Origin of the sequence: Leptolyngbya sp. FACHB-8, from assembly GCF_014695575.1 — a bacterium.
In the GTDB taxonomy this organism is placed as follows: domain Bacteria; phylum Cyanobacteriota; class Cyanobacteriia; order Elainellales; family Elainellaceae; genus Vacuolonema.
Genome location: NZ_JACJOO010000078.1, coordinates 1 through 57671, shown reverse-complemented (window position 1 = coordinate 57671; position 57671 = coordinate 1). Strand labels below are relative to the sequence as shown.

The following is a 57671-nucleotide window of genomic DNA, read 5'->3' as shown; positions in this document are numbered from 1 at the left end:
GAGGTTTGGTTTGGAGAAATCGTGCCCATCCCAGAATCGTTGCCAGGGGCGATTGCAGTTCATGGGTGACGGTCATGAGAAACTCATTCTTGAAACGGTTGGCGGCTAGCTCCTGGCGGAGCCGGGTCATTTGGAGTTGGGTTTCGACTCGTGCCATTAACTCACGGGCTGAGAAGGGTTTGATCAAGTAATCATCGGCTCCGGCTTCCAGTCCTTCGACGGTGGCTTCTTCCCCTGCTCGTGCTGACAGCAAAATAATTGGAATACTTTTTGTGATGGGGTCAGCCCGGAGTGCCTTCAGCAGTTGAAAACCATCGACCTCCGGCATCATTACATCCGTCAGTACCAGATCGGGGAGTTGTTGTTGGATTAGGTTGAGGGCGATCGCACCATTAGCAGCGGTTTCTACCTGCCAGCGTTGGCTGAGTAACCGTTTCACGTAGTCGCGCATATCCGCGTTGTCATCCATCAATAGAACTCGGTTCGATGGCGAGGAGGCCGTGTGAGAGTAGGAGGGAGAGAAACTCTGGCTCCGTTCTGCTGGGTCTGCGGAAGGTTTGATGATTTCATCCGTTTCGGGAAGCCACCACAATGCTTCCTCAACATAGGGAGAGGCTCCCATTGAGGTGACAGGCGCGCTAGGGCTTGCCCCAACCCGGTCAGGGGGAAGATGGGCGTATCTGGTGGGAATGGCAACCTTAAAGCAAGTGCCCTGCCCTTCTATACTGCTCACCTGAACCGTGCCACCCTGCAATTTGACCCATTCTTGCACCAGCGACAAGCCAATCCCTGATCCTTCAATCGTGCGACCTTGGGAACCTTTGACCTGGTAGAACCGCTCAAACAAACGCGGAATTTCGCTGGCTGGAATGCCAATGCCCGTGTCTTCTACGCTAAGTTCAACCTGCTCACCTGCGAGATGCAGCCGAACGGCAATCTCACCCGTGAACGTAAACTTAAACGCATTGGAGAGTAGGTTCAGCACAATCTTTTCCCACATCTCCCGATCGACGTAAACAGGCTCAGGCAGAGGAGGGCAATCCACCACCAGGCGCAAATTTGCCCGCTCGATCGCCGAGCGAAACACGCTAGCCAGTTCAGCCGTAAAAGTGGCTAAATCGGTTGGTTGATAACTGGAAGAGATGCGGTGCGAAGCAGTTCCCCCTTCGGGGTAAGCGCTCTCCATGCGCGAGAAGTCTAAAAGCATATTGACCAGCTTTAGCAGCCGTAACCCGTTCCGATGCACGACCTGGAGCGGTTCTTTCAGATCAGCCCGTTCGGCCAACGTCGCCAACGCATCTTCCAACGGTGCCAACATCAGCGTCAGCGGCGTCCGAAATCCGTGGGATACATTGCTGAAAAAAGTGGTTTTGGCGCGATCGAGTTCTGCCAAAGCCTCAGCCCGTTTATGATCCTCCTCATAGCTGCGAGCGATGGCGATCGCACTTTCCACCTGCTGAGCCACCAGCCCCAGAAATGCGCGATAGTCGGCATTGAATTCAAGCCGGGGGCTGATCCCTGCCACCAGCAAACCCTCCACCGCTTCTTTGTTGCTGGATAGAATCGGGAGAATGAAGGCAGAACGGGGGCTTTCTCCCCAGGGTTCGACGGGGAATGCTCCGAAGCGATCGACCACATCGGTTATCAGCAAGGATTCACGGCTCTGGAAAACCTCCATCAGCGACCAGGAATCCGATTGTTCAGTCAGATTAATTTCTTCTGGCGCAATGGCACTGTCTGCGCTCAACCCACTAAAAGCGACCCGTTCTGCCAGGTTGCCATTGACCTGATAGAACAGGGCAAAGGGAATATCGTAAGGATTGAGCGCAGCGGCAGCAGTGAGGTAGGCGGACGATCGCGTTTTTGCTCCACTGACCGCCACCGCTAGCTCTCGCAGCATGGTCAAGCGACGTTGACCAATCACTTGCTGAGTCGTCTCAGTCGAGGTACAAAGCATCCCACTCACCTGGCCCGTCTCATCCCGAACGGGGCTATAGCAGAGCGTGAAGTAGGTCTCTTCCAGGTAGCCAAAGCGCATGGGGTGAAAAAGCTGATCTACCGCAAAGAAGACTTCGCCCGTAGTCCTGACACTTTCAAACATCGGCTTAACCTGGTCATGCCAGATTTCTGCCCAGGTCTCTCTCGCGGGTTGCCCCAATGCCTTGGGGTGGTTTGCGCCATAGATGGGAATCACGGCATCGTTGTAAAGCTGGATGTAGTCTTCTCCCCAGAAAATGCTTTGGGCAAAGCGAGACGGAAGCATGGTGCTAACCAGGGTTCGCAGGCTTGGCGACCAGGTTTCGACAGCACCTAATGGGGTAGTTGACCAGTCGTAGGAGCGCATGAACGCTGCCATCTCGCTATCACCCCAAAAAGTTGTCTCCGAAGGATTTGGGGTTTCTGGGATCGTCATCCCTGGCTCTCCTCTTGCTATTTCTAAGGTTAGTCCAACGCGTCATGCCCCAGACTAGAAGCCTCTCTAGCCAATTGAGCCACTAGCTCGACCCACTCACTCGGTTGAGCCAGTTTGTGGAGATGAGCCTCAAAGCCAGCCTTAATCACCTTTTCCCGATCTTCTTCTAGATAGGCCGTCATCGCAGCCGCAGGAATGTGTCTTCCCATCTGTCCTTCTAACGCTCGGATCTGCCGAATTAGGCTGTAGCCATCCCTCTCGGGCATCCGAATGTCGCTCAGCAACACATCGGGGCGGAACTGCTCTAACGCCTCCAAGGCGGCAGCGACACTCGAAACCGTTTTCACCCCAATACCGTGTGCCTCAAAGACCGCGGTCACAAACTCACGGATATCTGCCTCATCTTCTACCACAAGTACCCGCAACCCATCAAGGGATTGAGGCAATGGCAGTGCAGGAGGTGAGGGTTGAGGCGTGAGGGTTGCAGGTTGCATCAACGCTCCAGGCTCTAATGGAGCATTCTCTGGCTGGGAGCGGCTCAAGTCGTACACCGCAATCCGGATCTCGATTTGTCTGTCAGAATGAGGCACATCCGGCTTTGTAGAGGCATCAAGGGTCGCAATATGCCATTCACTGGCGAAGGGTTGTCTCCCTCGCGGGCACACGGTCATGTGCCAAATTTGGCGATCGCTCTCATAAGGAAGCTGGCTTAAATGGTTGCGAAAGGCTGAACGATCGCCCTCTGCCACATACAGCATCAACGGTTTCCCGGCGAGATAGGGCTGGGGCACGTTTAAGAGGTGGGCGATCGCTCCATTCGCTTCTAAAATCACCCCTTTGGCATCGGAAACAAGGTAGGCGATCGGCGCAGACTGAAATAGATCGCGGTAATGGTTATACGCTGTGGCGATCCGCTGATTTTGTTGGGAGAGATCTTCCTGAGTAATTTCGGCTATTTCTAAGCAGGTTTGCATCTGCTCATAGCTCACTTGCAGATCTTCAAGGACGGCTTCGATTTCATCCCAACCTGCAATATTTTTCGGTTGCAGAGTCATCAGCCATTGACGAATCATCTGAAAATGCTGCTCAGTCTGGTCATTGCTCATCGAGCTTGCCTTTGATAGTGCCATCTGCTAGGGATCTATCCGACATTCTCGTTAAGAGTTTTGCCTCTGAGCGATCGTTAAATCTCAGCAAAAGGAGAGGTTTTTCTAAGTCTAACTAAAGCGGAACTAAAGGGATTAGGAACTTTGACTATTAAGTTTCCGCTTCTAACTGACTTTACTCTGTGATGTCTTCGATCGCCAGCAAAATCATCTGAGCATTGTTACTCATCGACATTTTGCGAGCCTTGAGTCGCATGACTTTATGCCCGATATGGTCAAACTGATGCTCAACCCGAAAATCTTGAAACGGGGTACTGCTGGTAATAATCTCTTCGAGTTGCGATCGCAGTTGGGGAATATTCCACTGTCCGTTACCCAGTTCAAAAATTGAATGCTCCTCGGTTTGCACCATTGAAACCTGAAATTTTTCATAGAACGAATGATTGGCGGTGATCACTTGCAAGTCGCCATTTAACACAATCAGCGGTTCCCAGACCGTTTCAACGATCGCATCCGCATAGTTTCTCGCTTCTATCAACTGAGCATTACTGCGTTTGAGGTCGTCAATGTCAATCAATACCAGCACTGCCCCATCAATTTTGTTGTCTACGGTGCGATAGGGGCGAATTCGCAGATGATACCAGCGTCCGTCTCGGTCCTGGATCTCCTGAGTTTTTAAGTTGAGCGTCCGAATCACCTCTAAAATTTGCTGCTCCAGGTTGGGCACGTTTAGCTTGTGAGTGATGTCGCTCAGGGGTCGCCCAATGTCGGTTGAGATCAGGTTAAAGATCCCTTCCATTGCGGGGGTAAATTGCCGAATTTGCAGATCCGACCCCAGCATCAAGATCGGAATATGAATGCTGTTGAGCAAATTCTGTAAATCATTGCTGATTTGAGTGGCTTCTTGCGTGCGGCGGCGCAGTTCATCATTGACGGTGTTCAGTTCTTCATTTGCCGCCTGGATTTCTTCTTTTGCCGTTTCCAGTTCCTCATTCGTGCTTTGCAATTCTTCATTGCTTGACAAAATTTCTTCATTGGCCGCCCGCAAATCTTGATTGGTGGCTTGCTGCTCCTCAATGATCGATTGCAGATGTTCGCGGGTCATCGTCAGTTCTTGCTTGAGCCGATCGATCTCCTGCACATCAGGGGTCTTGCGTTTAGTAGAGGGGCTGCCATCGCCGGGTGCAGCGGTTAACTCCAGCGTTGTAGCACTTTCAAACAGCACTAAAAAGCACGACTGGTTCTGCCCCACCTGAAGCGGTGTGACATTGATCGTAATCGATCGAATGCGATCGGATTCTCGCACCTGTAAGCCGTCTCGTTTAACGGGCAACTTCTGCTGTTTTGCCTGATACATCGCCGACTCTAACTCTCGCCGCAATTCTCCTTTGGTCATTCTCAGCAAATTTAAGCTGGCACGACCGGGAATCGGCTCCAGATAAGGGCTGGTCTTGCCGCGAAATTGCAGAATCTCCAGGTTGCTATCCACCACCACCCCAGCAGGAGCGTATTCATTCAACACAATGCGATCGGCTTCTCGTTGCAACTCCAGATCGTTAGGGAGATGCTCAGGTTCCAGCGTTTGAGGCTCCATGATGGTTGAAGGATACGAACTGGCAGTCAGATCCAGGTTGGGGCGAGCCGTTGTGAGTTTTTTGGCGTAAATTTTGTTCTTTTTGTCACACAACGCAAACAGGTCTGTAAAATCCCCCACCGTTTCTGAGGTGCCGACCATGAGAAAGCCTGTGGGCTTCAAGCCATAATGCAGAATGGGCAAGAGCTTTTTCTGCAAAGGATTGCCCAGATAAATCAACACATTGCGACAGCTAATTAAGTCCAGCCGCGAAAAGGGCGGATCACTGATCAGGTTTTGTCGGGCAAAGACACACACCTCGCGCACCGCCTTACTGACCTGGTAGCCCCCCTCCACCTGGGCAAAAAACCGATAGAGCCGTTGGGGGGAAACATTGGCAACCTGGCTAACGGTGTAGATGCCGCTACGGGCATGTTCGATCGCTGTCTCACTGATATCCGTGGCATAAATTTGGATCGGCACACGGGGCTGCTGATCCGCGAGAAACTCCAGCAGACAGATGGCGATCGAGTACGCTTCTTCCCCGGTGGAACAGCCCGCTACCCAGATCCGAATCGGATTACCGGGCGATCGCTCTTTCAAAATGGCAGGAAAAACCAGATTTTTTAAAGCATCAAAGCTTTCCGGGTCACGAAAGAAACTGGTGACATGAATCAAGCAATCTTGATAGAGCGCGATCACCTCTGGCGGGTTGCTCTGAAGATAACGAGCGTAATCCTCCAGACTCTCTAGCCTGTACAGCACCATCCGGCGCTGAATGCGGCGACCTAAGGTGGTTTGTTTGTAGTGGGTAAAGTCAACGCCCGTTGCCTTTCGCAGCAAACTAAAGATCACCGTGAGAGAATTCTCATTCTCGGCTGGGATGGCTTCTAATTCAAGAGGCGGGGGGGTTTGAGTGATGTAAGGGTGCAGACTGATTTCTGCCAGTTTCGCAGCAATTTGATCGGGCGGTAAAACGAAGTCTACCTGACCTGTGGCGATCGCCGTATTGGGCATACTACCGACCTGTGCCGTATTCTCACATTGAGCAAAGGTGACACCCCCAGCCCCTTTGATGGCTTGAATGCCCCGAGTCCCATCCGAATCGCCCCCCGATAGAATAACGCCGATCGCCTTGTTGCCCCGCTCCTCTGCCAGGGAGAGCAAAAACATATCGACCGACATAAATACGCCATTTGCCTTTGAACGAGGCTCTAGTCTTAAGACCCCTTGCGCGATCGTCATCGAAAAATTGGGCGGAATCACATACACCTGATTGGGAGCTACCACCATGCCGTCCTGCACTTCCTGCACGGGCATTTGGGTCGCTCTCGCCAGAATCGCACTCAACGCGCTTTCAGGATGGGCAGGCATATGTTGAATCAGGACAAAGGCCATGCCCGTATCGGTTGACAAATGATTCAGCAATTGGGTGAACGCTTCCAAACCTCCAGCCGAAGCTCCAATTCCCACCACCGGAAATAACTTAGAAGGGTTGTCTGTTGGATTGCCACTGCTCTGCGGTGGCTGAGGGGGTTGATCGAAAGCATTGGATGAAGGCTTTTTGGAACCGCGTCTGGGTGGCATGTGTCGTCACTACTATCTTGCAAACGTAAGGGCGATCGCTTACTTATATTGTGACGGAACTGCGGTGACAGAACGAATCTGCTGAGGTGCTGAGAAGATGCCGTCAACCTGGACTTTGCTACCGCATACATTACCTCTAACTTATAGCAATGTGTAAGTGCGCTAGGTACAGAAGGTGGTGTGGGGCGCGACGCGCCACACACCACCTTCTGTACTGAATAAACCTGAATCCCGCTATATAGCAATGTGTAAGTGCGTTAAGTACAGCAACGGTGGTGTGGGGCACGAAGTGTCCCACACCACCGTACTTAATCAACCCGCACAGCGCGATAAACTAACCCTGAGGAAGTATTATCTGCTGAAAGAGTATGTTAGCTTCTGAGTCTAGGCGTTGCCCGAAACTCACGATGAGCAGGAGCGTTGCGTGCCAAAGCCAGACATTATCGTCATCGGTGCATCAGCTGGAGGACTCAGAGCCTTTGAAACGCTGATTTCTCAACTGCTCTCTAACTTTCCTGCGGCAATCTTCATCGTTTGGCATATCTCTCCAGACAACCCAAGCCTGTTACCCCAAATTTTGGCGCGGCTCACCCCCCTCTCCGTGACGCAAGCCGTTGACCAGGAACCCATTCGCTCGGGTCATATTTATGTCGCTCCCCCCGATCATCATTTGTTGGTGGAGCCAGGGACAGTTCGGCTCTCGCGGGGCCCCAAAGAAAACCGCTTTCGTCCGGCTGTGGATGTTTTGTTTCGCTCGGCTGCCTGGTCGTATGGCACACGAGTCATTGGCATTGTGTTAACGGGCAGTCTGGATGATGGTGCGGCTGGGCTATATGCCATCAAAGAGCGTGGCGGCATTGCAATTGTTCAAGACCCAATCGAAGCCCTGTACCCCTCCATGCCCAGGGCGGCACTGCAAGCAGTAGAAGTCGATTATTGTGTACCGATCAGCCAAATAGGAGCGTTGTTAGGGGATTTAGTAAACAAAGAGATTCCTGAGCAGGAGGAAAGTCCGGTGTCTGAAAAGATGGGTGTTGAAGTGGGTGTGGCGCGAGAAGACAATGGGCTGGAGATGGGCATCATGAGGCTAGGCGATCTGTCTCCCTTTACCTGTCCTGAATGTCACGGCGTACTGTTGCAGTTAAAAGAAGGAAACCTGCTGCGCTTTCGCTGCCATACCGGGCACGCCTATTCGCTCAATTCCCTTTTAGCGGAAGTAACCCAATCCATCGAAGAAACCCTTTGGGATGGCATCCGCACGATCGAAGCTAGTGAGATGTTAATGAAGCATACCGCCAGTCATCTACGTGAGATGAATGAGCCGGAAGCGGCAGACCTGCTATTGAAAAAAGCTGAGGACGCTCAACAACGAGCGAAATTAGTTCGGCAAGCCGTGATGGGCAACGAAGTATTAAGCCAAGACAATTTGGCTGAAAAATTAAAGCTTACAGAAGAAATTTAGGATTCGTAGGGGGCGATCGCCTCGCCTGTGCCAAGCAAAGTATGCTTCACGCCTACTAAGGATCGCGTATTTATTCACCTGTAATTCTTGTTGTGAGAGGGGCGGCAAAGCTGCCCCTCTCACAACAAGAATTACAGGTTATTTTGTTCGTGATCCTAAGCGCGGGGATGCCCTTTTCTCAGGTCAGTATTCCTTGCCCCTAACTGTTTGCAAAGCGCAACTGACTGGCGCAGTGAAGCTCTCAATGCCTGACTACTCGCAAGCACTTCTTTAACAAGGCACTCCTGCTCGGCCAGATCAGCGAATTTTACTAGAGGCTGTTCTACCGATTCTTTTGGCGATCGCTGAGAACTACCTACCAGCATGGGCACCGGGAGGGACGTTTCCTGTGGGGTTGATCGGGAGAGAATTGAAACGTCTCCTGAGACATCTGCTGTAGAAGCCTGTTGACTGAGCTGTTGTTGAAGTTTCTTAATCTGCCGATCGACCTGCGTGATCTGCCGACCTCGGGCGATCGCCGCCTTATAATCCTCCACCTCCTCAGCTCTGAGGTGCTTCAGGGTCTTGCCATTAAACAGCGGTTGACGGCTCCTCACCTGCCAATACTTAGAGTCGGTGTGGGCAGTGCCTCCGGGCTTGACCTGCACTAACCAGCAATGTTGCAAAAACCAGCCTTCCCCGATGATCTTTGCTCGTTGGGTATTGAGGGCATTCAGGGTAGCTTGAAGTTTTTCGGACGAAGACATACTTAATTCGTACGCAAATGACGATCTCAGTCTAAAGATAATATAGATTCGTATCTATTCGCTCTATTCTAGGTTTTACTCACGAATCATAGGCTGATAGCGGCTGACAACGTGACAGAAAAAATTCTCCCCGTGCTGAATGGAGGTATGACATGGAATGTGAAGCCATAGTTTAGCATTCCATGTCATACCTCCATTCAGCACCACAAAGATTCTTAGGAGATTTCTGAGAAACAATATCCCCATTATTTGGGAAAAAGGCGCGGCTTCGCCGCGCCTTTTTCCCAAATAATGGGGAAGTTCTTATCTGGAAATCTCCTTAGAGTTGGATTACTAAAAAAAGGTTAATTTTTTTAACGTAACCCTTTCCAATTCGTACGCAAGCGGTAACCTCAGTCTAAGGCTATATGTGATTCGTACTCAAAGCCTGCGCGAGGAGTGCCATATGTTTGTTCCAAATCACTCCGAGAATAGCTACTTGTACGATACAGAGCCTTCAGGGGGGAAGCGGTTTCAAAACCCCGATGAAGCCAGTCTAGAATTTGAAACCCTGTTGGACTACCTCAAGAACAGCCGAGCGTGCGACTTAACGCACTATAAACGCTCGACGTTGATGCGCCGATTTCGGCATCGAATGCACCGAATTTACATTGATACCTATGAAAACTACCTACAGTGTTTGCAAAGTCATCCAGAAGAACACCTGGCTCTGCTAAATGATGTTCTAATCAACTTTACGGCTTTTTTCCGCGATCGCAATGCCTGGATTTATCTAGCCACCGAAATTATTCCTAAAATTATTGACTGTAAGCCATCCGATGAACCGATTCGCATCTGGAGCGCAGGGTGTGCCACCGGAGCAGAAATTTATAGCCTTTTAATCTTATTGGCAGAAAATTTAGGGGTTGAATTTTGTCAGCAGCGAATTCAGTGTTATGCCACGGATGCCGATCCAGATGCGCTCCAGCAAGCACAGAGCGGTATTTACAATAGTTTAGATACGATTGGGCTTCCTCCCAATCTGTTAGAGAAATACTTCAAGCCAACCGGACAAGATTCAGTTTTCTCCCCAGAGCTTCGTTTCTCTCCCGATCTTGCCCGCCTCGTCACATTTGAGCGGCATGACCTGATGAGGGATAATCCCCTGCCTGCCATTGATTTACTCATCTGCCGTAATGTGTTGATGTATTTTACGCCGGAGGCTCAAAATTTCATCCTCACTCGCTTTCATTCTGTCCTTAATCCCACTGGCTTTCTCTTTTTAGGTCAGACAGAGATGGTACTCCATCAGCGACAGCTTTTCAGATCGGTCAGTTTGAAGCAAAAAATTTATGCGAGAGGGTTAGAGCCAGACTTAGAGAGGTGAAGCTGAAAGCCTGCCTCTAATAACTGTTTGCGGTCTTTTTCTGTAGAGTATGCGGTAGGGGCGATCGCCGGAACCATACCGACTCGATCAGACTCATTCCGCACCTGACGAAGCAACGCATAGCTATGCTGCCCTGGCATCCCCACATTGCTAATCAACACATCAGGCTGCGACTGTTGCATCCCCTGCAAAGCTTCATTGACCAAAGCGGTGGATCAAACCGTGGCTCCAGCCTGCTCTAGCACAACGGTCAACAGGTCGCGATTATCGGCTTCATCATCCCCAGCACATACACATTGCTCAGGCTGTGAGGCTATCTCCTGACACTAAACTCGCAGATTCATTGCCTCTTGAGATATTCGCAGTTCTTCTAGAGAATTACTCAGCTCTGGCAGATCTTGGGGCAACAGTGCTGGAGTGGGAACGAGTCATCATAAGCGTCATCATGCAGGGGGGCACGCACTCGCTCACTTAACGCATTCATTTGCTGACTCAACCACTCAGAGCTCACATTACGCTTTATCCAATCACGCTACTTTTACATTAATTACGAGCCTGTTTGCTGGCGTCTCTCACGGGCTTGATTTTAGCAGGAGATCACAAGAACCAATTTGGTAGAGAACCATTAAGGGAATTACCTCTACGGTTGAATTGTCTCGGTCGAGACGATTGGCAACGTGATGATAAAGCTTGTCCCCTTATCCTCTGAACTTTCAACCTCAATAATTCCTTGATGGGCTTCAATCAAGCTCTTCGACACAAATAAGCCCAAGCCCCATCCTTTTTGCTCTCCAGCAGTCTTGGTACGGCGAAATTGCTGAAAGAGAATGGACTGTGCTTCTGGAGGAATAGGCTGACCTTCGTTATGAATCGTGATGCGGACTGTCGTTGCCGTGTATTGCAGTGTGAGAGTGATTGGCCTATCAGGCGCACCATATTTCACTGCATTCGTGGCGATATTTTCAATTACCCGTTGTAGCTCCTTACGACTACAACGGGTTTCAACTGCGCCATCTGAAAACAGCACAAAGCGTTTTTCATACGCGAAGTTTAAGTCTTCTACAATGTCGCGAATGAGTTGCTCTAAATCGCAATTCTCCAATGACAGACTCAATCCCTGTCCTGCCCGTAACCGACTCGCATCCAGCAAATTTTGAATCATCGTGTCGAGTCGATCGATCGCACCGAGCATTCTAGCGGTGACATCAAAGTACGTATCCCCTGGCTCAAAGCGGCGTAGAACCAGTTGTGTACCCATTTTCATCACATTCAGAGGGTTTTTCAGATCATGGGTCAGTGTCACCATAAACAACTCTTGAATCTCGCTCAACGTTTCTGAGAACTGCGTTGCCGCATCATTGACGGCTTGCTCAATAGACGTGATGATAATGTCTCGTTCCCGTGAGGTTAGGGGTGTTTCTTCTTCTAGCACCTGAAAGATGACCTGGCGGAGAATGTGATACTCCAAGATTAATTGAGTGATTGAGTAATCCGCATATCCTGCTCGTTCGCGTCCATGTTTTCTGCCAATGCGATCGCTTTCCACTTTATCGGCGTTAATTCGAGTCGGTGTGCGTTCAATGGTGGTTGACAGTTCAGTAACGAGGAAGTCCAAGTACTGGGGTAGTGAATTTTGCAAGATCAGCGAGTTGTGATGCAGAGAGGCACTGATTTCATTCCGTGCCCGCTCCTCCCACAAGTGCATGATTCGATCTGCATTTTGCTGAAGCCGCTCAGACGCTGGATGAACCATCAGATCTCCTTTTTAACCCTTACCTCAGTGAAAGTATAGGCAAATTTCATGTTGAGTGTGGTTAGGTTCACCTCAATAAGGGATCATGAGTGTGACTGCGATGAGAGGCAATTAGCCTGAAACCCTTACAGGGAGAAGAATCTTGAGCAGTTATGCAGTGTGAGGGGTGTGGACAAGGACTGCATGATGTTGCGGTCGATTGGGTCTTACGTCAGGTGCATGATTTACCTCCGTTGCGCTTGTGGGTAAGCGAACACCAAGTCGAGGAGAAACGGTGCCCTTGTTGTGGAGTCCTCAATCAAGCCACATTTCCCAGCGAAGTGAACAGCGTGGTGCAGTATGGCAGCGGGATCACAGGGTTGATGGTGTACCTGATGGTAGGACAACTGCTACCTTCGATGCGGGTCTGCGACCTATTGCGGGACGTGGTTGGGTGTGAGCTTTCGGAGGAAACACTGTACAACGCATACCCATTGTGATGAGCAATTGGAATTGGTTGAGCAAGGGCTGAAGGTCGTCATCCAACAAGCTGAGGTGGGGCATTCTGATGAGACAGGTCTGCGGGTGGCAAACTGATGTGAGAAAGCAAGGCATTGATGTGCTAAAGACTCTCCAACACGTCTTTGCTGGAAACCCTGTCCTCCCTGCTCTTTAACCTGAGTAGTTACAAAATAGTTAGTATTACTCCTGCCCAAAACGCCCATATCCAAGAATCTGGGTCGGCTGACTGCTTCTCTAAAGTAGTTTCCTCTTTCTTGCCAGGAGACATAAGTTGACCAAACTAGCTATTTCTTGATCGTAACTTCCCATTTTTCTTTGAATTCCAGAACTTATGACTTTACGAGAAATGAGGTCTAACGTTGCCCATCAACCGCCGCAGGTATCCTCTGCCATAACCGATCAACTTTCGGCGGTCGGTGTGCATGGGCGTTGTTATGCGGTGCGCTCCTCCAACATCTCAAGTCTATGGTTGGCGGCGCTAAGAAATCAACAATTCTGCTAGGGTAATGATGGCGATGCTAATCCTTGAAGTAACCGCGCATAGTGTTCGAGATAAAATTCCTGAGACTTGGCGATCGCCAGAAGTAAAAGCGATGATTCGTGCTAACTTTTTACCAACCAGATTTAATTCGGTTGGTAAAAGAGTCCAATTTTCGCTCAGTTTTTCTTTATCCCAATTTGCTTTGACCATTCACCAAGATTGGTTATCTGTTTCTGTCTTAGTCTATTGGATGGGTTTTGGGTGCGATCTGAGCTTGGGTAGAGCGATCGCTCAATTCCCCCAGTACTCTCCAGGAAGATCCTTTCTTTTAACCGTAACCCTGCCAACTTTCTTACCTGACATTCTCAATAATTCATCACCTGAAAATTCAAAACCAAGCTTTAGTGCTATTTGTGCAACTTCATCTGCTGTTGATGAAGCAAGCACCTCATTTTTAAGTGCAGGTTCAGACTGCATTTTCTTTAAAAATGCCTCGAGTTGATCTAAAGCCATATTTGAAACTCCTATTCTCGCTCTTTGGTGTTGCGAACTTGTGATCAGACTTATATAGCAGTTCTAAATCATTTGTAAAAAATCTAACGACCGAAACCGTTGACCGATAAGCATTTCAGGATTGAAATGGGATCCCAAAATTCATGAACCATTTAGGATTGCTATAATTTATCATCTTAAATGCTCTACGTTAAATATTCATGACCGCAAAATCTTAACCTCCACACTCCCTACTGCATACTGCCCCTTCAAAAGGGCGATCGCAACCAGACAATCTCAACGGACTCAATCGGCGTATCGGTTACGTATAACTACTTATTCAATGGAATCTTTCCGTATAATACTCCAAGAAAATGACTGGAAGCCTTACTCTTTCGTATTTCTTGAGACAAAAAGCCGAAACTTTCGGCTTTTTGTCCTTGATTGTCTCTAGAAGCCTTGATATGGGATAGGGCAGGGATAGATATACAGAAAAATTCCATTGTTCTTCCGTATATGGAAAATCAATGGAATCTTTCCGTATATTGATCTTAAAAACGGCTGAAATACTTGCGTGTACACCCTGGCTATCAGAAAAAGTTCAACTAGCTATAGGTTCCGAACTCGTGAAAGCATAAAAGAGATGACATTGCGATCGCCTTCTCCAATACGTGCTGGAAACAATTCAGAATGCTCAGCGATTTGTCGCTCCAGATAGTCGCTAAATCCAGTGGTATCGGTGACCAACTGCTGGTAGTCAATCCCTTCAGCAGTGGGTAGTTTTATTCCCTTGAGCCATAATGATAACTGTTTTTCCAGAATGTGGGAGTTATTAAACCTGGGTTGATGTGAGGGGCAAATCTCCGGGCATACCCAGAATTTCGTCACCAATTTCGAAAGAAATACGATCGAACAGCCCCATATCCGATGGCTCGTTTTCGTTCTGTGTCCCTGCTGCTTCAATCAGCCGAGCAAAAGCACTGGGTGCAGCAACAATCAACCCACGAGCGGGCTGATCGCCGAGTGCTGCAACAACATGAGGTGTACCAATTGGAATCAGGAAGCTTTCACCCGCCTTTAGCACCATCTTGTTCTCCCCTGCCCAGACGGTGAATTCTCCTTCCAGCACGTAGAGCTGTTCGGAATAGCGAGTGTGGAGATGGGGAGGAGTTTGTGAGCCAGGTGGGAAATAGCCTTCAATCAGGTCATATTTACCTCCAGTTGTGGTGTGATCAGCAACAATAGTGAGGTGAGAACCAAAAAACCAGAATGATTGCGTCATGAAATTACTCCTATTAATAGATAGCTGCCTGAATGCTCACACTTCTGACTTAAACAAAGAAGGCGTTCATGCCATCAACATCCGAGAGAAATGTTTCGATCGCAGCGATTTTGCCCTTCTTGAGCTGACAGACTGTAGCGAGATGCTCGTCGAGTATGCGCTCATCTTGTTGTGCCGTGTTGTGTAGAGACAGCGCTACATTGTTTCGGCTCACCAGAATATGCAGTAGCTCAAACTTCAGCCCATAGTCTGCAATTTTGCGGGCACGATCGACTACTGCGTCGGATCCGTTAGCGGTACCTGAGATCGTGTTGTTTCCCGGTAGTGTCCACTGAGCATCGTCTGTTAGGAGAGCATGGATTGCACTCCAGTCACGAGTAACAAGTGCTGCGTGGAAACGACGAGCGATGTCAAGCTGCGCATTGTGACCAGTTACTTGTGAAATCGTCATAATTTTGTTCCTATTCAAAAATTTCTGGCACTTCTTTTAAATTTGCAGTTTTGGCTGGTTGTTCAATTGAAGTAAAGCGCTGTATGCAGATAGCTTATAAATTCAGCAGAATCAATACCAGGCAAATTAGGAAGTTAAGAAGCCACTTATCCCCAACAGCACCGATAATGAGCTTTGGTCGAATCGGCATCTGTAGAGCGCGTTCGGGATTCAGTAGCCAAATATTGGCTAAAGGGTTACTGCCCGCCAGAGCCACTTGAGGCTGCGAAGCTCCTTCGTATGAGTTAGGTGCCGCAAAGGGGCGAGAGGCGAGAGGCCGGAAACCCGATTAGAAACTTGTAGAGATTTGTTCTTACGGTCAGAGTTCTGGCGAGGCGACACACCACAGTACCAGGTTAAGAGCGCACCTGTATTATGAAGTAATTTTTCTCTATTACGGATATTTTCTACATTGTTGTTAATCATCACAGCAATTCTCATTTTGAAATCAGGCCCGAAAACCGCGCGCCTTTGGCGCGCGGTTTTCGGGCATCAAAGCCAAGAGTTCACGCCCGTAGGGCGTGAACTCTTGGCTTTGATGCCCATACTGAGAATTGCTGTAATCATCATGGTTAGCCAAGCTGCTATTCTCACCTTTGGTACAATGAATAGCGATCGCGCCGCTGCCTTACCGATTAGGGGCAGGGTAAGATACTGAAATTTACTGGAAAAGGGTGCGGTTCAATGTCTGTAAGTCGCAGTTGCCGAGAGTGGCACCTTACCCCTGGCGGGTGGGTTGTTGGAACTGATCTATACTCTGTTGAGCAGGAGGACGTTGAACCGCCCCTGGATCGGCTCCTCACAGTGCAATGTGGAGAAGAGCTTCATAACAGCTTCTCGCGTACGGAGCGCTATAAATACGAAACGTGGCGTGCAGTTGGGAAAGATTCCCTCATTGCTGAACTGCTGGAAAAGTATGGAGAAAAAAGGGTCGGCTACTAAACTTCCGGTCAGAGGATGGTTTAGGGGGTGGAAGGGCGATCGCTAATAAGTCATTACAAAAGGTTTTGAGCCCTTGTCGCTCACACGCAAAGGGTAAGCATCATCTATTGATTCCCATCGAATGTCACCCGATACAATCGAGCGGCAGATAACTTTACCCTCAATGGAACGATAAAACAAGCTGGACTCTGACACATCAACAGCCAGTGAATCAGACAGAACTTGAGTAACCACTGCTCGATGGGCAGTATGAAGCAATGTTTTTGGTGGTGCTTTGACTAATGTTTTGCGCCTATAGATTGTGCTTTGCAAAGTTTGCAGCCACTGCCACATTTGCCATTTCCCATGGAGGATTTATCGCCTACCGTTTGTTTCAGCGATCGCTACTCTTTCCCGTTTGAGGGCCTTGCAAGAATTTCGACGATTTCTGCCAATATTTCAGATCTGAGGAGTTCTGTTTGTTGACTCAGTTTCTCCAGCCGATTGTAGATGTGGCATCGGGCCGGGGTTGAGCCAGCCCTTGGTGTTGGAGGAGGCAGGAGCGATCGCCCAAAACCCAGCTGTCAAGAGCAAATGTAGGGTTAGTGGGCAGTAATTTGTGTGTGCTGAGCTCTAGCGCCTATTCCTTTGGCCTCATCCCACCCACGCATATAGGCTTCATCATGGGGCAGTCGAGGGGATGCGAAAGAATTAAGGTAATGGTCTACAAAACCCGCTGATTTGCGGTTCCGAGGAGGAAGATCAGCTAGCCAGCTAAAGTTACTCATTTCAACCCCATTTATCAGGAACGTATTCCAGATTACATTTTTTAGAGTGAGAATACTTACCGTGGTTTTACTCCTATTTCATACCGGAAACCCCCCTTTTTTAGGGTGACAAAAGTAACTGGAGTAATTATTATTCCATTCTCCAGGAGGTAATCTTATGATCAGCCATTTGAAGGACAAAAACTGATTGTGATGGGTGGCACCAGTGGCATTGGCAAAAGTGTCGCTCAATTGCTGTTGCAAGGGGACGGTTCTGTCGTCTTGATTGGTAAACGAGCCGAAAAACTCCAGGCAGCCGTCACCGAATTGCAAAAGTCAGGACTTCACTCCCTGACACAACACCTCGCCATGGAACTTGCGAGTCAAGGCATCCGCGTGAATGCGGTGTCTCCGGCTGTGCACTCACTTTTCAGGAAAACCAAACGATGAAATTACATGCAGACTTGAGCCAGCGAGTGGTCATCCCCAGTGAAGAACTTCCCTGGATTGACTCTCCCATGCCCGGTGTCCAGCGACGAATGCTGGAGCGGGATGGGGAGGAGGTTGCTCGTGCTACGTCCATCGTCCGATATGGGCCAAATAGCCATTTCTCAGCCCACAACCATGGGGGTGGGGAAGAGTTTTTTGTTTTAGAAGGAACTTTCTCCGATGAATATGGAGACTATCCTGCTGGAACGTATATTCGCAATCCCGTCGGTTCCACTCACACGCCATTCAGCCAAAATGGCACAACGATTCTGGTCAAACTTTGGCAAATGCACCCACATGATCAGCAGCGAGTTGTCATTAATACGAACCAAGCCGGCTGGTTTCCTGGCTTGGTAGACGGGCTAGAGGTAATGCCACTTCACAGTTTTGGGTCTGAAAATGTAGCCCTGGTGAAGTGGACACCGGGTACTCAGTTTAAGCATCATAGCCATCTTGGCGGAGAGGAAATCTTCGTCCTGGATGGAGTGTTTGAGGATGAATTTGGGGTGTATCCCAGGGGAACCTGGCTGCGTAACCCCAGCGGTAGCCGTCACACTCCCTTTAGCCAATCGGGTGCCTTAATTTATGTGAAAACAGGGCATCTTCCCTCAACCATCGAACCGACGTTTCCAACAGCGATAGTTACCCAGTAGCTAGAAAGTGATGTCTGGTGTTGTAATCATCGGAGGGATTTGTGCGTCGTAGCTAACGTTCCTACTCGCCGGACGCAGCGATGGTTGCAGCTCAACGATCGCTCAGATTCGTTCCAGTGCAGCAGGGCTTGTTATGTGCAGAACCGCTCAGCTTAACGTTAATCTCAGCGATCGCTCCACCGTTAAGGAGGTTTCTGCATAAGAATTTACCCAGAATGTTGGTGCTTTGCCCGCGAAGCGGGCAAAGCACCAACATTCTGGGGGGTAATTTCATTACTGGAAATCTCCTAATCCTCAGGCAACTCGTAAACGATCAACATCCTTCTTCGGTGGCGCACCAAACATGCGAGAGTATTCGCGATTGAACTGAGAAGGGCTCTCATAACCCACTTGATACGCGGCACGGGTTGCATCCACATCTTCAGCCAGCATCAGGCGACGGGCTTCCAATAACCTCAACTGCTTTTGATATTGCAATGGACTCATTGAGGTCACTGCCTTAAAGTGCCGATGAAATGAGGCAGAAGACATCCTCGCTTGCTTTGCTAAATCCTCCATGCTCAATGGTTTTGTAAACTCAGTTTTGATCTGTTTAATCACCTCGGCAATGCGCTGCATATAGCTGCCGGAGGTCGCAATCTGCCAGACTGCTTCATTCTGGTCGCCCATTAATAGACGGTAATAGATTTCGCGAATCATCATCGGTGCCAGGAATGGAATATCCTCGGGCGTATCTAGAAGCCGTGTGAGCCGGGTAGCACACTCAATCAATCGGGTATTGGCATCGCTTACAAATAAGCCTCTCACTGAACTTTCTTTTTGATTGGGACTGCGCTGAAGTTGGTCGATAATATGCCAAAGCTCAGTCGCGTCCAGGTTTAACTTAAAGCATAGATACGGCTGGTCCGGTGTCGCTTCGACAATATTTCCACTTAGCGGCAGATCTACAGTGACAACAATATATTGAGCCGCACCATAGTGATAGGTTTCCTGTCCCAGTAAAGTTTCTTTCCTGCCCTGAAGAATAATACAAAGCGTTGGTTCATACACAGCGCGGAGCGCCGTAGGAGCCACAGATTCCCGCATCAATTCCAACTGAGCGATCGCCGTTGAATGGATGCCGTTTCCTCTGCCATGGGTATGGCGGTCCACTAATTGGGCCAGTTTCTGACAGGCATCAATCGTAGTCTCGCGCTTTAGGAATTCATCTGCCATACCAGGTCCTCGTAAACGCTTTGTGAGGGATTGTAAGATATTTCTCTGATCGTTTTGCTGTGCCTATTATAGAGAATTCTTTTGAACACTCTCCTCCTGTTCGAGAAGATTAGGCAATAATCTGCAAAGTTTGTGTATTTAGAACCTTTTGCCTAAAACCTATGATGAACCCATGCCAAAAGGCAATGCAAGAATAAGGCAATAAAGGAGATAGACAGATGACTCAGAAAACATGGTTCATTACAGGTGCTTCTCGTGGAATTGGTGCCGAAATCGCGAAAGCCGTTTTGGCAGCAGGAGACCAATTAATTGCAACCGCCCGCAAAAAGACTGATCTGAGTCAATTCGAGTCGAACCCAAATGTATTGACGCTCAGCCTCGATATTACCGACGAGGCTCAGGTGCAAGCGGCAGTTGCAGCAGGATTGGAGCACTTTGGGCAAATCGATGTATCGTCAATTAGGAAACAAAGCAAATACTTACCCAAATTTCTTGACCCCGTCGGCTCCAGAGCATATTGTTAGCTGACTGGTACCTGCTCACTATCCATCACAAGACCATAATCCTTTGCAGACTCCAACGAAATGTCTGGAAGATTCTGAAGCATGCCGTCCCACGTAGCTTGTGCTTGTAACGCCTCTACGACGATCCGAAGTGGCTCAGAAAGAATTGCGTGAAAATCCGCCTCTTGAGGAAACTGAATCTCAAACGCTAGCTGTTCTTGAGGAGGAGAAAATTGAGCATTCACTCCTTCTTTGTTGCCCCTTGCATCAACGCGATACCAACCAAGTTCAGGTAGGTAGATAGCGTTGAAGCCATGTAGGCTGTATGGGGCACCTTTATCATCAATACTCAACCGCTGATAGCAAAATCCTGTGGGAATCCGGTTTGCCCGTAGTAATGCTGCTAGCAAATGGCTCTTAGCATAGCAATAACCGGTTTTGTATTTAAGAACATCAGAAGCGCGACAAGTTACAGGGTTCATTTGATAGTCAACGCTGTGATGAATTTCATCTCGCACCCACTCGAAGCATGCTTTTGCGATCGCCGTTGATGTTTGATGCCCTGATGCAATTTGTTTGGCAAGCTCAACGACTTCGAGATGTTGCCAATCAATAACTTCACTAGCTTTTAGATATTCTTCCATATCAGTTGCTACAAACCCTGCAAGCTAATTCTAAGCGATTAAACGATAACTTCAAGGGACTGCCTTCACCCAGAAACAAAGCCAGCTGACGTTCCGCTTCACCCGCCGCTGGTAATCCCTCGAACTCAACAAAAAAACGACTACGGTCCGTGTGCAAGCGAATGGTTCGGCAGACCTCAGGACCATTTACCTTAGAAGATTTCCAGATAAGAACTTCCCCATTATTTGGAAAAAGGCGCGGCTTCGCCGCGCCTTTTTTCCAAATAATGGGGATATTGTTTCTCAGAAATCTCCTTACCACTCACCAGTTTTTGCAACATAACTGAGGGTGGATGGCGATCGCCTCACCAAATGACTCACCGTAGCGGGCACCATCGGTCCGTTTTTTCGAGTACGGTGCCTAATAAAAAGCTCACCCGTATGACCGAGCAAGCTAATCCCGTTAAATATTGTCTTAATTGTCATCATCCCATCCCCTAAACCATATTGCTACGGCAAAAACCCGCGAAAATATTGGGGGATTCTACTACTTTGCTACTCACCCTCAACGTTCAATCAAGCTGAGTTCGGCTGCATAAGCATTAGTTCGGACAGTTTTTCTGAAACCGTTGATTTTGCGTGCGCTTCGCGCACGCAAAATCAACGGTTTCAGAAAAACTGTCCAGAGTATTGATAAGGAATATTACAACAAAAGGCAGTGGTCATTGGGATTTTCAAAGCCATACTAAACCTGGAATCAGCTGCGTCAAAGCCCACAGCCTGATTCCTGGGAAGAGAGGAGAGAATTCCTCAACTGATTGTCTCCTGCTCTAATGCCTAACATCTGAGCTTCATTCCACCCACGCATGTAAAATTCATCGTCGGGTAGGCGAGGAGCTGCCAAGGAATTCAGGTAACAATCCACAAAACCAGACGTTTTGCGGTTCTGAGGAGGAAGAGCAGCTAGCCAGCTAAAGTCATTCCCGCGCTGCTGGAGGAAGGTTAATAAGCCACGTTAGGTCTTGCAAGAACTTGCCTCCTAATGAACGAATAGAAGGAATAGGGCTCGAACTTAAGCTTTAAAAAACACAGGGAAAGCTTGTGCAAACAGAGTAAACCGACCTAAGCATTTTCTGCTATACCTCTGGCTGGGAAGGCTATAGGGCGATCGCTCTCCACCAAAACCAAACAAAATTGCTAACAAAAAACAAGAACAGGACGTCTTACTCACCCTGGCTGCGCTCTTGCTGAATAGATCGCCATTGAACAATCAGTTGTTGTAGCTCCGGGTCATCTATTGACATGCTGGCTACATATCGGGCGATCGCGGCACAAGCTTCATGATAGCGGGTGAACCAGTGAGAGAGGCTACTTTGCGGACCTGGCGAATAGGGATTCATGGACTGAGCCAGGAAGAAATCTATAGAAAGCCTTTAGACTATTGAATTTTATCTATGACTTAATTGCAATAAGTATAAATACTTGGCAGATTTAAAGGGTTGTAGATACGGTAGAACGCAAGGACTGAGCGATCGCCCATGCCTCAACAAAAACACCTTGGCAGTAGGAACAAATGATATGGAGCACTCGTCATTAAAAATTCTTGCGACAAAACCAAAAACTCTGTTCCACCGTCCTTTTTCTTTCCCTTCTATATTTCGGACAGGCCATTCTGAAAATTCTCTTCGATCGCTCCCAACTGTTCTAATACGGCTTTCTGGCCGTTGCTTAAACCTGTCACTCCCTGAATGTTCATGCCTTCATAGAGCCGCTCGGGACGCAAAATTTTCAGACATTCACCGGCTTCGATATCCCAAAAGCGAATGGTTTCGTCGTAACTTGCACTGATCAACGTAGAGCTTCGATTGGGATGGAACACCACTGAGGACACAACATTGCTATGTCCTTCCAGTTGCTTCACACATTGGCGTGTGGAGACATCCCAGATGTAGATGGTGCGATCGCACCCCACTGCCAGCAACTCTCCATCCGGGCTAAAGCTGACCGACATCGGCACGCCAGACAACTCGCTGAAGGTCGCCACGCAGTTCCCAGAACTGACCTCCCAAAGTTTCACGGTTCCGTCGTGTGCGCCGCTGGCAAGCAGTTCTCCTTGCGGATGAAACGTCAAGCACCAGGGATAAGCCGTATGACCCGACAATTCTCGCAACACGGTTTTAGAGGTATCATCCCACAATCGCACTAAGCCATCATCACTACCACTGGCAAAGATTTGCCCGTGCGGGTGGAATGCGATCGTCAATACACAAGTTGAGCCTTCTGGCAGCACAACCGTATGTACTGGATTTCCAGTTTTCATACACCAAAAGCGAATTGTCGAATCAACTCCACAACTGGCAACCAGGGGTTGGGTGGGATGAAAGATCACCCCAAAAATCCAGCTCTCATGGGCTTTGAAGGTGTGTAAACAATGCCCCTGAAAATCCCACAGTTTGACTAACCCCTCCAAACCACCCGTGACAATGCGCTCCGCCTCAGGATGAACCGCACTCGTCATAATCTTCATTCCATGGCCTGCAAATGACCGCAAGCATGTTCCAGTTGCGACTGACCAAAGCCGGAGTTGCGCATCATCACCACCGCTTACCAGTAAAGTGCCGATCGGATTTAAGGCAATGGTATGGTGACCCGATGGCTCGCCCTGCAACGTTCTCATACAGCGCCCCGATTCCACCTGCCAAATTTTTACCTGTGCGGACTCACCGCCGCTAATTAAGGTGTCTCCCTGCGGACTAAACGCCAGTGACCAAATCCCAGCTCGATGCCCTTGCAGCGTGCGGAGCAACTTCCCACTCGCGACATCCCACAGACGCACCGTCGAGTCATGGCAAGCACAAGCAAGGAGGCGATCGTCGGGGCTAAACCGCACTCGATTGACTTGTTGGATCTGAGTGCGATTGCTCGGTTCAAAGTCGGCTTGCAGTGTGTGCAGGCATTCTCCAGTTTTGCTATTCCAGAGTTTCACAGACCCATCCGAACTTGCACTGGCTAGATAATTACCTCTAGAGCTGAAACTTACGTCCCAGATTATGTTTTTATGTCCGACAAAGGTCACTAAACATTCTCCGGTTGCACAATCCCACAGTGCGATTGTGTGATCGCTACCACCTGTTGCCAGATGATGGGTTTGGGGATGAAATGCTAAACCTCGGACCGACCCTGGATGATTGAGCACCTTGAGTTGTTGCTTCGTCTGAAGGTGCCAAAGCCGAGCAGTCTGATCCTCGTGACCACTAGCGAGCCATTGTCCATCTGCACTGAGTGCCAAACGCCAAACTGGGCTATCTGTCTGCCATTGATGGAGGCATTGCCCAGTTGCTACATCCCATTGCGCGATCCGTTGGTCATGGCTTCCCGTAAAGAAGGTTTTGCCATCTGCTGTAAAGACAACCATCAACGTCCAGCCTTGATGGGCTGACCAAGAATTCACCCACTGCCCAGTTCTGAGATCGTAGAGAAACACCATCCCATTCAAGCCTGTCATCGCCACCAAAGTACCATCAGAGCTGACCGCTACGCCTAAAATGTCAGTGATAGATTCGGCAAACCGGGTGTGACTTAAGTGGGTATTCGACAGATTCACCTGATGCAGCGGCGTATCGGTTAAATCCGCCTGCCGTAGTGTCAAACCTGACAGATCGGCTCCGGTTAAATCCGCTTTCAGATGACTGAGGAGGTTCAACAGATTACCTGCTACATAATCGTCTGGTGGAGCGATCTCCCCTTGGGGACGCTGCACGGATGCTTGCTGACATTGACGGATCAGTTGCCGGAGATGATACTCGATCGCATCACCATTACCCAACTGTGTCATCAGCCGGCCCATCAACGGTTCTAAGATTAATTGTCTCTGGCTTTCACGAATGTAGTCTACCGCCTCCGCTTTGAGTAACGCGTGAGTTTTTAAGATCTGCAATGTTTGCTGCTCAATTTCATGTTGTGCAATGGTCAGGAGCTTCTCAGTCACGTATTCCATCACCACAGGCTGCTGGGTAAAGCACGATCCCTGTTGTTCGATCAAACACCGAAATCTCAAAGATTCTAAACTTTCCAGTAATTGATCTTTGCGGATAACCGGAACAATATCGGTTTGTAATTCGGCGATTCCAGTCCACTCTCGATGAATGGCTAACCAATACATAATGCTTTGCTCTAGAGCAGACAGGCGACTGAACTGCTGATCCAGCAACCGTCGAATTCCGTTAAAAACCAGCGTATCCTCTTGCAGGAAATCTTCAATATGGCTATCGAACAATTCTTGAATTGAGGTCGCAACAATTTTCAGCGCCAATGGGCTGTTACTATAATGCTCAGCTAATAAGTGTTTCTGTGCGGCTGTGCCGATTAATTGCTTGGCTTGAATAATGAACTGTGCTGCCTCTGGGGAACCGTCAAGTTTCATCGATCGCACTGCTGATTGCTCCCCCTCCAGGATGACAATCTCTGCAGGTTTCTCACGGCTCGTTAACACCAGGCAACTTTGATGTCTCGCTTCTGCAACAGCCTTCACTAATTCCCCGTAGGCTTCAAACCCACTGCGGAATTGTCCAACTTGCCTGGCATCCAATATCGTTTCTAAATTATCGAGAATGATTAAGCAACGAGAGTGCCTCAGGCAGTTGAGTAGTTGGCTCAATCCCAGTTTGGTTTCCTGTTGATTCGATAAGAACGGTACCAAATCACCCAGTAAGGTCTCAAGGGGTGGGGCGTTGCGGAGCGATCGCCAAATTACATGGGTAAACTGATCCTGAATTTCCTCAGCAAACTTGACCGACAAGGCACTTTTGCCAATACCACCCATGCCCAAAATGTTCACTAAGCGGCAACGGTCTTGCAAAATCCGCTGTTTCAGGGTGTCCAGTTCTGAGGTGCGCCCATAGAAGTGGGAAACATCCGGCGCTTCACCCCAATCAACACAGGGAACAGTCGTGAAAAAATCTACCCTATCTTCACTAACCTGTTTTCCAGCTTCTTGTGTTCTAGCTTGTTGGTTCTCTAGTTCTCTAGCGACTTCTCCAACTTCTTGGTTACCTTGCCGCCAGTAATGTTCTAGCGAAGCTCGGAAGTTAGTCTTGCTGACCTCTTCACCGAGTACATCAGAAAGTAGTTGCCAGAGTTTCGGTCCTGCATATCGTTTCAAGTAACTGGCAGCGTAGTTAGTACTCCTGGCAATTTCTTCATAGGTTTGCCCTTGCCATGAGCCACTTAAGATTGCAATTTCAACAGGACTAAGCCGTCGCCTAGTTTTTGCCACGACGATCGCATTGGCGACTTCAAATCCCTTCTCCACGTTCATCAATCGTGTACCTAGTTATACGTTGGCTCAACTAGAAATGTACCAAATTCTATCAGGTTGTTTTACCTCCGCAATCTTTCTATAACGTTTTTTCTGACGCAAAATTATGAACTTCTATCTATTGGCAATTTATGAATATTTTGACATCCAACTGCTTTATCAACATGAGGCGACCAATAACTGAACTTTCCAGAACTTCAGTTTTTTTAGAGGTTTTTTCTCACACTTTTAACGACCACTGTCAGAGTATAGCTTTGGGTGATTTTAGGTGATTTTCAGCCTCTTGAGAGTATCCCCCAGATGGGTGAGGAGGGCTGTGCGATCGGGTGAAGAATCAGTAATTTGCGAAGAAATCTTAGCCAAGCAAGAGATAGAGGAGCTTTTGTTAATGCTAACTCCAGACCTTTTCTGTAACGACATATATAAAATCACAAATTATAGTCATAAACATAGAGTTCAAAAAACACAACAAGGCATCAATAAAACTATGAAATGGATGAATTGCAAAAAGAGTTTCTGCTCTTAGGAGAGTATTTCTACAATTTATCATTCAAGTGTTTTAAAGCCTCCAAACATTACAGGCTTAAGTCTCAAAAAAAGCTTTTTCAAGTTTGGAAAATCCTATTTGCCAACGGGGCAACGAACCGTAGGCATGGGCTCTGCTGATTTGCCATGAACTGCCCAAAATAACCCATTTCTTCCGGAGAACTGTAATGCTTATTACTTATCACGATTCATCCTCTAAAACTCATTGGTTGGAACTGGTTCAACAGTTAGGGATGCAGTTTGCTGAACGATCCCAACACATGGATGAGAGCGATCGCTTCGTCTTTGAGAATTATGCTGACTTAAAAGCACATGGATTTGTGTCGCTGGGTGTGCCACAAGCATTCGGTGGTGCTGGATTAAACCATTCTGAGCTTTGCGAAGTCCTGTATAACCTGGGTCAACACTGCGGTTCAACGGCACTCGCGTTTGCCATGCACACTCATCAAGTAGCAACGGCTGCCTGGCGATGGGAACATCAAAACGCCCCTGTCGAAGGTTTACTCAGACGCGTTGCCAACGAGAACATCATTATCCTCAGTAGTGGGGGTTCGGATTGGCTGGAAGGTTCAGGGCAGGCTGAACGGGTAGAAGGTGGTTTTGTGATTAATGCCCGCAAGGTGTTTGCCAGTGGCGCACCAGTTGGCGATTTGCTGATGACCAGCGCGATTTACGATGATCCAGATGCAGGCGCAACCGTCTTACATTTTGCCGTTCCCATGTCTGCATCAGGAGTGGCGATCGAGTCAACCTGGAGAGCGCTAGGAATGCGCAGTACCGGTTCTCATGACATTATCCTCTCCAATGTATTTGTTGCGGATGCCAGCATTGCCGGTAAGCGTCCGCAAGGGAAATGGCATCCATTGTTTCATACCATCTCGATGATTGCCTTTCCGTTGGTTTACTCGGTGTATGTTGGCGTTGCTCAAGCAGCTCGCGATCGCACCCTTGAGCAGGTTAAAAAGCGCCCACAGGATAGTCATCTTACCTATTTGGTTGGTGGTTTAGAAAACGAACTCACCGCAGCTCATCTAGCACTCAATCACATCATCGCAGTTGCTGCCTCTAGCCAACCCGGATTGGAAACCACAAACCAGATTATGACGGGTCGAGCCTTGGTCGCTCGTGCTGTCCTAAACGTGGTAGACCTGGCCATGGAAGCAACAGGCGGCACTGCCTTCTACCGCTCCAAGGGCATTGAACAACTGTTCCGGGATGCCCAGGGTGCGCGCTATCATCCCTTGCGAGATGGAGAACAACGTCGTCTGAGCGGACAACTCGCTCTGAACTGGACGGTTGATCACGCTTAGTCACTCTTCACAAAGAGAAGCACCATGATTTCCAAAATTTATTCCGCAACACCTCATGTCATTGCAATAGATTCTTCAGCAGCACAATCCGTTGCACATATCGGAAGTGAACCCAGTAAGACAGAGTTATCCGCCCACTGAGAAGCCGTTGACAACAAGTTAGTTTGCCAATGGCGATCGCCTCATTAAACCGATCAAGAAACCAGACGCTTGTCTGGTAACGCTTTGCCTATTAACGCATTGTTGCATGAGAGAGATACGTTACGGCTACAAATTCAAGGTGTTTCCATAACCTCGATCGATACATTCACGGTTCATTGCAGCTCAGAAGTCTTCTCCGGGTTGCAAACCAAAACCATCCATCTAAACCCTATAAACCTCAACTACTTACTGAGAAGGAAAAAGTTCAATGGCCAAGAAGTACGGTACATACTACGACGATACCCTCTATGGAACAAATAGCAATGACTCCCTTTATGGAGGTGATGGTAACGATTCCTTAATTGGTTACTCTGGCCACGACTATCTTGAAGGCGGCTATGGTAACGACACCCTCTTTGGCGGCGATGGCAACGACGGGCTAGATGGGGGAGACGGCAACGATTATCTGAATGGAGGAGACGGCAACGATTTCTTCTATGGATGGGGTGGCAACGATTCCATTTTCGGTGGTTATGGGGACGATACCTTGTATGGGTGGACTGGCAACGACACCCTTGACGGCTATGCTGGCAACGACATCCTCTACGGCGAGTATGGAAGCGATTTCTTGTATGGCTCCTTCGGTCACGATACCCTTTTCGGCGGCGATGATCACGACATTCTCTATGGCGAATTTGGCCGTGATGTTCTCTTGAGTGAAGCTGGTAACGATTACCTTGATGGAGGGGACGATGACGATGTTCTTTACGCTGGAGGTGGCAGCGACTTCCTCCTTGGCGGAGCTGGCAACGATATGCTTGTGGGTTTCGATTACGGTGATGGTGGCATCGGTCAGTTTGACACCCTGGTGGGTGGTAGTGGAGCTGATCAGTTCTACTTAGGATCTGAATTCTATGGATACAACTATCTAGGTGATAGTTATGCGCTGATCGCTGACTTCAAGAACTACGAGGGAGATAAGCTGGTCATGAGAGGAAGCAACTTGTACACCGGGGGAGTTGCGAATTATGGCGTTGGAACATCTGCCCTAGACACCGGGATCTACCTGAATGGTGACCTGATTGCTGTTCTGCAAGATGTTTCCGGCAGTGGTTACATCATGAGCCAAGACACTCTCTGGTATTGAGCTGTGGGCAAGTCTGTTGAATTGATTTTTATCGTGTTAACTTGAGTACTTTTTCAAGTGCTGCGATCGCTCCTTAGATCCTCCCTACTGAAGTGCGATCGCGTTTCTTTTCCACAGTTCCTTCTGTCAATTCTCCAAGGAAACACAGACTTCAGTTACGAAATATTTGCTATTGAGCGTTTAATTCTATCAAATCACTGGAGACAATCATGAATCTAACATTACAACGCATCAGCGTAATCTCGCTTACGCTTGGTCTGAGCGTATCCTTCGTTAGCTGTAGCGAGACTAAAGTTGCACAGTGCAATAAAATGACCGCTGTTGCTAATCAAGCTGCCACACTTGGTCAAGAGTTTGGCCAAAAAGCGGAATCCAGTTCAGATCCCAGCCTCTTGATGGATATGGCTGGTCAGCTTGATCAACTGAGTAACGATATGCAAGCGATAACGTTGAGTGACGAGAAACTGCAAGGATTCCAAACTCGTTTTGTGGAACTTTATAAATCTGCTGATCAAGGACTGCGTGATGAGGCGGCCGCAATCGAGAAAAAAGACCTGCCAGCAATGAAACAAGCACTGAATACCATTCAGGCAGGTCAGAGCCAGGAAACAGCTCTCGTCAGCGAATTCAATAGCTACTGTTCCGGTAGTTCGCTCTAGCGTTTACACCCGCAGGGCTAAATATGGCTAGGCTCTGCAACCCCTGACACCGCAATTGACCACAAGGGCGACATTATCGCTCTTGTGGTTGACTCCTCTGCCTGATTCTAGGTTCGATCCTTGACACCCCACAACCCTAGTAAAACGGAAAGCTCTGATGCGTATCTTATTCTTGCACTCCAATTTCCCTGCCCAGTTTCGCCATCTAGCAACTGTTTTAGGCAAAGATCCACGCAATCAAGTTGTCTTTGCAACGAGCCGTCATGAAGGAAGAATTCCGGGTGTTCATAAAGTCATTTACCAAGAATCGCGTCCTGTGCATCCGCAGACTCATCATTATGTACGATCGCTGGAAAGTGCAGTACTACAGGGACAGGCAGCTTATCGAAGTTTACAACAATTAAAAGCAGCAGGCTTCATCCCTGATGTTGTGTATGCCCATTCCGGTTGGGGACCGGGACTCTTTATTAAAGATCTGTTTCCGCAAAGCAAACTCTGTTGCTATTTTGAATGGTTCTATCATGCTCATGGTAGCGATGCAGATTTTGATCCCGCCGATCCACTGGATGCCGATGCCGAAGCTCGAATTCGGATGAAAAACGCGCCGATTCTGATGGATCTCTACAGTTGCGATTACGGCCTATCGCCAACGTCCTGGCAACGGCAGCAGTTCCCAACAGAATTTCACAGCAAAATTACGGTGCGTCATGATGGCGTCGATACCGCATTCTTTCGGCCCAAAGCAGGTGCAAAGCTTAGGCTACCTACGATTGGCCTTGATCTTTCAACCGTTGATGAAGTGGTGACCTACTCCACACGTGGCATGGAGCCTTACCGGGGCTTTCCCCAATTTATGGAAGCAGTGGCATTAATTCAGGCACGTCGACCCAACTGCCATGTGGTGGTCGTCGGAGATGATCGGGTGGTTTACGGTAAGGCGTTGCCAGACGGTAAAACCTATAAGCAGTTGATGTTGGATAGCCTGGTTCTAGATCGCGATCGTCTTCATTTCACGGGCTCTCTTCCCTACAATCAGTACCTTCAAGTATTACAAGCTTCGTCTGCTCATATTTATCTCACCCGTCCGTTTGTGTTGTCCTGGTCCATGTTGGAAGCAATGGCAACAGGATGTTTAGTCATTGGTTCTAATACCGAGCCTGTTAGAGAAGTGATTATAGACGGCAGCAATGGATTATTGGTTGATTTCTTTTCACCCACTGCGATCGCTGACCGCGTCGATGAGGTGCTGGATCATCGGGCTCAATTCATCGATGTACGGGAGCAAGCAAGACAAACAATTTTGCACCATTACAACTTAGCCCAACTCTTGCCCCAACATCTGCAATGGTTGAGTAATACAGCTAACGTTTTTCAAGCGGCCTGAGGGGTTGTTAATTGTTAGTAGTCTACTAACCACTGATTATTAATCACTAATAGCTAACAACGAATGACAAATACCTTACTCGCTCCCATGAACACTCTCATTCTTAGCAAAACGACAAACGTTACTCCTTCTCAGCTCCAAAACATCACATCACTCATACCGTTGCCCGTTAGATACCAAATGCTTCCACAACTACAGCGCGAGATAATGATTGATCGAGCAATTGTGGAAGTTTCCTGTACTCCAGTAGAAGTCGTGATTACCCAGGAACATTTTTGCTCTCAGGATCTAGCCTGCAGTGACGATTGCTTCTATCTCAGCATTGCCTGTGCTGCTGGCACGGTTGATCCATCTTACGCGTTTCGCCGCTGCCAGATTGCCAAGCAGCCGCTGAATCAGCCGAGTCATAGAGACCTAGCAACAGCGGAGCACGTTAACTTTGACGTTAGAGAATGGCATGATCCTATGAACGATTCAACGCTGGAACTATTGATTACAGTTGGAATCATTATCGGTGTTGGAGGTTTGCTAGCACTGTTTTTCACCCTACTCTCGCGGCAACTGGAGACCACAGGACGGGAACGCATGCAAGCCCGCTTTCCCACACAACAAATCCTGCGATCAGAAATGACGGCGAATTTCTTTGGCTTAGAATCCCGGGGTCGGGGACAAATTCGCGGCAACGGCGTACTGGTTCTGACTCCGGAGGAACTGTGGTTCAGTCAATTTGCTCCACGGGGTAATATTAGTATTCCGCTGCCGCAGATCATGCAGGTGCGCCTAGTCAATGCCCATTTAGGGAAACGGATTCTGGGACGTAAACTCCTCTACGTGCGGTTTCAGACCCCCGAGGGAACGGACGCTGCTGCCTGGGTGGTGGAGGACGCTGAGGGCTGGCAAGCGGCGATTAGAGTTGCTCAGGCCTACTAAAACCTGGGTACCCAAAATTGCAGGAGCTAATTCAATTTATCTCAAAAAAGATAAAAAGAGAAGAATTGCAATAATGAAGAATTACAGAAAAGTCACGATTTGAGATACTCAGATCTGGCAGCTTCAACACGTAAACTCTATAACATTTTGTAGGTAAGCCACTTGCAGGCAGGATGACGCATTTATGGCTATCACAGGAGATCACTATATTGGTACATATGAAGGGCACAGCATCGAACTAGTGCGTAACAACTGGAACAAGACTCTCAAGTTATTGATAGATGGGAAAGAAGTGGCTAGCAAGTCGCGCATCCTTCCGCACGATATCACTCTTGAGGGCAGCCTTGAGCATGATGGCGTCCAGCACACCGTCACAGCGAAGGTCGTCGTGCACTTTCTTTCATCCGAGGACACCGTCGAGGTTGATGGAAACAAATTGCCGCTTACGAAGGCAAAATAGGTGTGTTGCTTCTCAGGGATTGTAAAAATTTTCCATTGCCCCGTTTTTTCCAGGGCATCCAGCACGATCGCAGTAGTGGTTGCCGGGTCGCGTCCCGTTATGCTGCCAAAATCAATGCAAACGGAAGTAGATCAGCTTCCAGAAAATTTATCAGACCGCTTAGAGGCACATAAGCTGGATCAGGAGTGAGAAACCAGTACCCGATAGCGTGGTGACGGCTACTCCAATTAGAAGATTTGGGTATAACGGTTGGATTATGGGGATTGAAGAGTCGAAAGATTTTTTCAGATTTAGGAATCATTTGGCCTTTTACCTCAACAGAAAGTTACCGACCTCGCTTTTCCTCGCTTTCTGCTTGCCGATCTCCTCGCTTTACCAGGGCTGACCCTCATTGAGTTCTAGCTTATGGTTGTAAATGTAATCCAAGCAACCAACAAAGACATGAGCAAAACGATCATCCAGTTGGACTCAAACCTACATTTACTTAATCATAGGAATCACAATCATGAAAAAGATGTACCAGACTAAAAAGCAACTCGATATCGCCATACATCTGCTCATACTGTCAACTATTGTGCTTGTGTATTAGCGATGTTTGATGCTTGGCAGGATTTAGCAGCAGAAGCAACTGGACATGATACAGAGTGGGGCTATCCTATCAGGATCGATTGCCTTGCTCAAGTGCTGCAAATTCCTGAGAGTACGCTAACCATTCTACTGACAAAATTGACGCAACCTGAATTGGAATGGTGTTCTAACAATACAGCAATCACGTTCCACTATCCTCTCAGTAAAGATAAGCAATTGGCTCATCAAGAATCATCCAGTGTTTATCTTTCTCATTCAACACCGTTAGATCCTTTTGAAGCTAGCGAGACGCAATTGATTGAAGCGAATCCGATCGCTGCATGATAAGCCTTTCAATCCTTGCAAATCGTGCTATAGCTCACTAATTCTATCTCAAGGCAATTCACAAGGAGTTCACTTATGCATTTTTCAGATTCTAAGCCAACACACCAAATTAATGCAGCGGCGAGTTCTGGAGCTGAGCTATTTTGAAGATTTAAGTCAGGCAGAAATTGCTCAATTTCTGGATGCTCCACTGGGCACTGTAAAAACTTGGACTCGCAAAGGTCTCTTGCAGTTGAGTCAGAACTTGCAATCCCTTCGCGACAATTTCTAGAAATTCGAATGGAATAAACACCAATTTTGCCCCAAGGAAAGATAATACTGCACAACATCGTCCATCTCAGCGTGGTTTTGCTCATAGCGATCGCTCCATCGTTGCAAGAGAACCTGAGTTTCGAAGTGCGCTCCTTCCGATAGAGACATTATCGTAAATCATAGAATGGCTGGGAGTTAGTGGGGAAGAGGCGATCGCCTTTCAACAAAAAGGCCAGAGGCGTACCCCTGGCTAGCGTGGTTTTTCTTTGAGTTTGTTAGTTGTCAGAACAGATGCCGGCGTCTGCGTGGTCGTCGATTAATCTGATGCACCCAGATGTCGCTCAAAACCCATATCGAGTTCCTGTTTGAGAAGGCTTTATAGCAACGTTCCCGGTCGGGGGCGATCGCCGCAGGTGGGCATGAATGCAGACTCCAGTCGAGGTTGTAGCGAGCCTTTCGGCCCTGGACGTTGCGCCATAGGATTAGTTGGCTACAGATACGACATTAGTTCTGGGATCTTCCCAGTTTTGGTGAAAATTGAGGCGATCGCCATGGCAAGTAGATAGCAACGGTATTGGCAGTTTAGTACAAGACATCAATAGCAGTGGATATAGTTCATTAACCCCAAATATGATGAGTAGTAGCAGCCCTAGGCCTTACACTAAACCCTGGAAATCCCATTTCTCGTTACGAAAAATAGGGCTTCCAGAATTTGATTTTAGAGAGGTGTAAAATTTGAGGCTATTGATTGTGTTGTGTCCAAAAGCGCTCACATCATGAAAGTAATTTCGTTGCTGAAAATTCCCTCAGGATAAATCAACTAATTCTTTGGCTAGTTCAAGCGATTCATCGCATAGAGAGCAATCATTTCTTGATTCCTTAATTGAACAGCTTCCGGAGAAATAAACAAGGTACTTTCAAGAAATGCTTTCATAGATTCATCCTGATTCTTATATAGCAAAACAAGCTAGTCAATTCCATCAATCATGCCTTTCTCTCCAGAGCAATCCAGTAAATTTCAGAAATTTTCTAATCCCATCATAAGTTCTCATAAGTTTTCTCATTGTTGTAATAATAGAAATTTTGTACGGGCGATTGATATGGAGCAATCGCAGATAAGACATGCTGTTTATTGCTTGATTTGAAGGGCCCAGTTTTTTCTGTCTATTTACAACTGCTTGGGGAATAGGCCCCTATTGGCATTGCTTATACCAATTCAATATGAAGCTGCATAGAAAGACCTTCCAAAATGAAATCGTAAGACGCAATAGATATCACCTGTTCGTAGGTGATTTGGTCAAATAACTCTTGGACGTACTCCCGTAATGCTTGTAAGGACGAGAAGCTTTGTTTTTGAGGTGGCTCTTGAAAGACTTCCAGAAGCGCTCAATTGGTGTTAAGGGCGAATTTCCACGGCTGCATATGCGGCGCTCAATCCGTGTCTTAGCAAGCACAGGCGAAAACCGTCCACGCCGGTGGGGCAGCAAGGTTCCTCTGCAATCTGTACGGCCAACAGCCGGCCTCAGAACCACCGTCTGGATTTATGGTCAGCCGATCACCGTCTACTATCAGTGCTTTGAATTGTTCTGGGACAGTCTTAACGTGGCTGTCTTGTTCGTTCCGGCCCAATTTCCGACAGCAAGCAGAACGGGCTTGAGAAAATGGCGAGCGTGTTAAATAGTCGGTGGAGATTTTAAAATCCTCTGTAGTCGGTGAACTTGGTCGTCATAAGCAGTGTGGAGCAACTAGATTTGATTGGAATCTCGATCGCAAATTCTGTTCCCTGCCCAGGAGCAGACTGACACTTGAGGTTTCCACCATGTTGTTCCACCACAATTTGGTAGCTGATCGATAGTCCTAAACCTGTTCCTTTACCAACAGGTTTTGTCGTAAAGAAGGGATCAAACAAGCGTTGTTTGACTTGCTCAGTCATTCCCAATCCGTTGTCTGTAATACGAATGGCGATCCACTCAGAGTTGAGTTGTTCTGTTTTAATGTGAATGCTTGGCAGGGGACAGCATAACTCAGAAGAAGATGTGGAAATGATAGTATCATCTTTCAATTTAAGCTGCTGATTAAAGTGAGTTCGTTCTTCTAAAGCATCGATCGCATTACTTAAAATATTCATAAATACCTGATTGAGTTGCCCTGCATAGCAGTCAACCAGAGGCAAGTCACCATAGGTTTTGCAAACCGTAATTGTGGGAAACGCAGACTGTGGACTAAGGCGATTTTGCAAAATCATCAACGTATTATCGATACCTTGATGAATATCTACAGGCTTTTTCTCTGCTTCATCTAGCCGAGAAAAGTTGCGTAGAGAAAGAACAATTTGACGAATGCGATCGGCACCCACTTGCATCGAGTTTAGCAACTTTGGTAAATCATTCAAGATAAAATGCAGATCAATCCCTGAAAGAGCTTCCTCAATTTCTTGAGTAGGCTGAGGAAAAGACTGTTGATATAACGTCAGCACGTATAGTAAATCTTGAGCATATTGACTTGCATAGCCGATATTCCCATAAATAAAATTGATTGGATTATTAATTTCGTGGGCAACTCCCGCCACTAACTGCCCCAAACTCGACATTTTTTCAGATTGTACCAGTTGCGCTTGAGCTTGTTTTAATTGCTGCAAGGCTTGTTGTAACTGTTGAGTTTGTTGGCGCAATTGCGCTTCTGATTGGCGCAATCCGGCTTCTGCTTGCTGGCGTTCCACAATTTCATGTCGCAGCAGGCGATTGGATTCTAGTAACTCAGCAGTTCGTTCCTGAACTCGTTGTTCCAGATCATCGTATGCTTTTTGCAAAGCGGCTTCAGCTTGTTTTCGTTCCGTAATGTCACGAGTTACCTTGGCAAACCCACGCAACTGTCCTTGCTTATCCTTCAATGCTGTGACAACAGCGTGTGCCCAAAACTGAGAACCGTCACGGCGTACCCGACAACTCTCGTCTTCAAATCGCCCAACGGTTGCTGCGACCTGCAATTCGTAAGCGGGTTTACCCGCACGTACATCTTCTGGCAGGTAAAATTGCGCTACAGATTGACCAATAATTTCTGCTTCAGTATAGCCATTGATTCGCTCGGCACCAGGATTCCAGCTAATCACGTTGCCATTAGGGTCGAGCATATAAATAGCGTAATCCTTAACGCTCTCAACTAGATAACGAAATCGTTCTTCACTTTCTCGCAGCGCATGTCGGGATTTTTCAAATTCGGTAATATCTCGAACAACAGCATAAATTGTTTGTTGTTCTGGGCAAAATTCAGCATTCCACAAAAAACACCTATAACTACCATCCCGGCAACGATAGTGATTCTCAAATATCAGGTGGCCAGAAGAGATGGATTGTGAACAAAGAATATATAGGTGATTGAGCGCTGATTTCTGATCATCGGGATGGATAAATTCTGTCCAGGAATGACCAAGTAACGCCGTTTTGGAAAAGCCCAAAACTTCTTCCCACTGATGATTAAGATATTGGAAATAACCATCGTGACTGATGACGCAAATCATATCCAGCGAAAGGCTCAAAAAGCGATCGCTCTCCAATTGAAACGGCTGGGCATGAGTGTTGCGACGATGAGGTTTTGGAGTAATCATTACCAAGACAGCGCACAGAGTGGACGGATCTCTCGAATGTCCCCTGACAAGGTATTAAGTGGATTTGCTGAGTATGATAGATGCTTAAGTATACTTTAATCTTTTTCGCTCATTTCTTTGAAAGTTGCTTATCAGAATTTATGTGCTATCTAATTGCGATTGATTATCTAATAGACTTAATCGGAAATAAGGAGGTGGATTAACGGAAAAGGGCTCGCTCTTTCCATCTCTCTTTCAATTAGGCAACGGCTAGTTGCCGTTGACTCAGTCGGAAGTTGTGGAGGCCACAAGCAGCCTCCATTACCGTATCGGTAAAGTGATCCGTTCGGGTCCTCAGCGGATGCACCACAATGTTGCACCGCTTGATGCCTCCAATGTGATGCTCTATTTGGACATGCTCCCGTGAGATCTCCTGATTGCGCTCTTTGTCTGCTTCGCTCAATTCGCCGTTGCGGGGTTTCTTCTTCGGTTGATGCGTCTTTACACCTTCGGGTTCATAGCCTTGAAAGCGGGTGTCTTTCCATAACTGGGTGCCTTCGGGAAAACGGTAATCCTCCTCATCACAAATCGCTTTGTCATGTTTCTTCCCTTCGTAGGTGTCACTCAGGTACAACACCTTGCCTTGACGCTGGCTGATGAGCAGATTCTTCACCGTAAAGGTTTTCTTTTTCCCACTGTAATGCTGCTTGCGCTCATCTTTGTCCTTGGGGCGAGGAATACGTCGTTCGGTGGCATCTATGATCAACTCCAAACCCACACATTCTTGGAGCACCCGCTCTAACCGCCAGGGACGACGCTCGGGCAGTTGTTGCTCATATCCCAAGGCCTGATTCAGAATCGGCGTGAGCTTATGCACCCAATCGTGCGCCTGAGGTTGCCCAATGCCAAACAGAAACCCTTGCACCTCCTGCGTGGGATACAGGCGAAAGTAAACCAGGATGAACAGCAACTTATCTCGGGTATCCTGCAATTGTGCCTTGCGTCCCCCACCATAGCGTCTGGCTCTGGGGATCTGAATGTGATGGTGCTCTAAGGAGGTTTCTGCATAAGAATTTACCCAGAATGTTGGTGCTGTGCCCGCGAAGCGGGCACAGCACCAACATTCTGGGGGTAATTTCATTACTGGAAATCTCCTAAATAGTCTTGCCATGCTCGCTCAAAGCTCACCCATAATTGCTCAAACTCGCTCACGCTCAGCCCAGTCAAGCTTTGCAGCACACGTGGTTTGTTTTGCACTTTGGGGTAGCTCAGCATCGTCCTTACCCTGTCCTTGTCCTCTGTACCTGGCTTTTAGCCTACACTATTTCCGATTAAGTCTATTATTAGGGCCAGGTTATTGGGCTGCTGGATGCGCTATGGTACTGACAATTATCCTCATGATTTTAATGGATGTGGTGCATCCACCTGCGGTTTCAACATCGCTGAGCTTTGCATTGCGAGTTGGGAATGAGAATAATTTAATTCTTTTTGGCCTCGCTGTCGGTATCACAGCAACTTTAGTTGTGCTGGAACGCATATCCTTGTGGATACTTGCTCAAAAGTCAAAACACTGGATAAATTCTCAAAAAGTGTTGGCTATTTCTTGTTCAAGTAATTGGATAAATCCGATCGCTATCTGAATAGGAACCCAGCCAAGAATACAAATCAGGGCAGCTTGACGTGTTTTAATATCTAACCCTTCGCGAGTAGCAACAATAGCGGCCAACAAACTCCAGGCTGCCAGGACTAACTCAATGGGACGACCTAAAAGCGGAATTAGGGTTAGGAAGTTGAAGACTTGTGGAGCATAGGCAAACCCTATAGGGCTCAACAGATCTCCGTAGGTTGGGTCAATGGGCTTCAGCCATTGGCCCACTTTTAGAATGACCAATGTCCACAAGTAATATCCTGAAATAATACTTAACCCGTCGATGAGTAGTGCCAGGAAGAAAGCCTGACCACTAGCTCGATTGATCAATAAAATAACCGAACTTCCTAGCATATGAGAGAGCGCTGCTAGCAGAACAATCGTCAAAGCAATGCGATGGTTTCTCGGTGTGTTGCGAGCATTGTCGTAGAGATTGGCTTTAAGGGCGATCGCATTCCAGAGAGTAGCCCATAAATGTTTCTGTAATGACTGCTTACTCACACGTGTATCCTTTCCTAATTTAGTGAGGTATGGGAGAGCAATAAGCGACTTTATCCCACATTTCTCTCCTATACCTTACTGAATTGAGACATGCTGTAGCTGGATAGTTAAAACTTCCGAAAGATGAATTCACGAGAAAAAACAGCTTTAATCAACACATTACATTGCCTATACTTACCATACAAGCAAATGCTATAAACCTCCACATGGTTGCTTTTCTTCAACGACTGTTGCATTGGCTAGCTGGCAGTACTTCCAGGTTGCTCATCCTGGCTGGAATTTTGTTGTTGAGTTGGGGAGTTTTTGCTCCCGTTGGAACTCTGGTGTGGTGGTTAAATCAAAGTAGGGAAAGCTTAGGGCTTTCCAAGAAACCGCCCAAGCGTTTATCTGCGAGTGAAGGCTCTGCTTCTAGTAATCCATCTTCTATTCACTCTTCTAATATCAATTGTTATATCGTTTACTTGCCTGGGGTTGGCGATTACTCAGCGAATCAACTAACTCCTGGTGAAGAATGGCTTTTAAATCAACTGATCCGCCTACATCCCAATTGCGTTGCGATCAGCGATGTGTTTCCCTACTCTGTTGCCAATCAAGATTTGTCCGGAGGCCGTTTTTTAGCGCCTGTTTGGGGAGCGATCGAGCGTGCCGATGGATGGTTAGAGAATGTAGATGTACTGATTAAGATTCGAAATTTGTGGCGCTTTGCGATTTCGGCGGACGATCGCTATGGCCCTGTGTACAGCCAAGGTATTGCTGATGCCATGATTGAGCGGATGAATGCCGTTCACCCCATCCCCACAAACCATTGCCAACCACTTAATATTATTTTGATTGGAACCAGTGGGGGTGTGCAGGTGGCCTTAGGCTCTTTACCTTATTTAGATCAATGGCTGAATACTCGTTTGACCGTCGTATCCGTGGGAGGGGACTTTAACGGGGAAAACGGGTTTAAGACGGCCCATCACGTTTACCATCTGCAGGGGAGCCGGGATTGGGTTGAAGATATTCCGCGCTTTGTGTTTGCTTCTCGTTGGCCAGCAACAGTAGGCTCTCCGTTTAATCAGGCACGGCGGCAGGGGCGTTACACTGTTTTGAGCAGCGGGCCTCATGCCCATGATGGTGAGGAAGGTTACTTTGGGATGGCGATCGCCCAAAACAACACAACCTATGTTGAGTTAACCCTCCAGAAAATCCAGCAGTTACCCATCTGGGCTCCTCCTACAGACGTTCACTGCTTTAAAGAAGGCGTTCCTGAATCAAGTATTCAGCAACGTTAGAACTTATTGAGCCGCAATTTTTCGGGCATATGGCGTGCGAAAAATTACGGCTCAATAAGTTCTAGCTTTGGATGTTCAAGGGACGTCAAGAGGGCAAAAAAGCCAGGTTATCAGAATCAAAACTACAATAACCTCGACGCGTTTCAACCACATAAATAGCATTAATACGAATTTTCCAGCCCAATGGAGATCTGGGTTGGAAATTCCAGCAGAGCAGCCATGAAAAATGAATCTTGCGAACTTTTTAGTCTTTTAGTGCAACATCCCATGCATCTTCTTCTGTAACTTTCAGGAATAAGAAACATTTCACCCATACGAAAAGTTATGATGAGCCATAGGTAATGAAGATAGAACTGATCCTTCATCAAACCGTCCTACATTGACAATAGAGGCTACCAGATGGTGTTCGTCCTAAAGCAGACACGTTCAGCAGCCTTTAGCTTCCAGTCGGGCAAAACTCTATTGGTATGGACCGTTAGCTTAAGTTTCAGAAAATAAAAATCTTATTAATGCAAAGCAAGCGATGATCAAATTCGAGCCGAAAAGGTGGCAGGGGCACCGCTGCGTTCCTCATCCTGCAATCGTTCGACCACACTTGTTTCGCTTGAGTGTGTTGCCAACCACCGAGTTCGCCACAAGCGTGCCATCTGGTGGCTAATCTGCAAGGCTCGAGCGATCTCCCGATGATTTTTCCCTCATCGGCAAGGAGAATAATCCAGCAATTCTCATTATGAGCTTCAAAGCCGAGAGTTCGCGCCCGACGGGCGCGAACTCTCGGCTTTGAAGCCTGAAAATAGCCCGCCTTCGGCGGGCTATTTTCAGGCTTCAATTCAAAATGAGAATTGCTGAGAATAATCCGTGCCCTTAACGCCAGTTGTTGAGCTGTGTTATGGCCCTTAATCAGTTGTTGTAGTTGTTCCCGTTCATCGCTTCATCGCTTGCTAACTTGAGAGGGTTTGGAACTAGGGGGGCAAGGCTGTTTCTCCATGCGTTCGACTCGATAATAGTATGCTAACTTACGCCCCTTAGTGCTAGTAGCCTGCCAATGTTCAAGTGTAGGGTAACCTCACACTCGAACATGAAATTTGAGGAGTTTTTGAGAGGTCTACGGCCCCTCAAAAACTCCTTGACAGAGTACTAACCTTGGTGGATGGAAAACTGCCGGCTTGCCATTCACCAAGGTCGCTTGAAAATTCCGCCAAAGCGCCAAAAAACTCCCGTTAAGCGCCACAATTGCCTAACATCGGGTTACCTTCTGCGCTAAGCTGCTTAACGATCGCCCTGCGTCCTTCACCCGCATTGCTTCTGGGCCATGCTGATGCTCTATGCGAACTCCTCTCAAACACTATGCCGCGATCCTATCGCATTATCTGAAGCCACAACGGAGGCGCGTCATTGGTTTGGCGATCGCCCTCCTGGGCAGCATTGGTCTGCAAATTCTCAATCCCCAAATTCTGGGTTACTTCATTGATACAGCTGTATCCGGTGGTTCTCAACAGCAACTCTTTCGGGCGGCATTCCTGTTCATCGGTTTAGCGATTCTGACCCAGGCTTTGATTGTTGTGGTTACCTACTTAGGCGAAACTGTCGCATGGATCGCCACCAATAATTTGCGATTTGATTTAGCCAAACATTGCTTACAGCTTGATTTATCCTTTCACAAATCCCATTCTCCCGGTGAGCTTTTGGAGCGGGTGGATGGCGATGTTAGCGTGTTATCTCGCTTTTTCTCTCAACTCGTCATTCATATCCTCGGCAATGGGATTTTATTGAGTGGAATTCTGCTCGTTTTAATGCTCGAAAATAAGGTGGCAGGAATTAGCTTAACTATCTTCTCCATAGGTGCTTTATTCCTGCTCCTGAACTTACAACCCTTGGCCGTGCAACCCTGGGGAGCCTACCGCCAGGTGGGAGCAGAGTTCTTTGGATTTTTGGGAGAACATTTAACAGGACGAGAAGATATTCGAGCGAACGGGGCAGTTGGATATGTCATGCACCGATTTCATGGCATCCTACAGCGGTGGCTTCCCATTTATCAAAAAGCCCGGTTTGCCAGTACGATGCTTTGGGCGACGAGTGTGGGGTTGTTTACGATAGGCAATGCGATCGCCCTCGCGGTTGCGGCCTACCTCTGGCGACAAAACGCCATCACCATCGGCACCGCCTATCTCATCTTCCACTACACCAACTTGCTAGCCCAACCCATCGAACGCATCCGCGAAGAATTAGAACAGTTTCAACAAGTAGAAGCCAGCATCCATCGCATTCAATCCTTGCTGCACGTCACCTCACCCATTCACGACCAGGGAACAGCTAAACTGCCCAATACGGCTTTTCCGGTGTCGTTCCGTCAAGTTTACTTTCGTTATGCAAGGGAGAATGAATCTTCCCCAACAAACTGGACACTAAAAGACCTTTCGTTGCATTTACCAGCCGGAAAAACGTTGGGTATTGTCGGGCGGACGGGAAGCGGCAAAAGTACGATCGCCCGCTTGCTGCTGCGCTTCTACGATATTCAATCGGGCGAGATTCGTCTGGGAAATGAGGCGATCGCCCACATTCCTCTCTCCCACCTACGGCAACGGATCGGTCTGGTAACGCAGGATGTGCAGTTGTTTCAAGCCACCGTGCGTGATAATTTAACTTTTTTTGATTCGCGTATTCCCGATTCGCAAATCCTGGCCGCTTTGGAAACGCTCGGTTTATTCGATTGGTTGCGATCGCTTCCCCACGGCCTCGATACCCTTCTCGGCTCCGATAGCAGTGGGCTTTCCGCCGGACAGGCGCAATTACTGGCTTTTGCTCGTGTGTTTCTAAAAAATCCCGGTCTGGTCATTCTCGATGAGGCCTCCTCACGGCTTGATCCGACAACAGAGGCACAGCTTGAGCAGGCGATTGCCCTTCTGCTACACCAGCGAACGGCAATTATCATTGCTCATAGGCTGGCGACCCTGGAACGGGTTGATCAGATTTTGATGCTGGAACAGGGGCAGATGGTGGAATATGGCGATCGCCAAACCTTACTCCATCTGCCTAATTCTCGCTTTGCACAATTGCTAAAAGCAGGAACCACGATTACCTCCAGTCTCTAGTACCCCCTCTGTTATGGCACGTCAAATTTCAATCTGGATACTCCTGGGGCGCATGATTCGCTATGCGTTCCCTTTGTATGCGTTAGATAGTGCCCTCTGGTTATTGATCATGGGGTTGCCCGCTGTACCAGGGTTAATTTTGCGGGGGTTCTTCAATGAACTAACACAGGGGGGCGATCGCTCTCTTCAGTCCCCCTTGACTTGGGTAGCATTGTTGCTAGGGGTGGGGGCTGCGCGAATTTTTGCTATCTTTACCGGGCGCGTCACCAAAACCCAGCACCGCTTTACCATGAGTGCCCTGTTACGGCGCAACCTCCTGGTTCAACTGCTACGGCGACCGGGCGCAGAACCCTTTTCCTACGGGCCTTATACCAGCGTGTCACCGGGAGAATTAATCAGCTTTTTCCGGGAAGATGCCACTCAGGTAGAAGATGCAGTGGTAGGCACCAATGAAATTGCTGGCATGGGAATTTTTGCCCTGGTGTCCCTGGTCATTCTGTTTTCGATCCAGGCGCGTCTGACGCTGTTCGTATTTCTGCCATTGGTGGCGATCGCCCTCATACTCCAATACGCCGAGACCCGCATCAAGCAGTACCGTTACGCCAGTCGCCAGACGACACAACAGGTGACTGGTATTTTAGGCGAAATGTTTGCAGCAGTGCAGGCAATCCAGGTAGCAGGGGCCGAAGATCCAGTGCTCCAACACTTTCGTCACCTGAATGAGCAACGCCGTCAACGCATGGTGCAGGATCAAGTGTTCACAGCCACCCTCAATTCCGTTTTGGAAAACATGGTCAACCTGGGCACTGGGCTGATCCTACTGCTGGCAGCCACAATGATGGGAGATAGGTCTGTCGTCTCTTTCAGCGTTGGGGACTTTGCCTTATTTGTGTATTACCTCGCCTTTGTCACCGATTTTCTTTGGTTTTCGGGAGCATTTCTGGCCCTGATTAAGCAAACGGAAGTCGCATTCGATCGCATGGGACGCCTGCTTCCCCGTTCTTTCCATCGGCATCAACCCCAGGAAGTCGAACAACTAGTGAAGCCTGCCCCACTTTACTTACCGAGTGCGTTTGGAAAGCCTTCTGTCCTTCCGGCGATCGCCCGCTTCCCTGTCTCTCAAACCCCTCCCCTGCAAGAATTACGGGCTGTTAATTTGACCTACCATTATCCAGGAAGCGATCGCGGCATCACTGACATTAACCTGACCCTGAAACGGGGTAGCCTGACGGTCATTACAGGGCCAGTCGGTTCTGGCAAAACAACGTTGCTACAGGTGCTGCTGGGACTGTTGCCAACGCAACAGGGTGAAATTTACTGGAACGGAGAACAGGTAGAACATCCTGACCAGTTTTTTATGCCACCGCGCAGTGCTTATCTGGCTCAGGTACCGCAGTTGTTTAGTACAAGCCTGCGGGAGAATTTGCTGCTGGGGTTGGAGCGGAGTGAGGAGGAAATGCGGAGGGCGATCGCCCAGGCAATGTTGAATCATGACTTGATTCACATGCCTGAAGGATTGGACACGCAGATTGGCTCCAGGGGAATGCGCCTTTCAGGAGGACAAATTCAGCGGGTAGCAGCGGCTCGCATGTTCCTGCGGCAACCGGATTTACTGGTGATGGATGATCTTTCCAGTGCCCTTGATGTTGAAACGGAGCAGGCTTTGTGGAAGGGCTTAAGAAGAATTCTGAGCAATCAACCGCATCAGCGAGGAGATGAGTCAACGCCAGCCTTTGGTTCAATCCATTGGAAACCAACCTGTGTTGTGGTTTCTCACCGTTCCTCTATTCAAGAACAGGCCGATCGCCTCATTGTTCTCAAGGACGGTAAGGTTGATAGCATTACGCCTTAAAGGGCCGAAATTGTTTCGATGATACAGCGTTTTTCAACCGCTTAAAACCTGGTTGTTTTTGTGAGAGCCGCGCTCCGCGCGGCTCTCACAAAAACAACCGTGTCTGACTCAAGCGCAAGGCGCTGTATTGAGTCGATTGTTTCTTTTGTTTACAGTGTTCCTGTACCTTGGTGGAATTCTATTGAAGCACCTTGCATTGGACTTTTAAGAGGATTTCGCCGGAAAGCCATTGCACTGATGGTTCTTTGTCTGACAGTCTTTTTCACTTTAAATATTTGCTACTCGCTAGCCGAGGTTCCCTTCAATGGGCCGCTGAGTGAATGGCGGGTGTTATTTGTGATTGTATCGATCGCCCTATTTATCACAGGTTTTTGGGCAATCTGTGTCAGAGAAGTTGCGAACCAAATTGAGAAAGTTTTGCCTTAAGACTTGTTGATTCGTTTTGAGTATGCCAGACCTATTCCACTAGCATAAGAGGTTGTGAAATCAGATACCAAGCAAGCAAGTTGGTCTTTGTTGTCGTATCCCCAATATGAGATACATTGGCCATCTCCAAATCCAGTCGAGAATGCAATGACATTCGCTCTATTTTTACTTACACGCACATTAGCTGCACTGCTGTTAGTTCTAAGCTGGACATTGAGATTGTTGTAATACCGGGTCTCCAGCAAGTACGTACCATCCAAGCCACGACTCATCTCTTCCAAAGCTACGACACAATCATAGTCCATGAAGCAGCCTGCGCCAGTTTCTACCCCATAGCCATACCGCTTTTCCTCCAAATTATCATGCGGACAAAGCGCAATCTCCCAACGCACAGGATGTCGTTGAGTGATGTGAAGCCTTGCACAAGCAAGTTCTTCGGTCTCGAGTAAACTTGAACGGGCAAAACTCAGAGAGATAAAGTAGCGATCCGGTTTAAGGCGTTGCACAAAATATTGCTGATCCTGACATTCAACCCATCTGGGATCGCAGGCAACTAACCAACCCGACGTGAGGATCAGTTGATCGGTTGTTTGCTCAGTAAAGCAAAGTGTTTTAACAAAACCATCCGTATCTCGATATTGAATCTCATAATCTGTCTCAAAAATATGATTGAAATGATCTGGATGCATTGGTTGTTGATGTTATCTAAATAAAGCCCGCACCTACCCATATTAATCAACACCCCTGCTGATCTACAACACTTTTCAAACGCTTAAAATCTGGTTGTTTTTGTGAGAGACACACGGCGCGTGCCTCACAAAAACAACCAGATTTTAAGCGCAAAGCGCTGTAGGCGATCCGTAAATACTCTTAGCGTAAACTAGCTGCCTTGATCCGAATCCCTCCTTTATCACTTTGGCTATAGGAGAAAGGTCATTGGATTGGGCGACTAGATGTACACTGCCAAATTAAATGACATCGAATATATTTGTGCCGTTAAGCCCCCCTACTGTAGCGGGGTAGAGGGAGTCTTCTTAGTGATGCAACATTTAACATCAGGATTATCAAGTTGACTTGGGGCAGAACAGTAAGCCAGGTTTAGCTTTGCTGCTTAAACAGCACTAATGTGTCCCTATGGTCAATAACAAGATCACTCTACACTATCAATCATCACTCACTGCCGCCAACCAGGCAAAAGCTTGTGTTGCATCCAGAGGTGGTGCATACCAGTATCCCTGCCCAAACTCACATCCCAAACGCCGTAGAATTTCTAATTCGGTTTCCGTTTCAATCCCCTCGGCAACAACATCCATTCCCAACCCATGAGCCAGGGTGAGAATCATTTGTACTGTTTCTAGCGAGTTCTGATTCAATCGTTGTACAAAGGATCGATCGATCTTTAACGTATCAATAGGAAACTCATGGAGCCGACTGAGAGAGGAGTAACCTGTTCCAAAGTCATCAATGCAAAGCCTTATGCCTAAAGCTTTGATTCGCTTTAGGACCTGTGCCTCAGAGGTAAAGGTTTCTAAGATACAGCTTTCGGTGATCTCCAGCTTGAGGCATTCTCGTGGAATTTGAGTAGCTTGCAAAATTGTTTCTAACTGCTCAATCAGTTCGGGCTGCTTGAGCTGGAGGGCTGATAGATTGACATTGAGAACAGGCAGTATGGAGCAGGTGTTGAAGGCTAACCATTTAACCATTTGCTGACAAGCCTCCTGCAGCACCCACCAACCGATGCGACCAATGAGGCCTGTTTCTTCCGCGACAGGAATAAATTCGGCAGGCGAAAGCTGACCACGGGTGGGATGCTGCCACCGAATCAGGGCTTCAAAACCTCGAAGCTGGCCTGTTGAGAGCGAAATGATAGGCTGGTAGTATAGGCAAAACTCCTGAGCTGCCAGAGCGCGATGAAGTTCATTTTCCAGTTGCAATCGTCGGGCAACTTTGGTTTGCATCGTGGGGTTGAACACAGCATATTGATTTCTACCGTTGGCTTTGGCCTGATACAGCGCAATATCCGCATCGCGCAGGACCTCGGTCGCCTCCTGGTAATTAAATGTGCTGTAGGTAATGCCGGTGCTGGTAGTCGAAAAAATTTCGTAGTCGCTACAGCGAAAGGCTAGAGCAAATTGTGACTGAATGCGCTGAGCCACTTCCAGAGCATCGTCGAGATGGTGCAGATTTTCTAGTAAGATGGCGAATTCATCGCCTCCAAGCCGAGCGACTACATCGGATGGACGAATACAGCTTTGCAATCGCTGCCCAGCCAGCTTGAGAAACTCGTCGCCAATAAGGTGACCCAGGCTGTCGTTGATATTTTTGAAGCGATCTAGATCGATAAACAAAACAGCGTGGAGTCGTTCAGGGTGCCGCTTGCTGAGCTGAATGGCGTGGTTCAGCAAATTCATGAAGCAGGTGCGATTGGGCAGGTTAGTTAAGGCATCGTAGAGGGCATCATGCTGAAGCTTTTCCGTGGCCTGAAGGAGTCGAGTCTGAGTTTTTTGGAGAGTTTCGAGGGATTTTTGCAGGTTGCGGTTGCTGGTTTGGAGATTTTCGTAGAGGGTGGCGTTGTCTAAAGAAATGGCGGCTTGGCCACAGAGAATTTTGAGAACGTTGATGCGCTCATGTGTAAAGGCTCCTGAGGTCAGGCTGTTTTCCAAATAAAGCACTCCCACAGGCTGGTTCTTCTGCATCAGTGGCATGCATAACACCGAGCGGGGAGCCTGCCGCACAATGTAGGGATCGGCGGCAAATCGGGGGTCTACACGAATGTCATCAATGACAAAGGTTTCGATGGTGCGAAACACAAGGTGAATGAGGCTGGTAGGCAAGCTTTCGCTAGCCGTGAGCAGCATCATTTGGGTGGTACAGATCTTGTCCCTGAAGCATTGGGCAACAACCATGAGTTGGTTGTCCTGAAGCAAGGTCAATGCGCCTTGCTCTGCCCCTGCATTGTGAAGGGCCAGTTGTATCAAAGTGATGATGAGCTGGCTAGAATCCAATTCTTTGGAAATAGCCTGGGATGCCTTAATGACGGCAGTCAGGTCGAGAAATGCCGTGTCGCTGCTGCTGCTCGTGATATCGGTAGCATGGCCTAAGGAGCCCTGGCTAGAAGCTGGATAGGGATGTGGCAAAAATGCCTGTAATCTTTGTGGATATAGAATTTCGAGTTGTTTGGCTTTAGCTTTGGCTCCCCAGCCAGCGTAACCGTAGTACGCATCTTGTAAGTAGGGCTGTGCAAGTTTGTCGCGCCCCCACGCCAGATAGAACTTTGCTGCCAGTTCATTGGCCAAACTTTCATCCTGCGGGAACCCGTCGGCTTTGGCCGTGGCGATCGCCCGATCATACGCCTCGATAGCGTCCACCGTGCGTCCCTCAATCCGTGCTTTTTCGGCCTCAATCAACTCCCATCGGTGGCGATGGTTGTGAGGGGAAAAGGTAGCCCAGTGTTTTAGTTTTGCCTCTTGTTCTAAAATCCGTTCCCAACGGGCAGGTTTTTCGGCTAATGGGATTTGGGGATAGCGTGCCAGTTGAATCAGTGCATCATAAAAAGCATAGAGGGCAATGGGAAACTGGGCGCGGCCTCCATCTTGATAAATTTCGACCTGCTGAGCTTGTTGTTCGGCTTGCTCAAGATAGCCGAACTGGTAGTACAGCACCGTTTGGTTGAAGTGATAGTGAAATAGCGACGTGCGATCGCCATGGCCAAGATGGAAAGCAACCGATTCCTCGGAATTGTAGACCGAACCTGTCAACAGCCAGGGGGTTTCTCCTTCATCCAGCAGATTTAGCACCGTCTGCTGCACAATTTCTAAACATTTCAGTGAAACCTGCTTGAATTGACGCAAGGTTTGCTGATAGGCAGCCATTTCGGTTGCTAAATTGGCCAGCCCTAATCCCGAAAAGTAGGCATAGTGGCAATATGCCTGGGCATTCAATACAACACATTCCAAATCCCCTGTGGCTAAACCACTCTGGTAAGCCTTGACAAAAGCGGGTAAGCTCTGGTGTATCGGCTCTTTCCAATGACTGATGAAATTGTGAACGAGATACCCGGCACGGCTCTCGCAGGCAGTTGCTTGAAGCTGGGCGAGCAACGCCAGCGACAACTGTCCAAAACTGTAGCCAGCATCAATATTGCCCATGCTGCACAGTGCCATGCCATACCCTGCGTAGGAAAAGATGGAGATGGGGCTATTGCCAAAGCGAATAGAAAATTCTACCTGTTTAGCCATCAGTAACGGCATCAGGGTGGGTAGTGCTCGGTAAGTTGGGGCAGTCAGCTTGGTCATGATTTGCATAGCTGCCAGATGTTGCGGATCCTCCATCAAGGGGAGAGTGAGCAAGGTTAGGGGAGGGCGATCGCACCACAATTGGTAGGTGTCGGTCAAGGTTTGCTGCACTTCGTTAGCTGTAGGCTGTTCCGGAAAGTCAACCCCGAGCGTATGCAACATTTCTAGTCCAGTGCGCACAGCTCCCAAATAATTGCCCTGCGCCCGCCCGGCCAGCAATCGGGCTTCGTAGATGGGTACCGTATCAAGCAGCGAGCGAGCTTGGTGAATGACCACTGCTGCCCATTGCTCCATCTGCTCAAAATCGGTGCAAAGATAGGTCGCTTCAGTTATGTCTTGATGCAGAGCCAACGTAAGGTCATACTGCTGTTCCCAGGCATTAGCTGGCAATAGCTGGATCCCCTGATGCAGGTAGTCTGCCGCTGCCCGATAGGCAGTAGCAGCTTGGGCTTTGCGACCTGCTTGCAAATTAAGCTGAGCCAGTTCTTCTCGTTCAGCCGGCATTTGCAGGAGGACTTGCCCCCGGTTTAAGTGGTTCACAATAGCAAACAGATACTTCTCCCGTTGGGAAGGTGAACTGTTGTGCAGCAGCAGCCGACCTATGGTGAGGTGCGTTTCCTGCTTCTGTTGCTGCGGGATGAGGGAGTAAGCCGCTTGCTGAATGCGGTCATGCAAAAATTGGTAGGTGAGATCGGGGGCCGCTAGCTGAGAAAACGGGCTTTCGAGCTCCACTTCCAGTTCCAGGAAAAATTTGTAGACCTCGTTTTGTGGCAGCACTAACCCCATTTCCAACGCACTCCAGAGGGCTTGTGCCACATCCGCATCGGGTTGCTGCGACACGATCGCCAGAGTCGTTAGGTCAAACTGGTTGCCAATGCAACTTGCTAGTTTCAATATGTTTTGAGTTTGGCTGGGCAACTTTTGGATCTGCTGCGCCATAAACGCCACCACATCTTCGGTCAGCGCCGCCTCTCGTACACGCACAATATCGCATTGCCAACAACCCTGGATGACATCAAAGGTAATAATGCCATCCTGATACAGAGCCTGCAAAAACTGGGTTGCAAAAAAGGGGTTGCCCTGGGTTTTCTGGTGAATGAGGGTGCCGAGTGGCTGCGCCAGGGATAGGTTACAGGTGAGGGTGTCAGCCACCAGCTGGTTCAAACTCGCTGTCGAAAGTAGCGGTAATGATAGGGTGTGGACAATCCCTTCATTCTTGCGAATGCTTTCCAGTGTTAGGAGCAGCGGATGGGCCGGGCTAACCTCGTTATCGCGGTAGGCTCCAATGACCAATAAATGACGGCATGCCGTCTCTTTCATCAGCCACCCCAACAACTCTAGAGAGGCTAGATCTGCCCATTGCAGGTCGTCCAGAAACATCACCAGGGGATGCTCAACCGTCGCAAAGACCTGAATAAATTTTTGAAATAACAGGTTGAATCGGTTTTGAGCTGTATCCCCTGCCAGCTCCACTACTGGCGATTGTGGTCCAATAATTTGCTCTAATTCAGGCACCACATCGATAATGAGCTGTGCGCTATTACCCAAAGCTTGCAGAATGCGCGTGCGCCACTGCTGCAATCGTAGGTCTGGTTCAATCAGCAATTGGCCCATCAGATCGCGCAGGGCAGCCAGGAAGGCGGAGAATGGAATATTACAATTCAGCTGATCAAATTTGCCTTTGATGAAGTACCCCTGTTGCCGCACAATCGGCTTTTGGACTTCATTGATCACCGCTGTTTTGCCAATGCCAGAGTAGCCTGTTATCAAAATTAACTCGCTATAACCGGCTTCTCTACGTTGAACAATGCGCTCGAAAGCGGACAGCAGTGTAGCAACCTCATTGTCTCGCCCATATAGCTTTTCGGGGATGAGGAAGCGATCGCTAATGTCGCGTTGCCCCAGGGCAAAGGGAACAATGGCTCCCGTTTGCTCTAACTGGGTACGGCACCGTTCCAAATCATGCTTCAATCCCAACGCACTCTGGTAGCGGTCTTCAGGATTTTTGGCCATTAATTTGTCCACAATTTCTGATACCACCCCAGGGACGGAGGGGTTCCAGTGCTGAATGGGCGGTGGCTGTCTAGCCATATGGCAATACACCATATCTATCGGGGTTTGAGCCTCGAAGGGCAAGTGCCCCGTCAACAGCTCATACAATGTAATGCCTAAGGAGTAGTAATCGGTGCGGTAGTCAATTCCCCGATTCATTCGCCCCGTTTGCTCGGGTGAAACGTGGGTTAGGGTTCCCTCCAGCACTCCCAATGTATGAATCGTGTTTGCTTCGCGTGGTAGAAGTGATGCAATGCTGAAATCGGTGAGTTTGATTTGGTGGGTTTCGGGGTTAATCAGAATGTTGCTGGGCTTGATGTCTTTATGAATGACGTGCTTCTGGTACAAGCCATGAAGAACATCAGCCAGTTGTATAGCAATATCCAGGAAGGGGACAATCATCATCACCGGATGCCCCATCTCCCGTTGCTGTTCCAGCCACACCTTGAGGGAAATCCCCCCAAAGTCTTCCATAATTAAGGCATAGCTGTTGCGGTATGGCACGAGCGCGTAGGACTGAATAATGTTGGGAAGATTCAGCACACGGGTGATAGTGAACTGGTTACGAAATTGCACCAGTTCGGCAAGTTTTGGAAACTCGCTGCGCAAAACTTTGATCACAACATCCTGCGGTTCTAACCGGTTTTGGCCTCGATAAACAAAGCTTTTTATGCCGGTATGGAGTTGTTCGATGATGCGGTAACCAGCCAGTTCAACCATCGGAGAACCCTTACAAACCTCCCCCTAATTATTCCCAATCTTGGCCTATTGAAGAGGCAGCCCGCACTGAGCAACGCCGCAACTAAGCTATGGCATGACTCATTATGCCAGTACTTCAATGACTATATAGCCATCTCATATCAGTTACCTTAGATTTTGCATCGAACCTTGGAAGCCCTATTTTTCGTCTACAAAGCGCACGAAAAATAGGGCTTCCAAGGTTTGGTTTTAGAGTGGATGCTGTGCTCACAAAACGAGCCTGTTGAAGCGACAAAGAACATTTCTGGTTCAAGCCCTATACTTTAACGTCAGTTCGGGATAAGCCGAACCGCCCATTATTGCGTGCGCGACGCGCACGCAATAATGGGCTTTTTCGAGTGCCGCGCTTCGCGCGGCACTCGAAAAAGCCCTTAACCCGAACTGAGGTTACTTTAGGGTCTGAGCCAGAAATGTTCTTGCTGACTGAACAGTAAAGCCAGAATATTTAGACAGGCTTAACTATCGGTCTTCTCAGAATTTAATTCGCTTTCAATGGCCTCCAAAGCATTCACCATCTTAAACGTAGGTGGAGTACGCCAACCTAACCACCCCAATTGTTGTCGCGTTTTTCCGGTTGTTGCTTCAATTCGCTGCAATAAACTTTCGATGCAATTGTATTGGTATGTAAAGTTTGCTCCAACCTTGATGCCACGTGATAGCTCACTTAACGCTTCTACAAGAATTGCAGCTTCTTGATCGGTTAATGACATGTCACCCATAATAGTTTTTTATTAAAGCAAAACACGTCTAACAGTAGTTACAAAAGGATGAGTACAGAAATTGTATGCACCCATGTAATTTGCTGATAGAACGATTCCTACTTAACTAGGAAATTGTGAGAATCTTGTGAGGCTTTTCCAAACGATGAGGCAGTAATGAAAGCCACCCACCAGGCCCTTAGCAACATTGCCAAGAATTGGAAACCAGCTCTCAACTGTTTTGCGATTGAGTTTGGTGTGCTGCTCGAGACACCCACAAAGGGGCGCTTGCCAATCTAGCTTCCTGCACCTTGGCACAAACTATGTGACATCCCTATTTCACAACAAGTCTAACGTTGAGGACTTCCTACTACCATCCCTGCCAAATACTACTATTCTCTCTTATTTCACAACAGGTTGAATAGACGAGTTGCTTACTTGGGGGATTTCAACTTCGGCATCCTTTCAAGGTTCATAATCCCCAACTCTATTTTCAGTAACCACAGGACGACACTCGTTGCGAGTGAACTGACGGGCTGATCAATTGCTCAGACTTAATCTGCATTCGCTGCACTGCATGGAAATAGCCTCCTAGGAGGTTATGTAGTATGAACCTCGCTATTGGCAAGAGTGGTCTGCAACGCTTGTGGGGTGGGCAAAATGTCCATTCCACAAGCATCCAGAACTAAAGCCAGTGTCAGGCAACAATGCTTTGGTTACCCCCTTTGATCAGCCCCTATTCATGTTTACATTCAAAAAATAATCCATTTGCTATGTCCAGTATGATAACCTCAAGCAAATGTTTTGGCAACCAATAGCTCTATTATTTCTTTGATTGGTAGCCAAAAGCTTTTTTAAGCTGATAATAGAACAAGATCGCGCGCACAATAGAAAGTGCTTTACTCTTAATCCCAAGGAGGATCGGTAACCAATGCCCGGACCAACAGAACGCAAGAGAATACACCTAAACGCTCCCCCTGAGTACGAGATGAAGCTTTTGACAGCTTTGGCAACGTTTTTAGGTCGAAAGGTATCTACCCAGGCAAGTGCAGCCCTGGCCATGTACCTTCGCCAGAGCCACGATCGCATCCTTTCCCAGGCCGAGTACTACGGCAACAAGTGGGGAATGACGAAGTGGGAGGTCTTAGATCTCTGCTACGACGATCCAACCAGGGCAAAAGAACTAATGGATGCCTCTGGCACTGTGCACAGTGTTGAAGACGGCCCCGATGTATTCAGCGAAACAGGCGAGTGAGGCTTAGGCGATCGCAGGTATGGCGATCGCCATAAATTTATACAGTGGCAACTGGCAGAACTAGACCCTTCGTATGTCCCACAGGAGATGAACCGAGCGGAAAAAGGATAGGCACTCTACATGACGAAACCATTTCTGATTTGCCAGCTGCGTCTTCAAAATACTCCTCAGTCACTTTTGTTATAAGGAGATTTCCAGATAAGAACTTCCCCATTATTTGGAAAAAAGGCGCGGCTTCGCCGCGCCTTTTTTCCAAATAATGGGGATATTGTTTCCCAGAAATCTCCTAAAGTCTCGTTTGTGACTACTTAGGATTTAGCATCAAGCTTGAACATCTTCTCCCAGTGCTCTGAGCAGAAGCACGCAGAAGATCTTCTACTTCATTCATCCTTTGCAATGCCTGGAATCCTATTTCTCCGTAAGTCCCCCTACTTGTTGAATAAGTATAAGTCCTTGTTGACAAAATTTGATAAGGTTTGATGTCGCAGTTTTTTTGATAAAGAATTTTAAAAAATGCCAGTGAGAAATTAAACATTTTTTAGTTCAACAAGTGCCGATATTTCCCAATATCTATTGCTTCTGCTGTAGTTCTTATTCAACCCCCACCCTCCTTTGATCCGTGCTCACTTCCTATTCCTTTTCATTTCCCTAGCTGGATTATTAAAGCTTGTTTAAAGACAAATACTCTCAACTAGGCATCGTTAGATTTCTAGAAGGAATGGGAAGAATATCTATAGCATCTCACCATAACTTAAGAGCTAGTCTATATGCAAAAAATACCGTAATATTCGTAACTTATATCCATTAACATCAACCGAAGATTTTCCTACAGATTTTTTAGGTAATACTTCTATTTCCTGGTGAAGTATAGAAATGCTCTATACTAACGCTGCTCTTATTTTCGTCACTGTCCGCCCCATACAGTAATTGTACATAGCAGTGTTTGGATATAAGTTAAATTGCTAATTTTAGGGCATTTATAACGCACACATTTTTCTAAATAAACTGTCGTTTGGGAAGTATTTATTTATAGTTACAGAAAAGCTTCTCAATGCTAGCTTCAATCATTTGAAAGAAGCTGTCTAAACTCAGTCACTACTGCTAGAAACTTGAACGCAGATTTAAGCCAGTCTCATTACCCCTGAAGGTTTACTTCGTTCAATCACTACACCTAACAAAGCAGGATTCAACACCTCAAAATAAAGCTGCATCTCTCCCAACAGCAAGGCTTTCAAGCTTGTGTTGTGTTTTTGAGATGGAGAAGCTTGATTTCTATACCTTTTTCCTCTTAACAAAACTGACTGTTGATGTCGCAAACACAAAGGGAAACTATGATACCAATGATTTCGAGCATTAGCCAATTGGAAGAAATTGCATATTCTCAAGTTCGGAATGGTGCAACACCTTCCGATATGCAAGGGCTGAAAAACATTGTCATCATCGATAGCAACGTAGCAAACTATGACGAGCTTGCTGCAGATATTCATTTCCCTAATGAAGTTCATATTCTAGATCGCGATCGCGACGGCATTCAACAAATTACAGAGTTGGTGCGATCGCATTCATCCTATGCTTTACACATCATCGCCCACGGTTCTCCTGGTACCCTTTATCTGGGCAATGCCGAGCTTAATCTTGAGACTTGCGATCGCTACGCTTCAGAACTAGAGTCTTGGCTCCCCGGTTTAGACGATAGGGAAGCGGCCCTCCCTCCTGATTCTCCTACCCTCCTCCTCTACGCCTGTAACGTTGCTGCTGGGGAAGCTGGAGCAGAATTTATTACCCGCCTAGAAAATCTCACCCATGCCCGTATTGCAGCATCTCGTGGTTTGGTAGGTAACACTGCCCAGGGCGGATCCTGGCAACTCACAACCCGAGGCGGCACCTACCCTGTAGCCTTAGCCTTCAGTTCAGAAGTAATGGCAAGCTATGCAGGCATATTAGTGATTAACTATGATCCGAGTAGTTCTGCCTGGCTCTCCTTGGGTAAAACCAGCGATACAAATAAAGGCAACACGGATGCCAATTGGACTGCCGCTGCATCTGATTTAGTAGGGACATCAGCCAATCCCTACATCACGATCCAGACGGATGGTACAAATATTGCCTTTAAAGTTATTGCAGAGCCACAGTCGGGCACATATAAGGCCCTTATGGGTATCTTCATTGATGTGAACCAGGATGGAGTACCAGACTTTACTATTGAAATTAACGTTGAAAACCCATCGGGTCAGCAAAGTGGGGGTCAAGCTGCGGCTTTCAACCTGATCCCAATCCTTCAAGGGACATCGAGTACAGCCAATACTAGCCCCAGTACCACCAAAATTCCCGCTGCAAACACCAATACTTATTACAGTTTGCTCTCGAACAACCTCAACGTTGTTCAAGTTACTTCAAACGTATCGAACCTGGACGCAGATTTAACGAGTGAGAACGCTTACGTCTTTAGCTTTACTTTGGCTGCTTTAGACGCATTCCGCACTCAAGTTGCAGCCTACAATCAAAATCCAGCCAACGCCAGTGCTTTATTACGGCCAATTCCAACATGGCCAACCACACAATCTCAGATTTTCGCTGCGGGGTTAACAGCCTCTAATAGCCTCCAGGCCGTGAATGGAGATGTTGGTGGAGGTTCTTATCCCTCTTTCATCACTCTAGGCAGAGTTTAGTAGGATACGGCGTAGCAAGAGGTCATGCACGATGGGACAGTAAAACTGCTGCATCTGGGCAATCAAGACTTCAAATCCCTCCA

At 47.9% G+C, this 57671-nt stretch carries 41 protein-coding genes and 1 pseudogene (1 of these 42 running past the window's edge); 21 read left to right on the top strand and 21 right to left on the bottom strand.

The features are described from left to right. From H6F91_RS22080 to H6F91_RS22070, 3 genes are all read right to left on the bottom strand, one after another. Positions 1-2413: the 5' portion of an ATP-binding protein gene (locus H6F91_RS22080; RefSeq protein ID WP_190770261.1), read on the bottom strand. The gene continues 590 nt to the left of window position 1, outside the view; only the first 2413 of its 3003 coding nucleotides appear in the window; its start codon is at positions 2411-2413; its stop codon lies off the left edge, out of view. A gap of 29 nt (positions 2414-2442) precedes the next feature. After that, entirely contained in the window at positions 2443-3543 is a 1101-nt protein-coding gene (locus H6F91_RS22075) for a response regulator (protein WP_242035919.1), read from the bottom strand. A gap of 151 nt (positions 3544-3694) precedes the next feature. Continuing rightward, on the bottom strand, positions 3695-6679 hold the full coding sequence (locus tag H6F91_RS22070; protein WP_190789475.1) for a chemotaxis protein CheB: 2985 nt from the start codon (positions 6677-6679) through the stop codon (positions 3695-3697). Positions 6680-7103: 424 nt separating this feature from the next. Here H6F91_RS22070 and H6F91_RS22065 point away from each other — a divergent pair, with 424 nt between their 5' ends. Beyond that, a complete protein-coding gene (locus H6F91_RS22065) occupies positions 7104-8141 on the top strand; it encodes a chemotaxis protein CheB (protein ID WP_190770263.1) in 1038 nt (345 codons plus the stop codon). A 155-nt stretch (positions 8142-8296) separates the two neighbouring features. Here H6F91_RS22065 and H6F91_RS22060 read toward each other — a convergent pair whose 3' ends face one another. Next, positions 8297-8887, bottom strand: a complete 591-nt coding sequence (locus tag H6F91_RS22060; protein ID WP_190770264.1) for a hypothetical protein — start codon at positions 8885-8887, stop codon at positions 8297-8299. 445 nt (positions 8888-9332) lie between these two features. On the opposite strand from H6F91_RS22060, the gene H6F91_RS22055 reads away from it, so the two are divergent. Next, positions 9333-10253 carry a protein-glutamate O-methyltransferase CheR gene (locus H6F91_RS22055; protein WP_190770265.1) on the top strand — a complete coding sequence of 307 codons (921 nt, stop codon included), beginning with the start codon at positions 9333-9335 and terminating at the stop codon, positions 10251-10253. On the opposite strand, the gene H6F91_RS22050 is transcribed toward H6F91_RS22055, so the two are convergent. Together H6F91_RS22050 and H6F91_RS27615 are read right to left on the bottom strand one after the other, a co-directional pair. Continuing rightward, positions 10217-10435, bottom strand: coding sequence for a response regulator (locus tag H6F91_RS22050; RefSeq protein ID WP_206754960.1), 219 nt, complete (start codon positions 10433-10435; stop codon positions 10217-10219). The two genes, H6F91_RS22055 and H6F91_RS22050, sit on opposite strands and share 37 nt — an antisense overlap. 458 nt (positions 10436-10893) lie before the next feature. Beyond that, on the bottom strand, positions 10894-12006 hold the full coding sequence (locus H6F91_RS27615) for a HAMP domain-containing sensor histidine kinase (protein WP_199307986.1): 1113 nt from the start codon (positions 12004-12006) through the stop codon (positions 10894-10896). Between the two features lie 152 nt (positions 12007-12158). Here H6F91_RS27615 and H6F91_RS22040 point away from each other — a divergent pair, with 152 nt between their 5' ends. Continuing rightward, the gene (locus H6F91_RS22040) at positions 12159-12485 is read left to right on the top strand and encodes an IS66 family transposase zinc-finger binding domain-containing protein (protein WP_190770267.1); all 327 of its coding nucleotides are present in this window, start codon (positions 12159-12161) and stop codon (positions 12483-12485) included. A gap of 500 nt (positions 12486-12985) precedes the next feature. Here the strand turns inward: H6F91_RS22040 and H6F91_RS22035 are convergent, their stop codons facing one another. From H6F91_RS22035 to H6F91_RS22020, 4 genes are all read right to left on the bottom strand, one after another. Then, positions 12986-13198 carry a hypothetical protein gene (locus H6F91_RS22035; RefSeq protein ID WP_190770268.1) on the bottom strand — a complete coding sequence of 71 codons (213 nt, stop codon included), beginning with the start codon at positions 13196-13198 and terminating at the stop codon, positions 12986-12988. Between the two features lie 81 nt (positions 13199-13279). Continuing rightward, positions 13280-13501 (bottom strand): Nif11-like leader peptide family natural product precursor, encoded by a 222-nt coding sequence (locus tag H6F91_RS22030; RefSeq protein ID WP_171575679.1) that lies wholly within the window; start codon positions 13499-13501, stop codon positions 13280-13282. Positions 13502-14312: 811 nt separating this feature from the next. Beyond that, positions 14313-14762: a cupin domain-containing protein gene (locus tag H6F91_RS22025; RefSeq protein WP_190770269.1), complete on the bottom strand. Its 450-nt coding sequence runs from the start codon at positions 14760-14762 to the stop codon at positions 14313-14315. A 49-nt stretch (positions 14763-14811) separates the two neighbouring features. Further along, the gene (locus H6F91_RS22020) at positions 14812-15213 is read right to left on the bottom strand and encodes a nuclear transport factor 2 family protein (RefSeq protein ID WP_190770270.1); all 402 of its coding nucleotides are present in this window, start codon (positions 15211-15213) and stop codon (positions 14812-14814) included. A gap of 723 nt (positions 15214-15936) precedes the next feature. On the opposite strand from H6F91_RS22020, the gene H6F91_RS22015 reads away from it, so the two are divergent. The 3 genes from H6F91_RS22015 (at position 15937) to H6F91_RS22005 (ending at position 18082) form a co-directional block, all read left to right on the top strand. Beyond that, positions 15937-16194 (top strand): hypothetical protein, encoded by a 258-nt coding sequence (locus tag H6F91_RS22015; RefSeq protein WP_190772543.1) that lies wholly within the window; start codon positions 15937-15939, stop codon positions 16192-16194. Positions 16195-17153: 959 nt separating this feature from the next. Then, on the top strand, positions 17154-17390 hold the full coding sequence (locus tag H6F91_RS22010; RefSeq protein ID WP_190772541.1) for an SDR family oxidoreductase: 237 nt from the start codon (positions 17154-17156) through the stop codon (positions 17388-17390). Beyond that, positions 17387-18082 (top strand): cupin domain-containing protein, encoded by a 696-nt coding sequence (locus H6F91_RS22005; protein ID WP_190772540.1) that lies wholly within the window; start codon positions 17387-17389, stop codon positions 18080-18082. Before H6F91_RS22010 ends, H6F91_RS22005 begins: the two co-directional genes overlap by 4 nt. A 294-nt stretch (positions 18083-18376) precedes the next feature. Here the strand turns inward: H6F91_RS22005 and H6F91_RS21995 are convergent, their stop codons facing one another. Beyond that, positions 18377-19297: an AraC family transcriptional regulator gene (locus H6F91_RS21995; RefSeq protein WP_190789474.1), complete on the bottom strand. Its 921-nt coding sequence runs from the start codon at positions 19295-19297 to the stop codon at positions 18377-18379. A 218-nt stretch (positions 19298-19515) separates the two neighbouring features. Between H6F91_RS21995 and H6F91_RS21990 the strand changes: the two genes are divergently transcribed. Continuing rightward, positions 19516-19821, top strand: coding sequence for an SDR family NAD(P)-dependent oxidoreductase (locus tag H6F91_RS21990; protein ID WP_199307985.1), 306 nt, complete (start codon positions 19516-19518; stop codon positions 19819-19821). Here H6F91_RS21990 and H6F91_RS21985 read toward each other — a convergent pair. The 3 genes from H6F91_RS21985 to H6F91_RS21975 all read right to left on the bottom strand — a co-directional run bounded on the left by H6F91_RS21985 (position 19818) and on the right by H6F91_RS21975 (position 25740). Beyond that, positions 19818-20444 carry a transglutaminase family protein gene (locus tag H6F91_RS21985; protein WP_190772537.1) on the bottom strand — a complete coding sequence of 209 codons (627 nt, stop codon included), beginning with the start codon at positions 20442-20444 and terminating at the stop codon, positions 19818-19820. The genes H6F91_RS21990 and H6F91_RS21985 overlap by 4 nt on opposite strands. Positions 20445-21646: 1202 nt before the next feature. Further along, positions 21647-21823, bottom strand: a complete 177-nt coding sequence (locus tag H6F91_RS21980) for a hypothetical protein (protein WP_190771800.1) — start codon at positions 21821-21823, stop codon at positions 21647-21649. Positions 21824-22074: 251 nt separating this feature from the next. After that, positions 22075-25740, bottom strand: coding sequence for an NB-ARC domain-containing protein (locus H6F91_RS21975; protein ID WP_190771799.1), 3666 nt, complete (start codon positions 25738-25740; stop codon positions 22075-22077). A 713-nt stretch (positions 25741-26453) separates the two neighbouring features. On the opposite strand from H6F91_RS21975, the gene H6F91_RS21970 reads away from it, so the two are divergent. The 6 genes from H6F91_RS21970 (at position 26454) to H6F91_RS21945 (ending at position 32317) form a co-directional block, all read left to right on the top strand. Next, a complete protein-coding gene (locus H6F91_RS21970) occupies positions 26454-27596 on the top strand; it encodes an acyl-CoA dehydrogenase family protein (protein ID WP_190771798.1) in 1143 nt (380 codons plus the stop codon). A gap of 409 nt (positions 27597-28005) precedes the next feature. Further along, the gene (locus H6F91_RS21965) at positions 28006-28884 is read left to right on the top strand and encodes a calcium-binding protein (RefSeq protein ID WP_190771797.1); all 879 of its coding nucleotides are present in this window, start codon (positions 28006-28008) and stop codon (positions 28882-28884) included. A 209-nt stretch (positions 28885-29093) separates the two neighbouring features. Then, a complete protein-coding gene (locus tag H6F91_RS21960; RefSeq protein WP_190771796.1) occupies positions 29094-29543 on the top strand; it encodes a hypothetical protein in 450 nt (149 codons plus the stop codon). 157 nt (positions 29544-29700) lie between these two features. Beyond that, complete coding sequence (locus H6F91_RS21955; protein WP_190771795.1) at positions 29701-30927, top strand: glycosyltransferase family 4 protein; 1227 nt, start codon at positions 29701-29703, stop codon at positions 30925-30927. A 207-nt stretch (positions 30928-31134) separates the two neighbouring features. Further along, a complete protein-coding gene (locus tag H6F91_RS21950; protein WP_190771794.1) occupies positions 31135-31857 on the top strand; it encodes a hypothetical protein in 723 nt (240 codons plus the stop codon). Between the two features lie 184 nt (positions 31858-32041). Further along, entirely contained in the window at positions 32042-32317 is a 276-nt protein-coding gene (locus tag H6F91_RS21945; protein WP_190771793.1) for a hypothetical protein, read from the top strand. A 97-nt stretch (positions 32318-32414) separates the two neighbouring features. On the opposite strand, the gene H6F91_RS21940 is transcribed toward H6F91_RS21945, so the two are convergent. Then, positions 32415-32618 carry a hypothetical protein gene (locus H6F91_RS21940; RefSeq protein ID WP_190771792.1) on the bottom strand — a complete coding sequence of 68 codons (204 nt, stop codon included), beginning with the start codon at positions 32616-32618 and terminating at the stop codon, positions 32415-32417. A 290-nt stretch (positions 32619-32908) separates the two neighbouring features. On the opposite strand from H6F91_RS21940, the gene H6F91_RS21935 reads away from it, so the two are divergent. Together H6F91_RS21935 and H6F91_RS21930 are read left to right on the top strand one after the other, a co-directional pair. Next, positions 32909-33229, top strand: a complete 321-nt coding sequence (locus tag H6F91_RS21935; RefSeq protein WP_190771791.1) for a hypothetical protein — start codon at positions 32909-32911, stop codon at positions 33227-33229. Between the two features lie 112 nt (positions 33230-33341). Continuing rightward, on the top strand, positions 33342-33500 hold the full coding sequence (locus H6F91_RS21930; protein WP_190771790.1) for a sigma factor-like helix-turn-helix DNA-binding protein: 159 nt from the start codon (positions 33342-33344) through the stop codon (positions 33498-33500). Between the two features lie 1674 nt (positions 33501-35174). Here the strand turns inward: H6F91_RS21930 and H6F91_RS21925 are convergent. Both H6F91_RS21925 and H6F91_RS21920 read right to left on the bottom strand, forming a co-directional pair. After that, positions 35175-37085, bottom strand: coding sequence for a PAS domain S-box protein (locus tag H6F91_RS21925; protein ID WP_190771789.1), 1911 nt, complete (start codon positions 37083-37085; stop codon positions 35175-35177). A gap of 238 nt (positions 37086-37323) precedes the next feature. Continuing rightward, positions 37324-38205: a transposase family protein gene (locus tag H6F91_RS21920; protein ID WP_190771788.1), complete on the bottom strand. Its 882-nt coding sequence runs from the start codon at positions 38203-38205 to the stop codon at positions 37324-37326. A gap of 196 nt (positions 38206-38401) precedes the next feature. Here H6F91_RS21920 and H6F91_RS28625 point away from each other — a divergent pair. Further along, positions 38402-38704: pseudogene (locus H6F91_RS28625) on the top strand (HPP family protein); the annotation flags it as partial. Here H6F91_RS28625 and H6F91_RS21910 read toward each other — a convergent pair. Next, entirely contained in the window at positions 38647-39213 is a 567-nt protein-coding gene (locus H6F91_RS21910; protein ID WP_190771786.1) for a YIP1 family protein, read from the bottom strand. The pseudogene H6F91_RS28625 and the gene H6F91_RS21910 sit on opposite strands and share 58 nt — an antisense overlap. Before the next feature lie 206 nt (positions 39214-39419). Between H6F91_RS21910 and H6F91_RS21905 the strand changes: the two genes are divergently transcribed. The 3 genes from H6F91_RS21905 (at position 39420) to H6F91_RS21895 (ending at position 45434) form a co-directional block, all read left to right on the top strand. Continuing rightward, positions 39420-40490 (top strand): hypothetical protein, encoded by a 1071-nt coding sequence (locus H6F91_RS21905; RefSeq protein WP_190771785.1) that lies wholly within the window; start codon positions 39420-39422, stop codon positions 40488-40490. Positions 40491-41815: 1325 nt separating this feature from the next. After that, complete coding sequence (locus tag H6F91_RS21900) at positions 41816-43582, top strand: ABC transporter ATP-binding protein (protein ID WP_190771784.1); 1767 nt, start codon at positions 41816-41818, stop codon at positions 43580-43582. A 13-nt stretch (positions 43583-43595) separates the two neighbouring features. Next, positions 43596-45434, top strand: a complete 1839-nt coding sequence (locus H6F91_RS21895; RefSeq protein WP_190771783.1) for an ABC transporter ATP-binding protein — start codon at positions 43596-43598, stop codon at positions 45432-45434. A gap of 422 nt (positions 45435-45856) precedes the next feature. On the opposite strand, the gene H6F91_RS21890 is transcribed toward H6F91_RS21895, so the two are convergent. The 3 genes from H6F91_RS21890 to H6F91_RS21880 form a co-directional block, all read right to left on the bottom strand. Beyond that, positions 45857-46549 carry a DUF4241 domain-containing protein gene (locus H6F91_RS21890; RefSeq protein WP_190771782.1) on the bottom strand — a complete coding sequence of 231 codons (693 nt, stop codon included), beginning with the start codon at positions 46547-46549 and terminating at the stop codon, positions 45857-45859. 474 nt (positions 46550-47023) lie between these two features. Next, the gene (locus H6F91_RS21885; protein ID WP_190771781.1) at positions 47024-52927 is read right to left on the bottom strand and encodes an EAL domain-containing protein; all 5904 of its coding nucleotides are present in this window, start codon (positions 52925-52927) and stop codon (positions 47024-47026) included. 494 nt (positions 52928-53421) lie between these two features. After that, complete coding sequence (locus tag H6F91_RS21880) at positions 53422-53676, bottom strand: hypothetical protein (RefSeq protein WP_190771780.1); 255 nt, start codon at positions 53674-53676, stop codon at positions 53422-53424. Positions 53677-54652: 976 nt separating this feature from the next. On the opposite strand from H6F91_RS21880, the gene H6F91_RS21875 reads away from it, so the two are divergent. Then, positions 54653-54919: a hypothetical protein gene (locus H6F91_RS21875; RefSeq protein WP_206754959.1), complete on the top strand. Its 267-nt coding sequence runs from the start codon at positions 54653-54655 to the stop codon at positions 54917-54919. A gap of 1340 nt (positions 54920-56259) precedes the next feature. After that, the gene (locus H6F91_RS21870) at positions 56260-57588 is read left to right on the top strand and encodes a DUF4347 domain-containing protein (RefSeq protein ID WP_190789473.1); all 1329 of its coding nucleotides are present in this window, start codon (positions 56260-56262) and stop codon (positions 57586-57588) included. Positions 57589-57671: the final 83 nt, after the last annotated feature.

What these genes read in the sequence shown, in the direction of transcription:
- H6F91_RS22075 (WP_242035919.1), bottom strand. Translation starts at nt 3,543, where the DNA reads ATGGCACTATCAAAGGCAAGCTCGATGAGCAATGACCAGACTGAGCAG.
- H6F91_RS22070 (WP_190789475.1), bottom strand. Translation starts at nt 6,679, where the DNA reads ATGCCACCCAGACGCGGTTCCAAAAAGCCTTCATCCAATGCTTTCGAT.
- H6F91_RS22060 (WP_190770264.1), bottom strand. Translation starts at nt 8,887, where the DNA reads ATGTCTTCGTCCGAAAAACTTCAAGCTACCCTGAATGCCCTCAATACC.
- H6F91_RS22055 (WP_190770265.1), top strand. Translation starts at nt 9,333, where the DNA reads ATGTTTGTTCCAAATCACTCCGAGAATAGCTACTTGTACGATACAGAG.
- H6F91_RS22050 (WP_206754960.1), bottom strand. Translation starts at nt 10,435, where the DNA reads ATGCAACAGTCGCAGCCTGATGTGTTGATTAGCAATGTGGGGATGCCA.
- H6F91_RS27615 (WP_199307986.1), bottom strand. Translation starts at nt 12,006, where the DNA reads ATGGTTCATCCAGCGTCTGAGCGGCTTCAGCAAAATGCAGATCGAATC.
- H6F91_RS22040 (WP_190770267.1), top strand. Translation starts at nt 12,159, where the DNA reads ATGCAGTGTGAGGGGTGTGGACAAGGACTGCATGATGTTGCGGTCGAT.
- H6F91_RS22035 (WP_190770268.1), bottom strand. Translation starts at nt 13,198, where the DNA reads ATGGTCAAAGCAAATTGGGATAAAGAAAAACTGAGCGAAAATTGGACT.
- H6F91_RS22030 (WP_171575679.1), bottom strand. Translation starts at nt 13,501, where the DNA reads ATGGCTTTAGATCAACTCGAGGCATTTTTAAAGAAAATGCAGTCTGAA.
- H6F91_RS22025 (WP_190770269.1), bottom strand. Translation starts at nt 14,762, where the DNA reads ATGACGCAATCATTCTGGTTTTTTGGTTCTCACCTCACTATTGTTGCT.
- H6F91_RS22020 (WP_190770270.1), bottom strand. Translation starts at nt 15,213, where the DNA reads ATGACGATTTCACAAGTAACTGGTCACAATGCGCAGCTTGACATCGCT.
- H6F91_RS22015 (WP_190772543.1), top strand. Translation starts at nt 15,937, where the DNA reads ATGTCTGTAAGTCGCAGTTGCCGAGAGTGGCACCTTACCCCTGGCGGG.
- H6F91_RS22010 (WP_190772541.1), top strand. Translation starts at nt 17,154, where the DNA reads ATGGGTGGCACCAGTGGCATTGGCAAAAGTGTCGCTCAATTGCTGTTG.
- H6F91_RS22005 (WP_190772540.1), top strand. Translation starts at nt 17,387, where the DNA reads ATGAAATTACATGCAGACTTGAGCCAGCGAGTGGTCATCCCCAGTGAA.
- H6F91_RS21995 (WP_190789474.1), bottom strand. Translation starts at nt 19,297, where the DNA reads ATGGCAGATGAATTCCTAAAGCGCGAGACTACGATTGATGCCTGTCAG.
- H6F91_RS21990 (WP_199307985.1), top strand. Translation starts at nt 19,516, where the DNA reads ATGACTCAGAAAACATGGTTCATTACAGGTGCTTCTCGTGGAATTGGT.
- H6F91_RS21985 (WP_190772537.1), bottom strand. Translation starts at nt 20,444, where the DNA reads ATGGAAGAATATCTAAAAGCTAGTGAAGTTATTGATTGGCAACATCTC.
- H6F91_RS21980 (WP_190771800.1), bottom strand. Translation starts at nt 21,823, where the DNA reads ATGAATCCCTATTCGCCAGGTCCGCAAAGTAGCCTCTCTCACTGGTTC.
- H6F91_RS21975 (WP_190771799.1), bottom strand. Translation starts at nt 25,740, where the DNA reads ATGAACGTGGAGAAGGGATTTGAAGTCGCCAATGCGATCGTCGTGGCA.
- H6F91_RS21970 (WP_190771798.1), top strand. Translation starts at nt 26,454, where the DNA reads ATGCTTATTACTTATCACGATTCATCCTCTAAAACTCATTGGTTGGAA.
- H6F91_RS21965 (WP_190771797.1), top strand. Translation starts at nt 28,006, where the DNA reads ATGGCCAAGAAGTACGGTACATACTACGACGATACCCTCTATGGAACA.
- H6F91_RS21960 (WP_190771796.1), top strand. Translation starts at nt 29,094, where the DNA reads ATGAATCTAACATTACAACGCATCAGCGTAATCTCGCTTACGCTTGGT.
- H6F91_RS21955 (WP_190771795.1), top strand. Translation starts at nt 29,701, where the DNA reads ATGCGTATCTTATTCTTGCACTCCAATTTCCCTGCCCAGTTTCGCCAT.
- H6F91_RS21950 (WP_190771794.1), top strand. Translation starts at nt 31,135, where the DNA reads ATGATTGATCGAGCAATTGTGGAAGTTTCCTGTACTCCAGTAGAAGTC.
- H6F91_RS21945 (WP_190771793.1), top strand. Translation starts at nt 32,042, where the DNA reads ATGGCTATCACAGGAGATCACTATATTGGTACATATGAAGGGCACAGC.
- H6F91_RS21940 (WP_190771792.1), bottom strand. Translation starts at nt 32,618, where the DNA reads ATGATTCCTAAATCTGAAAAAATCTTTCGACTCTTCAATCCCCATAAT.
- H6F91_RS21935 (WP_190771791.1), top strand. Translation starts at nt 32,909, where the DNA reads ATGTTTGATGCTTGGCAGGATTTAGCAGCAGAAGCAACTGGACATGAT.
- H6F91_RS21930 (WP_190771790.1), top strand. Translation starts at nt 33,342, where the DNA reads ATGCAGCGGCGAGTTCTGGAGCTGAGCTATTTTGAAGATTTAAGTCAG.
- H6F91_RS21925 (WP_190771789.1), bottom strand. Translation starts at nt 37,085, where the DNA reads ATGATTACTCCAAAACCTCATCGTCGCAACACTCATGCCCAGCCGTTT.
- H6F91_RS21920 (WP_190771788.1), bottom strand. Translation starts at nt 38,205, where the DNA reads ATGAAATTACCCCCAGAATGTTGGTGCTGTGCCCGCTTCGCGGGCACA.
- H6F91_RS21905 (WP_190771785.1), top strand. Translation starts at nt 39,420, where the DNA reads ATGGTTGCTTTTCTTCAACGACTGTTGCATTGGCTAGCTGGCAGTACT.
- H6F91_RS21900 (WP_190771784.1), top strand. Translation starts at nt 41,816, where the DNA reads ATGCGAACTCCTCTCAAACACTATGCCGCGATCCTATCGCATTATCTG.
- H6F91_RS21895 (WP_190771783.1), top strand. Translation starts at nt 43,596, where the DNA reads ATGGCACGTCAAATTTCAATCTGGATACTCCTGGGGCGCATGATTCGC.
- H6F91_RS21890 (WP_190771782.1), bottom strand. Translation starts at nt 46,549, where the DNA reads ATGCATCCAGATCATTTCAATCATATTTTTGAGACAGATTATGAGATT.
- H6F91_RS21885 (WP_190771781.1), bottom strand. Translation starts at nt 52,927, where the DNA reads ATGGTTGAACTGGCTGGTTACCGCATCATCGAACAACTCCATACCGGC.
- H6F91_RS21880 (WP_190771780.1), bottom strand. Translation starts at nt 53,676, where the DNA reads ATGTCATTAACCGATCAAGAAGCTGCAATTCTTGTAGAAGCGTTAAGT.
- H6F91_RS21875 (WP_206754959.1), top strand. Translation starts at nt 54,653, where the DNA reads ATGAAGCTTTTGACAGCTTTGGCAACGTTTTTAGGTCGAAAGGTATCT.
- H6F91_RS21870 (WP_190789473.1), top strand. Translation starts at nt 56,260, where the DNA reads ATGATTTCGAGCATTAGCCAATTGGAAGAAATTGCATATTCTCAAGTT.